The organism is Hallerella succinigenes, from assembly GCF_002797675.1.
GTDB classification, from domain to species: Bacteria; Fibrobacterota; Fibrobacteria; order Fibrobacterales; family Fibrobacteraceae; genus Hallerella; species Hallerella succinigenes.
On record NZ_PGEX01000001.1, the window covers coordinates 1,785,473 to 1,843,143 of the forward strand.

Consider the following 57,671-nt stretch of genomic DNA (forward strand, 5'->3'; position numbering starts at 1 on the left):
GCTTTCTCGCATCTGCTTCCAGTTTTGCAAGAGCTGCGTGACCTTTTTGCCGGAAAATCCTTTGATCTTCTTTTTGGCGAGTGCGTCACCGTCGCCGTCGAGTATGTTCACCAGGTCATCGCCGAAGGTGTCCACCAGGCGCTTTGCCGTGGCTTCGCCGATGCCCTTAAAAAGTCCGCCCGAAAGATAGGCGACAAGGCCTTCTCCGGTTTTTGGAAAGATGACTTCGCTTTGGGAACAGAAAAACTGGCGTCCGTACTTCGGGTGCACCTTCCATTCGCCCTGCATGCGCAGATTTTCGCCAATGGAAAGTTCCGGAAAGGTCCCTGTCACAGCGACCGGGCGCGCTTCGCCTGCCACAATGAACTTGAGCACCGAAAAGCCGTTTTCGATGTTGTGGTAGGTGACGGTCTTGAGCGTGCCTTCGATCTGATCCATGAGTTAAAGATGCTAAAATTTCCCTTTAAAACCAAAAGGAATGCCTTTATAGCATTCCTTTTAGCAATTTCCGTATGTCTTCGGAAAGAGATCAGCTAAAAACTAGCGGATTTTCTTCTTCTGACGGTCACGACGACGACGCTTCTTACGCTTGTGAGTCGCAATCTTCTTACGCTTTCTTTTCTTTCCGCAAGGCATGTGCTTATCTCCAAAAAGGGTGAAACTTCAGTTTGAACGCCCCCAAAGAGAGAAAATTTTACCCTGTTTGTCAAGGGCGAACCTTTTTCTCAAGTGGACAGAATGGCGATTTTCGTCAAAAAAGCAAAAAATTAACGTAAAAAATCTTTAAGCTTTCTAGCTTGGATGCGAAATCCCGAGTTTTTTTCGCAATTTGTAAATCATCAGATAAGCAATCGGCGTTGCGCAGATCGCTTCGACGCCAAGTTTAAACGCGTACTGGATTCCGATCATCGAAAGCAGGTCGATAAACGGGGCGGTTCCCGCAAAGGCGAGAATCACAAAGAGGCCCGTGTCGAGCATGTGGCCGATGACCGAGCTTCCGATGGTGCGCGCCCAAAGGTGTTTTCCGCCGGTCTTTTCACGGATCTTGATGAGCGACCAGGAGTTCGAAAGTTCGCCGATGAGGAACGAAATCAGCGAGGCGATTACAATGCGCGGCACGTATCCGAAGATTTGCGCATAGGCGTTTGCCGTTTCTGCCGTATAATCCGGATAGGGCAGGTAAACGCCCACGGTCGTCGCAAGGACCATGAGAATGTTGCAGAAAAAGCTCAAAACGATCACGCGCTTGGCAGCCTTGAATCCCCAGATTTCCGTGAGGACGTCGCCTAGCATGTACGCAAAGGGGAACGTAATCGTTCCGGCGTCAAAGATCGTAATGCCGAAGATCGAGATGAGCTTGACAGCCATCAGGTTTGCGGTCAGGTATAAAGTAATGAGGCTTCCCGAAATCAGAAGCAGGGCGGTGTGGCTTGCTTCTTCACGGTTTTTAACAAGGTTTTCCGTAACTTGGTTCATAGTGCCTCAAAAATAGTTAAATTCGCCTGTAATGAAAGCCTATATCATCCGCAGACTTCTTTTAATGATTCCCACGATTTTGGGAATTACGATCGTCTGTTTTGCCCTGGTGCAGCTGATTCCTGGCGGCCCGGTAGAAGAGATGATTGCAAAGGTCCAGTCCGCGGCGGCCGCCCACGGCGGCGTGAGCGCATCCAAGTCGATTTCCCCGGAACAGATTGCGCAGATCCAGAGCTATTTCGGCTTTGACAAGCCGGCGTGGCAGCGTTATCTGGATTGGCTGTGGAATGTGATCCATTTGGATCTTGGAACGTCTTATACGTATGGGCTTCCGGTTTGGGACGTGATTTCTTCGCGCTTTCCGATTTCGCTCGCTTTCGGTTTGACATCCTTTTTGCTGAGCTATCTCGTGTGCATTCCGCTTGGCCTTGCGAAGGCGGTGAAGAACCGTTCGCTCTTTGACAAGGTTTCGTCCGCGCTGATTTTTTCGGGCTACGTGATGCCGGGTTATGCGCTCGGTATTTTGCTCATCATCTTTCTTTCGGGGGGATCTTTCCTCGATATTTTTCCGCTCGGCGGAATCGTTTCGGAAGATTTTGAAGACCTGACTTTTACAGGAAAGATCGGCGACGTGTTGATGCACTGGACGCTCCCGATGGTCTGTTACATGATCAGCGAATTTGCGTTCCTCACCTTTTTGATGAAGAACAGCGTTTTGGAAGAACTCGGACGCGATTATATGCGGACCGCCATGGCAAAGGGCCTTTCCTTTAGACAGGCACTTGTGCGCCATGCGCTGCGCAATGCGCTGATTCCCATTGTGACGCGCCTTTCGGAAGTCTTTACGCTTTTGTTTGCCGGCGCCCTTTTGATCGAAAAGGTTTTTGACATCGACGGCATGGGCCTTTTGTATTACAATTCCATGGTGAACCGCGATTACAACGTGGTGATGGGAGTGATTTTACTTTCGAGCGTGCTCACGATGTTTGGACGTTTGTTCAGCGATATTCTGTACACCTTTGTCGATCCGCGGATTAGGTTCAACTGATGCGATTCCTTTCTCCTGAAATGCAGAAAAAGCTGCGCCAGTTCAAGCGGAACAAGATCGCGTTCGGTTCGCTTTGCGCCTTGCTTGTGATGTATGCGTTTTCGCTTCTTTCGCCGTGGCTCGTAAACGATGAACCTTTGATTTTGCGCTACGAAGGCAAAACCTATTTCCCGGCGTTTGTGACTTACGCGGAAACGGAATTCGGCGGAACCTATGAAACGGAACCGGATTATCCTGTGCTGATGGCAGATGCGAAAGAAGACGGTAAAAACGTCTGGGCGCTGATGCCGCTCATTGTGCAGGATCCTTTGAAAGCGGATCTTTCGGCGGATGGAACGCCTCCTTTTGCGCCGAGTTCAAAACATTTGCTCGGAACGGATGCGCACGGTCGTGATGTGCTTTCGAGGCTTATTCACGGCTTTCGCATTTGCATGAGCTTTAGCTTGCTTTTGACGCTGCTCGGTACTTTTCTTGGAATTGTGATTGGCGGTATCCAAGGTTACCTAGGTGGAAAGTGGGATATTTTAATGCAACGCGGAATTGAAATCTGGTCTTCGCTCCCGTTCCTTTACGTGGTGATTTTGATCGGGTCGATTTACGGCAGAAGCTTTGTCCTGTTGATTGCGATCATGGCGATTTTCAACTGGATCTCTTTGAGCTATTATATGCGCGCGGAATACCTGAAACTCCGTTCGCAACAGTACGTGCGTGCGGCGAAAATGCTCGGCATGGGCCATGTGAGAATTTTCTTCAAGGAAATCCTCCCGAACGCATTCACTCCGGTGATTACGCTCTTTCCGTTTACGCTCATCGGCGGCATCGGAAGTTTGACATCTCTCGACTTCTTAGGCTTTGGCCTTGAACCGCCGACGCCCAGCTGGGGCGAACTTATGAGCGAAGGATTGAACAACCTTTACGCACCGTGGATTTCCATTTGCACGGTCGCCGCTCTTTTCATCACGTTACTGCTCACCACTTTTGTCGGGGAAGGCATTCGCGATGCGATGGACCCGAAATCCGGAGACCGCTATGAGTGATACTGCACCGGTGATTCTTTCGGCAAAGGATATTTCGGTTGCCTTCGGCAAAAAGCAGGTGACGTTTGACGTTTCGTTCGACATTCACGCGGGGGAATTCTTTGCGCTTGTCGGAGAATCGGGCAGCGGCAAAAGCGTGACCTCGATGAGCCTTCTCGGACTTTTGCCAAAACCTTCGGCAAAGGCGATTTCGGGCTCTGCGATGTTTGATGGAAAAGATCTTTTGAAGCTTCCGCTTCCCGAACTGCGCAAGGTCCGCGGCAAAAAGATTTCCATGATTTTCCAAGAACCGATGCAGGCGCTCGATCCGGTCAGGACAATTCAAAGTCAGCTTTTGGAAGCGATTCCGGAGGTTCCCAAAAAGGATGCCTTGGAAAAGATTTGCGAATTTTTGAAGTCCGCAGGCTTTGCGGATCCGGAACGCGTCATGCGCGGTTACCCTTGCGAAATGAGCGGCGGCATGCTTCAGCGCATTTGCATTGTGATGTCGCTTTTGCCTCATCCGGATTTGATTATTGCAGACGAACCGACGACCGCGTTGGACGTAACGGTTCAGGCGGCGGTGCTCGCCGTACTCAAGCGCATGGCGGTGGAATCTCACACGGCGGTGCTGCTCATTACGCACAATATGGGACTTGTGGCGCAGTACACGGAACGCGTTGCCGTGATGTATCAGGGTCGAATTGTGGAAACGGGAACGAGCCGCGACATTATTCTGCATCCGAAGGATGCTTATACCCAAAGACTCATCGCGGCGATTCCGCAGTAAAAGCGGAAACCGATCGAAGCGTCGAAAGCGAATCCTGTGCGGAGCGGCAGGTATTCCGTTTTGGAAGGCACCTTTCCGTCTTCGGTATTCCCTGTGAACGAAACGTCGACTTCATTACCGTTCTCATCGGTTTCGGTCAGTTCCTTTGACAAAATAAGAGGCGCTATCTGGTATGCGTTTGCATCAAAAAAGAAGCGCCGCTTCGGAGTTTCCACCTTGAACGATAAGCCTGCAATGACGCCGAAGGCGTTCAGAGAACCTTCATAAATTCTCTTTCTCACCTGGGTCAAAATGAGAGCGGTCTTCACATTTTCCTGTGCACCGTCCAGCTTTCCTTGAACGTAGAAGAAGTCTGCGGAAATTCCTGGGCGCAGGTGAAATTCACCCGGTGAAAATTCAAAAGTCCGCTTGATTTTTGCGTGGGAAAGGAATCCCGAAAGATCTCCGTACATGCGGTAGTTGACTTTGTAAAAGCTGAGCGAAAGTGTCTGCAATAGGGAATAGTCCAAGGCTCGCTGCGGGGCCAAAGTTTCAAAAAACCGTTCCGCGTGGCGGGGAATTTCTAACTGCAAAAAGAACGCTCCGGCCTGCAGATTCCACTTTGCATTTTCGTAAGCAAGGTTTGCGCCTTCCAAATTACCGCGTAGTTCTAAATATCCAAAACGTTTAACGTTATTCTCTTCGGAACGGAGCAAAAAAAACTCTGAATTCAAGTGCGCCCACAACGCCAAGAATCGAATGGTTCCGCTTGTACCGCGGTATTCATAATTCAAACGTCCGAGAATGCCTTCGCTCGAATCGCGGATTGCATCATGCACGTCTTCAAAAGGTGCACGGCGTGTGTGCAAAAAATCCCAGTTGATTTCGGCGACATGACGGAGATACTTGGAACCGATAAAGGCACCTTTGGTTCTATAACGCGCTTCGTATTCCAAATCCACCGTATCGAGGAGACCGTTTGGAACCAGAGTTGTCCATTTCGTTTTTAAGGTTCCGACGGAACCGCCTCCCAAATGCATGCCGATGTAAAAAAGAGAATCGTTTAGCTGCAAACTGGAAACGGTGAGAGCTCGCAGGTGTTCATTATTTCCGGCGACAGAAGTTTCTAAAATCAGATGGCGAAATTTTCCGCGGGTGCCGATTTCCATTTCGGAAACGGACATTTCCGACTTGAGCTTCCAGGCTTTGTAAGTCCAAGAACCGCTGGTTTCAGAATGGCGTAATTTGGCGTCGATATCCAAAACGCTTGTGCGCAGGGAATCTAGAATTTGACATCCGAATGCGTTCGCACTGGCGTCGTTTTCGTTTAACAAAAAAAGCCCGCTACAGCGGGCCATCCCCGTCTCCTTCCACTCTGCAGAAGCTAAAGCCGCAAAAGTCAAAAAGAAAACGAGAATTTTTTGGAACATAGGAATCTAATTACTTCCCAGCGCCATACATCAGGATGACGAAGAGATAAGCCATTGTTTTCTGATCCATGTTCGGGAAAACGCCGTTGAAGGTTGGATCCGGGAACACGATGTAATCGGTAAGGTCTTCCGGATGGATTTTGTCGTATTGGAGTTCTTTGTGGAAATTCGCGAGAGAAATGGTCTTTTTCCCTTCAGCATCGGTGAAGTAGAATAAATCCGGCATCAGATTATAGGGAATATAGGCGAAGAATTGGTCTTTTCCCGTCATACGGCAGAAGGTTCCGGACTCCGAGTTCAGGCTGTATGTGTCGTTGATCATTTCTGCTAAAGGACCCGTTGTGTCGTTGATGGTGACACTGCAATTTTCCCAAGATATTTCAAAGGAAATGTACCTGCCGTCAGTTGTGATGTAATGACCGCTGGATTTGCCTATGTAAAGATTATCAATGAAAGGGACTTTTTCTTTGACAATCTGTTTTGCGTATTTTTCCGCGAGGTTAATGGATTCGGAGATATCATCCGAAGACCATTCGTAATAGGCCGTATCAGAAAGGAAATGGCTCCATTCCGAGTAGTCGATGCTCTTGTAATACGGGAAGAAGTCCTGGATACCGTCGGTAATGGAGAAGAACTTCTTCGGGCAGATTTTAATTTCGATTTCGTTAAATTCCACGGTGATAGAAGTGCGAATCACCTGTTGGACGGAGTCGAGGACGTTAATCACTTTTTTAACATTTTCGGTCGAAATGTCGCCCATTTCGCCATCGCTAATGGCAATGACTGCGGATGTTGCGTATTTGGAGCTTGTGCTGTCGAGAAGAGTCTGGAGACCGTTCTTTACGTTGCCAACGGCGCTGTCTAGCATGTCCGGAATAGAACTGTATTTGGTCTTCCAAGCGTCTTTCACCGTGAGGAAGCTTGCGCTATCGCTCAAAAGGTGGTAAGCCTGGTTGACAGCATCTTTGTACAACTGGTATTCTTCGGCTTGGGTAGAGTCAGGTTCGATTTCGGCAAGGTGGACGATCCAGTTATAGGAACCGTTAAGCGATGCGTCGAGATTGTAAGAAGCGAGGAGGGTGAGAGCTGCTTCCGTTGCCTGGAGAGCGCCCGCGGTGAGCTGGAATTCTCCCTTGCCCAAGGAGAGGGTGTTGCCGTCTGCTTCGTATACGTAATAGAAGTCGTTGTCGATCAAGTTCTTGAAAATTTTAAGGGACTGCTGCACAGTCGGGAGTGCGTTCGATTCGATGATGCCTTGGATACGGTCCGTAATCAAGGTGCTGTCGACTTTGATTGCGGTCTTGACGACTTCGCTTGCGTAATTTTCTGCCTGGTAAATATTGACCAAAGCGAATTTTTGTTCGGTGGAGCCGAGCAGAAGGGAGTCGGTAATCACCTTGACTTCCGGGTCATTGACGAGGTTTGCCACGGTAGCGAGAGCGTAACCGAGCTGGGCTTCGCAGTTGCCCGGCTGACTTTCGAGAGCGGAACTGAAGAGTTCTGTTGCATTAGCGATTTCGGACTGGAAATTCTTGTAGTTTTCGACAGTTTTGAGAGCGAATTCGCTGGAATAAACCATGTTCATGAATGCTGCGGTAGCTTCAGAAATCTGTGCCTGGAGCTTTGCGTCTTTAGCTGTTTCGCAGTTGCTTATATCGAGTTCTTCTACAGAGCTCGAAGAAGAGCTTCCTTTGGAATCGGAAGACTTATCCTTGGAAGTGGATGAGATTTCTTCGGCGACAGAAGAAGAACTGTCATTGTCCGATGCGCTCGAAGAATTGCCGCAACCGAAGAAGATGGCACAAGAGGCTACGATTAGCCCCAGAAAACGGAAATATTTCATAAGAACCTCCATGAATACATGTTTCTCCGCAGTGAATTGCAGGAGAAACCTAGAAAAAAACGGCCTTATTGAAAGACCGTTTGATACGAAAGTTACGAAAAGCTTGCAAAGTCAGTGAAATTTGGAATCGATGTACTTCCATGCGGCGACGGCTGCGTTCGAGCCGTCTGCGATTGCCGTGGTCAACTGCCGAACGTTCTTCTTTCGGCAATCGCCCGCGACAAAAATCCCTTCGGATTTTGTCGCCCCGCCTTCATCGGACGCAAAGTATCCTTCCGCATCCAGATCCGTCAAATCCGCAAATGCCAGATTGTTCGGAACCTGGCCGATGGCGATAAAGGCGGCATCGGTCTTGAGGATTTTTTCGGAACCGTCGAGTTTGTCTGTATAACGGATCTGCGTCAGATTTCCGGAGCCTTGGAATTCTTCGATGTTTACATTCGGCAACCAGAAAATATTCGGAATGCTTTTGGCGCGTTCCATGAGATTTTCGTCGGCGCGGAACTCGTCGCGGCGGTGCAGAATCGTCACCTCCGAAGCGAGCGCCGAAAGGTAAAGCGCATCGGTAATCGCTGTATTCCCGCCACCGATTACTGCAACGGGTCGGCCCTTGAAAAAGGCTCCGTCGCAGAGGGCGCAAAAGGAAATCCCATGACCTTGAAATTCCTCTTCACCGGGAATGTTCAACAGGCGGTGCTTTACGCCTGTCGCAAGGATCACGGCACGTGCTTCAAAGTTGCCGTCATCCGTCACCACGATGTGCGAGCCGTTCTCGCCCTTTTCAATGCGCAAAGCCGCTGCTAGTTCAAATTCCACGCCCAAGGCGGAAACCTGTTCGTATAGATTGTCGGCAAAGCTCATGCCGCTCATCTTGGCGATGCCCGGATAGTTTTCCACCAGCGGAGATTTGGCGATTTGACCGCCGATGCCTTCCGCGTCGAGAATTTTGACTGTTTTACCGGCGCGCGCCGCATAGAGTGCGGCGGTGAGTCCCGCGGGACCTGCGCCTACGATTAAAACGTCTGTCATCTTACCTTCTGCTTAGCCTTTGACGAATTTCTTGATGTTCGAAACGTTCTGGATGAGTTCCACATGGTTGCCTTCGAACACGACGAGGGTCGGAGCCTGCTTCACGTCGAACTTTTTGGTGAGATCGACTTCGATTTCGGCGTCTACGACTTTGTAAGAGTAATGGTCACCGTCGAGAATGGACTTTGCCATTTTGCAGTTCGGGCAAGTTTTGGTGGTGAAGAGCATAGCCATCTTTCCCATATCCGTTGCCTGGGATGCGACTGTTGCAGTTGCTTTAGGCGCTTTGGTAGAAGCCTGTGCCGTTTCACGGGTGATCGTGTGCGTAAGCTTCGAGGATTCCGCATGGTAAACCTGACGGTCGTTGTATTCCTGCAACTTGCCGTCGTTCCAGTTTTTGACCGGGCGGTAGTAACCGGTAATGCGACTCCACGTTTCGGTGGGCTTTCCGCAGTGTGGGCAAACTTTCTGTTCTCCGTTCAGGTATCCGTGATCGGCACAGATGGAATATGTTGGGGAAAGCGTGTAGTATGGAAGTTTGTAGTTTTCCGCGATCTTTTTTACGAGATTTGCGGCGGATTTCCAGTTCGGCAGACGTTCGCCGAGGAACGCGTGGAAAACGGTTCCGGACGTGTAAAGCGTCTGCAGCTCATCTTGCACGTCGAGGGCGCTGAAGATGTCTTGCGTGTAGCCGACCGGCAAGTGCGAAGAATTCGTGTAGTACGGGGAACCGTTTTCGTTGGCGGTCACGATGTCCGGGAACTGAGACTTGTCATGCTTGGCGAAGCGGAAAGCGGTGGATTCTGCCGGGGTCGCTTCCAGGTTGTAAAGGTCACCGTACATTTCCTGGTAATCGGAAAGGCGCGTTCTCATGTGATTCAGAACCTTCTTGGCAAATTCTTGCGCTTCCTTGTGCGTCAGGTCCTTGCCGAGCCACTTGGCGTTCAAAGTCGCTTCGTTCATGCCGACGAGACCGATCGTGGAGAAGTGGTTGTTGAATGTGCCTAGGTAATGCTTGGTGTACGGATAGAGGCCTTCGTTCAAAAGCTTCGTGACCGTGGTACGCTTGACTTTAAGAGAACGGGCGGCGATGTCCATCATCTTGTTAAGACGGGCGAAGAAGTCGTTTTCGTTACTCGAAAGATAGGCGCAGCGCGGCAGGTTGATGGTGACGACGCCAATCGAGCCGGTGCTTTCGCCACTGCCGAAGTAGCCTCCGGATTTTTTGCGAAGTTCACGCAGGTCGAGACGCAGTCTGCAGCACATGGAGCGGACGTCAGAAGGTTCCATGTCGCTGTTGATGTAGTTCGAGAAATACGGGGTGCCGAACTTGGAGGTCATTTCGAACAGAAGACGGTTGTTTTCCGTTTCGGACCAATCAAAGTCACGGGTAATGGAATAGGTCGGAATCGGATACTGGAATCCTCGTCCGTTGGCGTCGCCTTCAAGCATCACCTCGATGAACGCTTTGTTTACCATGTCCATTTCCTTTTGGCAATCTTTATACTTGAACGGCATTTCCTTGCCGCCGACAATTGCGTTCAATTCCGCGAGATCGTTTGGAACTGTCCAGTCGAGAGTGATGTTCGTGAACGGCGCCTGTGAACCCCAGCGGGACGGAGTGTTCACGCCGTAAATGAAGGACTCGATGCTCTTCTTTGTCTGTTCGTAAGAAAGGGCGTCTGCCTTGACGAATGCGGAAAGGTACGTGTCGAAAGAGGAGAAAGCCTGAGCGCCCGCCCATTCGTTCTGCATAATGCCGAGAAAGTTCACCATTTGATTGCAGAGCTGCGGCAAGTGCTTTGCTGGGGCGGAAGTGATTTTGCCCGGAACACCGCCGAGACCTTCCTGGATCAGCTGCTTCAAAGACCAGCCGGCGCAATAGCCGGTGAGCATCGAAAGGTCGTGAATGTGGATGTCCGTATTGCGGTGGGCATCGGCGATCTCGTTGTCGTAAATTTCGGAGAGCCAGTAGTTCGCTGTGATTGCGCCGGAGTTTGAAAGGATCAAGCCGCCGACGGAATACGTCACCGTCGAATTTTCCTTGACGCGCCAATCGGAGGTTTTCACGTAACCGTCGACCGTCTTCTTGTAATCGAGAAGGGCGGACTTCATGTTGCGCACTTTTTCACGTTCACGACGGTACAAAATGTAAGCCTTTGCCACATCTTCATAACCCGCGCGCTGCAGAACGCGTTCCACGCTGTCTTGCACGTCTTCGACGGCGATCTTGCCGTTTTGGATTTTGTCATTAAAATCGGCGGTTACCTTCAACGCCAAGAAGTCGATGGTGTCGTCGGTATACTCCTTATCTTTTGCCTTGAAGGCTTTTAATATTGCACCGCGAATTTTTTCGATGTTGAAGTCGACAAATTCTCCGTCGCGTTTGATGACTTGATACATGTGGATTCCTCTTCCTCTGGTGTTAAATCCTGGACTCCGCGAAGTTTCACATTTGGAACGTAGGCGGAAACAATTTCTTTAAAGTGGTTCATGCCTTCCGCATCAACCGGGTGCAGTCGAATGTTGCCGACAAGGTCTCCCGAGTCGACGAACTGCTGTAAGTAATAAGGCTCATTCCCGTGAATCCATTCTCCGATTTTGTAGAAGGATTCGGCATCGTGGAATTCGCTGATGACTGTTGTGCGGAATTCAAACGGCTGGTTCCCCGTGAGCAAAAAATCCACGCTCTCCTCCACAGCCGAGGTATCGTAATTCGGAATGCCGACGGTTTCGCCGTAGCGTTCCAAGGAATTTTTGATGTCTACCGCAACATAGTCGAGAAGTCCCCCTTCCGAGAGTCTTCTGAGACGTTCCGGGGAAGTGCCATTCGTATCGAGCTTGACCTGGAATCCCATATCCCGGATCTCGAGAATGAAATCTTCAATGCCCGACTGCAGCAATGGTTCTCCGCCGGAAATGCAGATTCCGTCCAAAATGCCCTGGCGCTTGCCAAGGAACTGGAAGAAATCGTCGATTGAAACGTCCGGTGCCTGAAACGCGTTCGGGAGCACGAGGGACGCATTATGGCAGAAGGGACAACGCCAGTTACAGCCCCGAGTGAACACGGTGCAAGCGAGCTTGCCCGGGAAGTCGAGGAGGGTTAAACGTTGTAATCCTTGTAGCATCATACTTTGAATAGTAATAAATCTTGTGGTGGTTTGCAATAAAAATACACAATATTTTGTGTATGACGTGAAAAAAACTACTATCTGTGGGATAAATTGTTGATTTATTAGGAATTATGGGAAATTTGAACGTAATGAAATTGTAAGTAAGAAAAAATTATCCATGAACAATCAAAACAGATTGTTTCAAGGCTATCGCCTTTCGCAATGACACCCGGTACCTGATACCTAGTCACTTATAACTATAAACCGCTTAGGCTTTGGCGTCGAGCAGGTGCTTGCGCCATTTTCCGCTCTTCCAACGGTACAGGAAAAACAGCGGGGCGGTGCTGTAAACGGCGACGACCGCGATCCAGGCATAATGCGCTGGCAAATGGAACACGTAGGCTGTCACGTAAAGGGCTCCTGCGACAAACCAGTTCATGAGCGCACTTGCAAACATCACCCATAAAGTGTCCCCTGCGCCACGGAGTGCTCCCGCATAAATCACGAGTAGAATTTCCACAAAAATATACAGCGCTGCAAAACGGAGCATAAAGAGGCTCATAGGCCGGGCGTTTTCGAAAATGGAAATCGCAGACGCGCCAGCGTTTGCGTCGGGCCTAAAGATGTCGGCGAGAACGCCTGGCAAAAAGATGAACAGCATACCGATGAGCGCGGAATACGCCCAACCGATCCGCAGCCCCGAATAAGTAGACCGCGTTGCCGCAGCGCCTTCCTTTGCGCCCACGTAACGGCCCACAAGGCTCGTCGAGGCGACTTCAAGCCCTATCAGCGGCACGTATGCCACCATGTCCCAGTTGAACATGATCGAAGAAGCGGTGGCGGATTCCGGACCGAGGGCGTGGAACATCAAAATCAAAAGCTGGAAAGCAGCCATGTTCAAGAACATTTCGACGCCCGAGGGAATGCCCTTTTTCAAAAGTTCCACCGTCAAAGGCTTGCTGAAGGCGAAGGAATGACGCGTGTTGAAACGCTTGTGGTAAGACTTGCTGAAAAATTTGGCAAAAAGGATTACCGTGGAGACGAAGTTTCCGATCAGCGTTCCGTAGGCGGCGCCTGCGATGCCCATTGCGGGAATTGGCCCTGCGCCGTAAATGAGGAAAAAGTTGCAGACCACGTTTATGATCATGCCCACGAATGCAGCCTGCATCACGATTTTGGTCTCGCCGATGCCGCTAAAAAAGCACGGAGCCGCGTTTCGCACCAGGTTGATGATGCCACCGAACATCAAAATATTGAAGTAGGTCTTTTGATACTGTAACTGGTCGGCGGGGAGGTTCTCCATTCCGAAAATGATGTGCCCTAGGGGAATCGACAAGTACAAAAGCGGAACGCAGATGAACGACAGGTAGATCGCTTGCATAAAGACCTTGGCGCAGTCGCGGTGTTTTTTGGCACCAAGACGTTGCGCGACCATGGCGGTCGTGTAGCTGATGGCTCCCGTAAAGAATGTAATCAGCGCAAGTTGAACTGCCCCTGCACCTAGGGCTGCGTTCATTTCGGCAGGTCCGAGTTTTGAAAGGAAAAGCCTGTCGATAAAAGTCATGAATGTGTCGAAGCTCATCGAAAGGAGCATCGGCAAAGCTACGACGAGTACGTCTTTGACGTCACCGTTCTTTTTGAATTTCCCTGGCTTGTATAACTTATTGAAAAATGCAAACATATTCTCTAATTTAGAAAAGATGTTCGCCTAGGGGACGTTCTGCCATTGCGAGGAACCACACTTGCTCCGAGCGAAGCGCGGGAAGGAATTAAATGTCCAGATCGGGGGCGATGTGGACGCTGAATTCGGGATAAGCGGCGCTCAGGTCTTTATTCAAAATTTCAAGAGCTTCTTCCGGCATAATGTCGAAACTTAAAACGACGTCGAAACGAATCGTTTTTTCTTCGAAATCCACAAAGAATCCGTGCATTTGCAAAGCCCATTCGTGAGCCTTTACAATGTGTAAAATGTCGTTGCGGATTTTTGCGGCTTCGTTATTGCCCGTATTGTAAGAATATACGCCGACACCGGTCAAGGTAACGCCCGTTTCTTTATGGACTTTCGTTTGGAGCTTTCGAGTGAGCGCATCGAGTTCTTCGACGGTCATCGTGTCGGGAAGTTCCAAATGAACGGATCCGATTAATTTGTTTGGACCGTAATCGTTCAAAAATACGTCATAGGCTCCGCGTACGGAAGGTTCGGACGTGAGGATTTTTTTTATCTGCTTGACTTTTTCACGGTCGTTGCGCTTTCCCAAAATATCGTCGAGAGTGTCCTTGAGCATTTCGATGCCGGACTTGATGATGAAAATGGAAATCACAATGCCCACATAGGCTTCGAGTGAAATGCCCGTGGTGATGAAAATAAGCGCAGAGGCGAGAACGGAAAGCGAAAGAATTGCGTCGAAAAGCGCATCTGCGCCGGATGCGATAAGAGCCCCTGAATTGACACGTTCGCCTTGGCGTTTGACAAACTTGCCGAGAACAAGCTTGACGACAACCGCAGAAGCGATAATCACAAGAGAAGCGGTGGAATAGTTGGCTTCTTCGGGGTGGATAATCTTTTTCACGGATTCCACGGCAGAGGTTCCGCCGGCGTAAAGAACGATCACGGCGACGACCATTGCGCTTAAATATTCCATTCGGCCGTAACCGAGCGGATGCTTTTTATTCGGAAGCTTGTTCGAAAGCTTGGCGCCTACGATTGTGATGACTGAGGAAAGCGCATCGGAAAGATTGTTCACTGCGTCGAGAGTGACAGCGATGGAACCTGTGACAAATCCGACTGCCGCTTTGAAGGCGGAGAGGATAACGTTCGTGACGATGCCCACAATACTTGTGCGGACAATAACTTTACTGCGATTTTCAATTTCGGTCTCTATCATACATAGTAGGGAATGTAGTATTATTTTTTAGTCTTTGACGCAACGGACAGAAAATGCGTTGGCAGCGGATGATTTCTTTAATGAAAAATGTGAAAAGCCTGCACGTTTAATTTTGTACGGCAGGAGAATCCTTTAGAACGGCATCGATTTGTTCGACGACTTTGGTGATGTCGGCTTCATGCAACAAATGGTAATTGGAAAGGATTCTTTCCAGTGGATAGAGTTCTAGAATTTCTGAAAATGCTTTGCCTGTTTTCCACTGACAATAAGCGATAACGGTTCCGCTCCAATATTCCGCCTGCGGGTAGAATGGTTCAGCGAGTGCTTTTTCAAGAATTGAATCGGTTAATAAATTTGGGAAAGCAATCAACGCAAGCTCGTAACCTGATTTTCCGCACAAATAGTCGGGATTCCCCATCTGAATCTGTTCTGGAATTTCGGAAGAGAGAAAACCTTTTTGTACCTGAGATGCAGATAAATTCAATTCGTTGAGAGAAATCTGAAAAAAGAATCCCAAGTTTTCTTGCACGGAAGCAAGATACATTTCGTCATAAGGCAAGATCATTCAACAGCTCCGGATTTCGAACGAGATCAATCATGTAAACAGCATCACTTGGCGAAACTTTTCGTAAGCCTTCTAGATAGGATTTGCGGGCTGCTGTATCGCGTTCTTTATATTTTGAATAGTACTTCTCTTTTGGTGAAAAAATTGTTTTCACAAAGGTGAGACGTTCAAAACTTTTTTTTGATTTCAAAACGGTTTGCAAACCAAGACTGCCAAGTTTCATTGACGAAGCGAGATTTTGCACTGGAATGATGTTTTCCAGGAAATCGCTTGCAAAAGAGAAATAAGAATCGTTAGCACGATAGCCACGAATGATGTCGTACTGTTGATAATCTAAATGGAAACGGTCTGTTAAGAATTGCAAGTTCTGTTTTCCGATGGGAGATTTTGGCGAAAAGACCCGGTTTTGCATCAAGATGGTGAGCCAATGGAGTAGATTAAACGGCTCCTGCGATAAATCCAAAACATCTAGTCCCTGAGTGTTCAGCTCATACTGGTTAGCATACCCGTCAGTATTCTTTTGACAAGCCCATTCCTTGGCGAGTTCTAGTGATTCCGTACAATAAAAACCCTGCCCATAATCGTTTCTCGGGTTGCCTTTGCCCCATTCAGGAGTTGGTATTTGTTTGTCGGAACCATGATATAGAATCATAGACAGAATATACTTTATTTAGTTGGTTGCATCAAGAAGCATTTATGGAGCACTCATAAATCAAAAATCCCGAGCAGTGAAGCTCGGAAAAAAAGGAGCTATCTGCCAAACCAGTAGCGGTGCATTTCTGCCACGAAGTCCCTATCCAGCGGGATTCCGGATGCGTCCGGAAGTACGGAATCGATGAAGCAGTCAGAGCAAATCTTCGATCTTTTTACAAGATCTTTGTTGTGGGAAGAAGCCTTGTGCGCGTCACGCAGTTTTTGAATATTTCTCATATTTTTTCCTTTATGTTGTTATTGAATCCATCCTATATGGATGAGATATTTTCGAAGAAAGCGATTGTACTCCTTGCGGAAATTCGCAAATGCGCGAGAATCGCTAGGGGTGCCTGGAATGATGAAAAATTTTGAGGACGTTAGATGCTGTAAAATAGGGTGCTTAGAATGACGAGAAAGTCTCCAGCAGCCGCTATTGAGCATCGCGTTGCACATTTCATTGATGCGTGAATCTTTTGATAAAGTTTGCATGAATTTTCTCCTTTTTTAGAAATTTGGATTTGATAAAGTCCTTGAGCCTTTACGGTCCAAGAACTTTTGAGTTATCCCGTAGAGGGATTCCCGCTGCGGCCACCGCCGGATTTGTTTCCGGTGCTGGAAGGCCATCCGGCCCTGTTCGGTGATGGGTGGTTGTCCGTTGTGCTTTGACATGGGTATTACCTCCTTTTCTTTCTTTGAAGGAAAAGGCTCTGCTCGATTCCGTAATGTCAATCAGCATATCAAGCTTGCAGCTTGATTTGTATCGAAGGCTTTCTGTCGTCTTCGTTTGTAGATGAAGAAACCTTAAAAGGGACTAGTTCTCACTTGCTTGCGAGAGCTCCTTGGCAGGGTTTCTCAGGACACTGAGATAAGAGCAAAATGCGCGCCAAAGTTTTGAAATGGCTAAATATGGCGAAAAACTGGCTTTGTGTAAGCGGAACTATATTTAGTAAGAAATATTTTTCACAAACAAGAAATATTTTTCTTGTTATACTGGGTTTTATGATTTGAAATAGAATGTTATTTCAAATTACTTTTAAAAGGCTCCCATTTTCCATGAAGTTTCATATCTTCGTCTTTGAAGAACCATTTTATGGTATTCCCGTTTCTGCTCCAACGACTGTGACAGTTCCGGCACTCGAATAAGAAGTTATTTTCGGTAGAGCCCTTCGCCCTAGTAGCGTCAGCTTTACAGCAGGGACATTTTTGGATGAGGCTTATTAGGGCGTTCCCGGTCTTGAGAATTTCTATGTCTTCATCGCGGTTTTTGCGATAGGTACTCAGGTCCCTTTTCTGGATTCTGTCAGTATGCTCTCTTTTATCAACCTGCTTCTTGAATTCATTGTCGTCGTAACAATCGAGCAGGTATTTACCGTCTAGCATATTGGGGACAAGTTCCTTTATAAATCTATTCTGGGGCACCTTGAACGGATACTGGCACATGAGCATTGCCCAAATCCACTGGAAAATAATCCTTTGGATTAGGAGTTTTGGGAAGATGGATTGCGGTGCTATGCCCAGTACCATATAGGCTTCGTTGTTTTTGAACATATCATGCAATATGGTAAAGTTGTCTTCGTCTTCGCTCAGGTAGGGGTTACATTGTGGATATACAAGGACCGATACATCGCCTGTATAGGGGTTAGACTCATTAAGGACGTTGTCGATATAGCAGCTTGTGGGTTTTGAGGTAACGAAAACAAAGCGCAGCTTTTTGCCGTTTGCTTCTAGTTCAAGGCTGTAGGGTGTTTCTCTATATTCCGGCTTGATATAGTTCCAGCAATCCCAATCCATGTTTATGGTTCTGAAATCTTCGATGCACCTCTTGACGAATTCTTTTTCGTTGTTCTGCAGCAGGACCTGTTCTTCTTTTTTTTCTGCTTTAGAAAGGACTTTGATTCGTGCGCGCTTGACCTCTTTCTGTATCTTGGGTAAGTACCGGTAATGTTGGTTGTTCATCAGGACGTTTGTCATGATGTCGTGATTGATGTCCACTTCGACGTTGGGAATGATTTTAAGGTTACTGAACAGTAACGTATTCCAAAAGGAGGAGATGACGCGCTGCAGGTATTTTAAGAAATCAATAGTCCGCTTCAGGAATTCCCTATTCTCCTTGACTTTCTCGATGCTGTATTCCTTGAGTAGGGAACTCAGTTCCGATTCCATAGATAAGTAATCTACATAGCTGACTTCTTGGTAATACAATTCTATTTCATAATAGGCGTTGTCGATATTCTTGAGTTTCTGCAATCGCTGGTTTATTAACGAAATCAGTATTTTGCAAAGTGTGAACATTAAGCGGTTTTCGTACGTTTCCCATTTGTCGTCCCTGACTAAAGAAAGCAGACGCTGTGGGTGGACTCCGACAAACGAACGGTTTCTCCAGTCCTCGGAATGCCCTGCCAGATATTCAAGGGCGCGAGATGCGAATTTTTTGACACGGCTAGTTGGCTGCTTTATTTCCTCTTCCTTCAGGTCAAGAATTGGTCTAGCTACGGCCTCCTTTAGGTGAGTGAGAGGGTCGTTTCGCTTAATTTGTTCAATGTCTTTTTGTAGGAACTTTTCTAGCTGGTTGCGTTTAAGGTCGTCGGGATTGTTGCACAGCGAAAAGAACGAATCCTTGTCTTCGTCAAGCAGCCGAAATGCGGCAAGGATATCGTTGGTGATAGGCTCGGATTCCTTGACTTCGATGTCGTCAAAGTGGTAGATGACGTTCCCCTTTTGTGCATCCTCTCTGCTTTGGGCATAGAGGCCTCCGCAATTAGGGGTGTCAATATTGATATCTTTTTGCAAGAAGATATCGAACATTAGGCGACTCGTTCCTTTGCTGCGATGTCCTGGTCAATGAGCCTGATGGTTGCCGAGTTGTCGTCTAGTTTTATATTTTTTTGAATTTCTTCTTTAAGTTTTACTAGAGAATCATCCTGCACGCCAAATAGACCCGTGATTTTGCCTTTTCGTACAATCTTTGTGGCAAGGAGATGGTCTAGAGCGAGTTCTTTGGACCCTCCTGTGGCACAGACCACAGGAACGAAATTCCTGATTTGCCTTTCGAGACGGTTTCCGAAAGATACATCAAATTCCGACTTTAGTACATCCTTGAGGGAATGCATTTTTTCAGTGACCCAGGCAGCTTGCTGTTCTCCTTCATCTGATTCCTGTGCTTCGACAAATGCGTTTCTCAAATCCTCGGCGGACCAGTGGGCCGCACCTTGTCTTACCTTTTGGTAGGACGGTTTTTGAGTATTGCGCTCCATCACCATGACGTGGGCGCGGTCGTACGTCTTGTCGGCGAATTCCATGGTGGTTTCGTCATGGTTTGCGGTGCCGATAAACCACACGTTGGGAGGAACAATGATTTTTTCATTTTGGAGGTATTTGGGCCAACGGTCTGATTCCATAGTTTCTTTGGGCATTCCCGAAAGCAGCTCAACTGTTAGGGGATCAAATATGGAGCTATTTGCTTGCTCCATTGCTGAAATGAAGTCTGCAAAATATTGTTCGGGATGTGACAAGTTCATTTCGTCGAGAATTAGGAAAAATAGGCGGTTTTTGAACTGAGGCGTAGATGCGGTATAGAGCCCCTTGGAGAAGGTTTTTTCGTAGAACTTCTTTTCGAAGGCATTGTAGTAACCCAGCAAATCCTGGTTGTCGCGCCATCCGGCCTGAACAGGGATTATGCAGCTACAGGAACCGTTATCCTTCTCTGACTTGCTACCATCGGAATTATCTCCAACGATAGAAGCGAACGCTTGTGCTAATTTGGTCTTGCCTGTTCCGCTAATACCCTGTAGTAAAATGAGGCGGCTCATGGCTAGGCCACCAACAAACAGTTGCAGAGTTTCGGGTGTATAGAAAAGGTGGGGCTGATATTGCGTCAACTGGTAGCCGACTGCATTCACGAATTCTTTAAGGTCACCGGAATTTTGGGTGAAACTGATGTATTCGCGGTTGCATCTGCTATCGATGTTCTTGAATTCAGCAAAAATGTCCTTATTCTGGTCTTTTGCGGTAAGCTCATCGAGCTCTTTACGCAACTGGTTTTGCGCTTCTTTGAGAGCCGCGTTGTGCGTTTCCAAAGTTTTATTTAAAGCAATTAAACCTTCTGTGTCTACAATTTTTCTTCGATAATCCATTACCTGTTTAGAGAGCGCATTCTTTTCGGCGATGGCTGATTCGCATTGGTCTTTGAAACTCTGCAAAGCATCTTCCATCTCCTGCTGGTGTTCCGGGCTCCAGGCAGAATTAAGTTCCAACTTGAGAGTTGCATTTTTATTGCGAAGATTGTTTATCAACTCCTTGGCCTCTTCGGCACTCATCCCATCGAGCTGTGACTTGATATCCTTGTAGCTCTTTAATTGCTTTTGCAGGTTCTTATTTTCTTCATTTAAGTCTTTAATTTGATTTTCAAAGGCTTCTTTCTTTTGTGTAAGTCTATTTTCATAATCACGCTGAATATCTTCCCTGATTTCATCAAATGCCTTTTTCCTGTTTTCATATTCCGTTTTCTCAAGAATGCATTTTTCTTGCTCTTTGCTTAAAGAGGCGAGTTTGTTTTTGTAATCTTCAGATTGCTTTTGCAGCGAGTTTCTTGTTGATTCCAGATCTTTATTGAGTTTTTCGGTAATCTCATTTTTCCATTTGGTCTCGTTTGCGATAAAGCCTGCATCGGCTTCGGCTTCTCTTTGCTTAATCTGAGCTTTAAGCCCTTCTAGGCGTTCGTCTTCTTTTTTGTTTGCGTCTTCTTTTATCTGAGCCTTGCCTTCTCTGTCAGCGATTTCATTTTCGTTTTCTTTTGCTTTGCGTTCTCTTTCGGTAACTTCGTCTTCACGTTCTTTGACTTTATCTTCTCTACCCTTTAATTCGCCGTCTTTGGCTTCTTGCTCGTTAGCTGTTTTCCCTAATTCTGCAATTTTAGAGTCATAATCAGTCTTGGCGTTGTCACAATCTTTCTTGGCTATCTTGTACAAGTCAATTAAATTGTTGAGCTCTGTTTGCAAAGCATTAAGAGTTTCTTTTTCTTCATCGGACAGTTTGTTCTCTAAAGGGATTATTTTTTTGATTTTATCCAGTATAGAATCCTTGGACACTTTGATTTCCGGCGAAGTGCCATCGGGACTAGAAACGACAGGCGCACTTTCGACGGTGGTCTTTACCGGGGAAAAAATACTTTTCACATCGGCCGCGCTTATGGGTTCACGACGCTGCGGAGTAGAGGGCTGGTACTTGTTCTTATTTTTGTTTTTCTTGCTCATTTGTAGGCCTCGTGTAAAATATTCAACTGTTTTTCAATTCTGTTGTAAATGTCATTGTAGGGATACGGAATGGTTTTTCTGTTCGCGTTAAAATGGTCGTAGATGTTGCGCGTGTCTACCAGTTCAAGAATGAATTTAAGGTCATCGCTCAATGATTTATTTTTTACCAGTCTTGCCGTAAACCAAGCTAGTGAGTTTTGGGGATGATAAAGGTAAAAGATAAGATGCCTAATGAGTAGCGATTTTAGTGAGGGTTTCAATCGAGTCATGTTCCCCCATACATCATCATTTGTTAATTTTTTCTTAATGTTTTCATCCAGCTTTAGATTGCGTATCTTTAGGCCGCCTTCCAAATAGTAATGACGGTCTTGATCTTTTTTGAATGCAACCTTTTTGAGTTCGTCATTAAAGGGCGTATTCCTTGTCCTAAGGATGCTTTCGTACATATTTTGCATTCTAGTAAGGAATGCGTCGCCTAGATCAAACGAGTTGTCTGTATCGTCGGCAAGAATGTCTTTTAAAACAAAGAATCTGCAAATTTCAATAATAATGTCTTCCTCAAAATGTGGATATCTGCCTTGAATACGGTCTTGAAGCGTAATGGGAATCTCTATTGATTTAATTCCTAAAAAAGCTCCCATTTTTTCATTCTGTTCTAGGGCTGTATCTAGTTCGTTTTTGAGGAACTCCATTGGAATTTTGGATTGTTCTTCTAGCATGTCGATGCATTGAAAGTCTTCGCCTTCAGAAATCTTTTTGACCTGGACAAGCAGAAAATTGCATATATCAGGTTCTTGGTTCCGCTTCTCAATAGAAATTATTTTATCGGGTTGTTCAATGTAGCTTGACTTTATGTCATTGTAGTCGGACAAGGCAATATCGCAGTCAATTTGCTGGTATTCCTTCCACATATTGTAAATGTCTTCTTCCGAAATGTCTGTTGAGTTTTCTCTAATTTTGTTGGTGCGTGGGTACACAACAAACGGCTTGATGTTGCAGGGCATGCCCTTGGACCCGCCGGCAATTGTGATTCCTTTTTCGTTTTGTTGGTAATCAATGGACGTGAGTTCCCCATTCATTAAGGGGTGAGGAATTAATTGTCCCGTCAACATAGATTGTAGCACTACGATTCGCTTCTTCTTGATTTTGGTCTCTGTACTGGAGACGACTTCTGGTATGTGCCACTTGTCAATCCCTTTTGTGACGTTCTGCTTGAGGTCGTGTTCAAGAATGTAACGAATTAGGGCTTCATCCAGGTTGGTCAATTCGTGGAGTTCTTGAACAGTCTTGTCTCCGGTCAGGAGAAAGTTTATGATCAGATCCGAAAAAAAGTTTTCGGGGATATTTGCTTCTGCTACCAGAATATCCCATACAACGACAGGCAAGGTGAAATAATCTCCCTTGGAGAGTTCACTTGAATTGCAAAATAAATTAGCAATTTCCATATTATTTTTCCTCGTCTGCAAGTTTAATAAATTCTTTTAATGCGGGAACTTCCTCTTGTGCTTTTTCTGTTTCATACATTTTTCTATTTCCTACAACCACGAGAAGTTTCTTTTGACGCGAAAATGCGACGTTCAGGCGGTTTTCCGATTTTAGGAACCCGAAGATGTTTCTGTCGTTGCTACGAACGACGGAGAAGAACACGATATCGAATTGTCGACCTTGGAAGGCGTCGATAGATCCGATTTCTAGTTGTTTGCTGTCAATTTTTTTCTTGAGTTCTGCGTCTGACTTAGCAATTTTATCAATGAGTCGTGTTTGTGCACTGTATGAGGCAATAACACCAATAGTTTCGTCAGTTTCCTTGATAATTTCCTTTATGCGCTTAATAATTAGCTCAGCTTCAGCCTCGTTCGTTTTGCTTATTTTTCCAGATTCCTTGCTATCGACATTTTCCCAAACCGCACACTTGCAATCTCCATTTTTCTTAGTGTATCTTGAAACATGATGAATGCAGTCATTGGGATTTTTGCCGGTTTGAATATGTGTCTCGTCTCCGTAAAAATTTCGACTTACAAAGTCGCTTAGTTTTTGCGGCATACGATATTGAGTGTCGAGAGTTACCGTGCGTACAATGCCATCATTTCGTTCTGTTTTTAAATAATCCCATAAAGATTCGAATAGAGACTTTTCCATAAAGCCCTTCAATTCTTCGAACCGTTCCCTAGAATCATTGCTGGATTCCATTTGCTCTAGAATATCTTGATTAACAAGTTGGGGGAGCTGCTTGTGGTCGCCTACTAGTATAACTTTTTTTCGGGCTAAGGTGATGGGTATGAATAGATCAAGAGGATTTGCTCGAGCGGCTTCATCGATGATGACGTAATCAAACTCAAAGTTTTTCTTACCAAGAAGCCTTACAAAAGATTCACTTTTTGATTGCTGTACTGTTGCCGCATAGGTCATGGCGTAACGGAGCATCGCGTTTCTGATGGATTTGAATTTGACATTCTCCTTATAGCCGTTTAAAACAATCAGTTTTTGTAGGTCGGTTTGCCTGATGCGTTCTTTGATGTTGGGCTCGATGGTCGTGTCAATATAATTCTTTAGACTTGTGAACAGATGATTGTCAAAGGAATCCGTTGGATTGGGTACCATTTGCTCAATGCACTTGTTTCTGAGTTCTTCAATCCAGTCAAGGTCATTTTGGCTAGGATTGGAGTTCGCTAGTTTCTTTAGCTGATCATACCCTTTTTCCAGGGCGTAACAATTCAAGGAATTCTTGCGTAAATCGTAGTATTCCAACACTCGCTCGATCATTCTCTTGCCGTCGTCATTGTATCCCGTGTTGGTTGTTCTTAATCCCATTAGGCATTGGTAGAATTTATTGTTTATTTGCTTGACTTGGAATTTCTTTTTGAGTTCCTTAAGAGTATCCACTTCTGACGGAGAAAGGATGCTGTTTGTGACGGCAAGATTGATGATTTCTTGTAGTAGGTTTCGTATTTCGTAAGAAGAGCTTGCAGCGCTTAGTGCATTAAGGCTTATTTGCAATTTTTCGTATTCGATGTACTGCGAGTCGGACTGTAACTTATTTATCTGTTCGTCAATTTTTTTTGCGGTATCTTCTTGCCATTTCTGGAGTCCTCTGAAGATTTGTTCCTTGTCCTTTTGTTCACCATAAAAGCGAAATACGGGAAGTCCCCAAATTGAGCTTCCGTCAGCCACATTATCAACAGCTACATGTTGGAAACCTGTCAGCAATATGCTAGGCATTTTTTCGGGATGCTTTGGGTCTATCGATTGTAGATATTTTTGTAATGCGTTGATAACGCTGGTCTTTCCTGTTCCGGGAGGTCCTTGGATAAGGGCTATGTCAGGTGTGCTCAGACAAACCTTTAGTGCTCTTTTTTGTGCTTCATAGGGTTTTCTGTTACCGAATGCCGCTTCAATTTTTAGGTCATTCAGCCTTTTGGGAATGGCTGCGGAACCGAAGGCGGGAAGCGTCGTTTTATTTAAAATGTCTGTAATAGATGCAATGGGAATGTTGCGTGTTCGGATATTTTCTAGTGCTGCTGTTCTGCGGTTGGATGCTATAGACCATGGTTTAAAATCTATGGCGAATCCCTCAAGTTCTAGCTTTTCGCTATTGTCATATTTAGGTTTTCTTTCGCCCCATTTCCAGGAAACTGTTCTTGTTTTCTCGTCAATCCGTTCGTCGCAAATATTGTAACTCTTACGTTTCGAGAAAACGTAGATGGAATAAGAATTCTTTTGATTGGCGTTCAGCTGATCGTATATGTTCTTGAAATTTTCTATTTCTTCGGATTTGTTTTGAAGTGTTGCGCTACAGTTTTCTCCTTTGGCTGTTATCTTTTCGATGCGAAGGATGCCAGACTGGATTTTATAATCTTCCAGCATCTTTGCGTCAACCTGATTATACTTTTCCCAAAGGTTTATGATGGAGTTTGGGTCTGCTGCTTGCTTAGCTAACTGTGCATTCAAAATGGGATCGCTTACGATGACTTCTTGTTCTGATACGAATCGAATGTGTGCAATCCCTTTTTGTACATTCAATTTTTTTTGAGGAGACTTTTTTAGATTGCTGACAAAGAGATACTCCTTGCCATCTACCTTCTTACTTTCGATATTTGCAACATAATTGCATCCGAGCCATCCTCCTTCCAAATTTGACGTATTGCTCAGAATTCTAAAAAATAAGTACGAATTTTCAGTGGTTTGGAAAAGAAACTCTTTTTTGAACCATTCAAGTGCCTGTTCTGTTTCTTTAAAACCATGTTTCTTAGTGACTTCTATGAGCCTGTAGGTTGGAATGACGATGCAGCATGTCTGTTCGGTGTTTCCTATAATGGTCGGTCCGCCAAAATCCCACTTGTTTAGGGTCACCTCGTATTTTTTTTCTGCTTGTTTTACGGAATCTACAATGTAGAGTGACTCCTGATTGTATGGATGTGAATTTTGTGGCCAGAATATCCTTTCTGGATGATTGTAGTTTTTGAAATATCCGCTTGGGGTGAATTCCAAAACATCGTGTTTGGCGATTTCGAATTTTCCGTCATTGTCAAATATGGCGTCTATGACTTGTGCCGAAGAATTGCATGCAATGATATTCAGTTGCTCGTTATTCATTCTTCACCCCAGTATTTGAATAGGATGACGCTCCTGAATTTCAAGGGATCGTTTTCTTTGGAATCATCATGTATAATGTTTGTTCGTGTGTATTCGGGGAAAAGAATTTGGTACTGTTTGCCTTCCTTGACGTCGATAAGGAGGGATATCCCCTTTTTTAGGGTGCAGCTTTTCGTGGTTTTTTCTTTGGGGATGTTTAATGTAACCTTCAGCTCCTTCTGATCGGTCAGTAGTATGCTCAGTTGCTGCTTGGATACGTTGAATGATGCTTCGATGTTGGCCGATTTGGTTTCTGCTATGGGAATGTTCATTAGGGTGGATGTATCCTCTAGCAGATACGCGGGATGGCTGAAACCTGTGTCTTGAATTTTGTTCCCTGCAAGAATGGTATTGAGTATAAGAATATATGGAGTATGTGATTCTTTGTCGCAAAACGGACATTCATGCTTCTTGCTGACTTTGATATAATGCTTTCCGCAATTCTTGCATTTCATAAAAGATGTTTCGCCTATTCGAAGCGTCTCAATCCATTCAAATAGGGCGGGCCTTGTCAAAAAACTTTTTTCACCGGAAAAAGTCCTTTTGAAAAGACTCTGTAGCATTTCTGTTTCCAAAAGATTGCGGAGAGCCGATGATTTGCCTGTGTTGTCTTTGTCCATGTCGTCAATAAAGGGAAGATCCGATTCCTCCTCTTTTTTTCCCATGGTGGATATTTCCATGGTTGCAGCATCGGTTACGAGTTTGCCGTGGAACGGCAACTCTTGTCGTAGAGTAAAGAATGCTATGACTGCAAAACTCCATGTGTCGCTCAAGGGCGTGTTGAACTTATGTTCTCTTACAACTTCAGGAGCGGAGAATCCTTTGAATGCAATAGAATCGTTGAAGTCGGCGGCAATGACCATGTTGTCACAGTCAATTAATTGAACTTCATTATATTCTGTATTGCTTGAAATAAAAACATTATTAGGATTTAAGTCTCCGTAACAGTATCCTACGGAATGAATTTGTTCAAGAATTTCAGCAAGCTTCCGCAAAAGTGTGTAGATGCGGCGGATGCCACCTAGTCGATCAAGATATAAAGCAAATGATTCGTTTTTTTTGCATTGAAGACTGCTTAACGAAACCATGTCTTCCATTAGTTCCATGACGTAACCATAGAAGATTTTGCCTCCTTTTTCTATAGGCTTGATTTCGTTTAGAGGCTTTGCGATATAGTCGGGCAAATCGATTCTAGAACGAAGATTCCTGTAGCGTCTATAGACTGTTTCCTGATTGAAGCCTTTTGAAGTGTAGCTCAGTTTGACGAGTAAGTTAGTCCGCTGGGTCTTATATACGGCTCCTTGGCCACCTTCACCGATGCATTCTTTTAGTTCGAAAATGCCTGCACTTTCGGTTTCAACATTAGTGATTTTATTTTGCTTTACAATTTCGTCTGTAAACATAATTAGTCACCTTCGTTCAATGACGACGATTGTCTTATCGTCTATGTGGTGTTGGGTTGGCCAATGAATCAATTCGTTTGTAAGTTCTTTTTGCGCTTGTTTTTTTGAACTTTTGAGAAAAATATCAAATGTGGAAACAAAATTTTCGATTGCCTCTGGTAAAATATCTTCGCTAATGCCGTCGGTCATCATGAGTAGTCGATCTTTTGATGAGGATAGGTCAATTTTGTTCATTCGCCAAAGGGGAGAAATGTCATAGTTTCCCATAGCGGATGTTTCATTGCCGAAACCATTTTTATTATCTGCGAATACGTTGATTTTTTCATTGTGTTTTACAAGAGTCATTCCGTCGCCCAATTGGGCCAACCATCCCTTACCTTTGCTATTTATGATAGCTAGTTGGCAAGTGCTGCCGCACTTGTCTGCTCCATACTTGCGCGAATACATCAACCAATGACAATGCAGTAATCTTAGAAAATCTGTAAGATCGTGTGGCTTGATTTGATTCCATTCTTTAAAGCATGGAGTGAATAGCTTGCATAAAGTTTTTGCCCCGTAATCGCTGTGGGCGTGGGAGCCTAAACCGTCACAGACCATCACTAAAAGAAATTTACCAACAAAGCCGATGAACGTACTGTCTTGGTTTGGAATGTTCTCTCTGATGTGTCCGGGACCACGTGCTGAGGCTTGGATATATTTCCATTTGCAACGAGTGAAAAATTCTGTAAGCAAATTTAGTCCTCGTCAAATAGCTCTTTAACGTTTTCAGAAAGGCTGATGATATCGTTTGGGGCTATTTCGCCTGGCTTGGCGGATTGGGAACTTTTGATTGCGGACATGGTAACGCATTTGAAAAATTTTTGTATTTCAATGGCGTTGTTCGCCTTAAAAATGGGCATTTCTTCGTTGTTTACGAACTTTTTCAGCATGCTTTCGTCTGCGTCCGCGCCAATGGCGAGGGCGAGTCGATTTGCTTTTTTACTTCTTTCGTTATTAAGAAGCCTATCTAATGGTTGTTGCCAAAGGTCGTTAGGCATTCCGTCGGATGCTAAAACGATGAAAGGACGATATGCGCGGGAAGGGTAGATTTCTCTATTTTCTAGCAAATCAACAAGGCTAGTCAAAGCTTTGCCGAGAGGTGTGTCGCCTATAGCTTGCATTTTGTTAATGACGTTCATTTTAGAAGGATCATTGGCTATTTCACTAGCTGATTGTGGTTCCAAAATGATGTTTGCGGCTTGGTTGCCGAACGTTATGATTGAAACGTATATTTCAGCTTCTAGAGCTGACGATGAAGCGTCTTTGAATGAACTGATCATGTTATTCAAAGCGTGCTTTAACGAATCTAATTTTCCGATTTCATTCATACTGCCACTTACGTCCGCAAGAATGATTACGGGAAGTGGACGAGATTGGATGCTTACGACGGTATCGAATACACTCATGATATACTCCTTTGTGTGACTATATACATTTTTTACAAACGATGTATGCGGTTAAATGTGTTTTCTTTGGAAGTCTGTGCAAAAATTGTGCCAAGTTTATGAATGTGGTTTTTGTAGCGTTTTTCGTGTTTTAAATATCAAGAATGCGAAAAGTTTTTCTTATTTATATAAAAATTTTTCGTATATTCCAATTGATATGAAAACGAAAATCACATTGCTTACTTGGATGGCCGTCAATAATGATCCTAGTGCTTTAGAGTCTTTATTGAAAAAGTTGGGTCAGAAATATGACGTTGAAAAGGTTATATACCTTTATCAAAAAGAATATGTGGAAAAGTTGAAAGAAGTACAACCGCTTAGTTCAGCTATAAATCCGGTAGAGGTGAATGTCAAGAATCCGACTGCACATAAAGAGATTTATGAGATTATAAAGCGAGAAATTCTCCCGATGGTGAATGATGAACCAAATTTGTTCATCAATGTCTCTTCGGGTACGCCGGCGATGCATGCTGTTTGGATTATTTTATATGCTGGAGGCGTTTTCCCTGAAGGAACACAATTACTGTCCTCACAAATAAATCGAAAGACGGGAGCAACGACTTGTGACAAGGTTGATTTCCCGATTGATACGTATTTAAGTGAACTCCGTCGATATGAAAGGGAAAACCCGAAAGAGGCTATTTATAAACCTGAGTCTGTAAAATCAGAAGCTCGTAAAAAGGCTTTAGAGCAAATTCGTGTTTTCGCGAGCGTTCAAGGCGTGCCGATGCTTTTGCTGGGAGAACGCGGCATTGGCAAAAGCCGTTTGGTTGAATCTGTTGTTTCTAAGATTAAGAAAAAAGAAGTGGTTTCGGTAGCCTGTGGAACGTTGGATTCTAATTTGGCTGAATCTGCGATGTTTGGTCATAAAAAAGGTTCTTTTACTGGTGCTACGGCTGACAAAAAGGGCTATTTTGGAGAGGCTGACGGTAAAATTCTTTTTCTGGATGAAATTCAGGATTTGCCGAAAGGTGTACAACGCAAGTTGCTTCGAACATTGCAAGACAAAAAACATCGCTATCGCATTTTGGGCGATGACAAGGAATCTACGGCGGATGTGGAACTTGTCTGTGCATCAAATTTGACAGAAAAGGAACTTCGTCAAAAACTGGATCCTGATTTTTATGATCGAATTAGCTTCTATACCGTGAATATACCGCCTTTGCGGGAATGTCGTGAAGATATTGTGGGGGACTGGAATGAAGTGTGGAAGACAGTCCGGTTGGATAGCTCTCCTAAGGACGCTCCCATGGATAAGTATCTTGAAAAATATTTTAGGACTTCCAGGTTGTCTGGAAATTTCCGAACATTGCAGTCGGTTGCTTACCAGTTTATAGCATGGAATGGCAAAAAGACGATTGCGGAAATCCTGAAAGATCTTCCTGCGGATGACTCTTCGAATGGAACTTTTGATATTGGGGAATTTTCAGAATTCCAAAACTTGACTTGGAAAGAGGCTACCAAGCTTTTCCAGCAAAAACTTGCTGAGTATTCGTGCGAAAAATATGGAACTCAAGAAGCTGCGGCTCAAAAGCTTGATTGTACCTCAAAGACTTTGCAAAATGCGATGAAGTGAAGTTAATGCGCTACGTCACCTGATCATAAACACAGCATAAAGTGGGACAGACTTGATTCCGTTTTCAATGCCGAAATTCTTTGCGGATATCCGGATGCTGTAGGGCGATTTGTGTTTTGAAACAAAGCTTTTGAGACTTTGTGATTTGTTGTGAGTTGACGACTTGACTTCAATGGGAATGATTTTGTTTTTTAGCCGAACGATGAAATCAATTTCGTTTTGATTGTTCTCGTTCCAGTAATACGTTTCTAGATGGTTGGCTTTTAATTGCGTATAAACGTAATTTTCAACAAGACCGCCTTTGAAGTCGTTGAATAACGGATTCTCGTAGACGACGTCATCGTACGTGGCGTTTTGCGATGCACAACACAGGCCAACGTCGCTCATGTACAGCTTAAAATCAGAGTCGGATGCGTTTGCCTTGAACGGTAATGCCATATGCTCGAGGCGGGCAACTTTAGATGCGATTCCGGCAAGGGTAATCCATTCGAGTGCGTTTTCAAATTCGCTAGCTCGTGCGCCGGGCTTTAATCCTCTGTATTGGAATTTCTTGTTTTCCTTAGCGAGTTGTTTTCCTATGCTTGCGTAGACGAGTCGGGTCTTGGCAATTTCGCTTTGCTTGTTGTATTTGCTCATGTCATTTTGATAAGCCGCGAGAATGTCGTTCTTGATGATGTCCGTTTGGAGAGGATTATGATTTTGAACAAAGTTGCTGACTGCGGCGGGCATGCCTCCGACAAAAAGATATTCCCTATAGGCTTCTAAAGCCTTTTTGTGCAAAGCTTCTTCGAGCGGCTTGTTTTTTGCATAGCATTCCTTGATTTGCTCAAGGAGAAAATTTTCTTCGCGTGCGGTTAAAAATTCTTCGAAATCCAGCGGGTGCATATCTATGATTTCAACCTTGCCGACAGGGAAGGAATACTGGTTTCGATTGACGGCAACTCCGAGGAGCGACCCCAATGCAATGATGTGGATGTCCGGAGCTTCTTCGCAAAAATATTTGAGCGATGTGAGCGCTTCGGGGCAGGCCTGCACTTCGTCGAAAATGACGAGAGTTTCGCGAGGAATCACTTTTTTTTGCTTGATGGCGGACAGTCTAGGCAAAATGTGGCTTGGTGCCAAGTTTGAAAAAATGGAGGAAAGGTCGGGGTCTCGTTCGAAGTTGCAGTAAATCACGTCGGAGTAATATTTTGCCCCGAATTCGGTGACGGAGTATGTTTTCCCGGTCTGGCGTGCCCCTTGGAGAATCAGTGGCTTGCGTGACGGAGAATTCTTCCATTCAATCAATTTTTCGATGATTTTGCGTTCCATATTAAAAATATACATTAAAAAGTGTTAATTTTATGTGTGAATTTACATTTTTTAGTGCTTTGGGTTCGTTCTTAGCAGATTTGCGGAATGTTTTAAGCAACACAAGAATTCTAAGGGTTGAATGGTTTTCCACATCAATAAAAGTTTGTTTTCTATATTCTTTCACGCTGATAATTAATCCTGCTGACAGCGTATTCGATTCGGGCAGGAAGTTTCACTATCTGCTTGAGGTCGTCTCCCTTTGCGAAATTGACGCTTTGCAAATCGAGACAGTTGCCCTGTGGGGAACCGGCCCCGTGGCTATCAACGTAGAGCACCGTCTGCAAACGCGGACGTAAAAACCATGTCGTAAACTGGTTTGCAAACGATTGCCGATAATAATCGGCAGCGTTAGAAGTGCTCTAAGATTGTCCGGTAATTGTTTGTGAACTGCAATTTAAAATAAGGTGATAGAGAATTCTCGGTCGCCTATTCGCCGCTTGTCGGCAAAAGGATATTTAGTGAATAGAGAACAGTACGCAAACATGCTCAAGGACATCTGCGAAACGCATAAGCAGGGAGGCGATGTCCCGGAGTGTATCGCAAAATACAAGGAACGTTACAAGTATGTCTACATTTATAACGACAACATTTTCAAGATGCTTTTCGGCACTCCTGAAAACGAGTCGATCACGGTAGATTTTTTGAATGCGGTCCTTTGCCTTCATGGAAGCGATTGCCTGGAGCATCTCGACTTTGTAAATCCGGCGGAGCCCGGGGCGTTTAGCAAGAGCATTACATCGGACGTTGTAATGACCGCGCAAAGCCTGGAACGGATTGTGCTGGAGGTGCAACACATTGAAGACGAAAGCTTTAGAGGTCGCCTCGTGTTTTATGCCGCAAAGCATACGGTTGCAAGTCTCGTGAAGGGACAGGGATATAATTTGCGCAATCTGAATTTGATCAGCTTGCAAATGTTTGACGCTTTCCCGGAATCGAGAAACTATTTGCACACGGTCCGACTCAAAAATCAGGAGAACAAGGATTTTTACAAGAAGCAGACGTTTACGCTTGTCGAAATCCCGAAATTTTTGAAGGGCAAATACGATGCAGACAATAGCATGTTGGCTCAATGGCTTCGAGTCATTGACGGTATGAATCGGGAATGTCCCGTGGCGGTGTCGGATGACTCGCCGTTTGCTCGATTGCAGGAAAAAGCCAGATTGAGTATATTTACGGAAGAATTTCTGGTAAGTGAGGCTGTCAAAATGGCTGATCGTGAATATGAACTTTACGTTGAAAAGAAACATGCCCGTGCTGAAGGCCTTGAAGAAGGTCGTGCCGCGGGTCGGGTAGAAGGCCGTGCAGAAGGTCGCGCAGAAGGTCGTGCAGAAGGCTTGGTGGAAGGCCGTGCTGATGAACGTCGTGAAATGGCGAAAGCCATGCTTGCCGATGGCGATTCTGTAGAAAAGGTTGCGCGAATTTCGAAGCTTTCAGAAGAGGATGTCCTTTCCTTGAAAGCTAGCCTTGGTCGATAATTTCGCAACAGGTCTTCACAAAGTTCAATAACGTTGCCCGTCTTCGAGGAGGCGGGCATTTTCTGTTTTTTCTAGCGTTTGGATGTTGACATAGTTGTCAATAATCAGCACCGACTTCTTCGCCATGCCGTAAATCTGCGCGTAAGCGACGTCCGCCTCCAGCTTGTGGCCGTTCAGAATCAGGAAGTGCCTGAAAAACGAAGGATCAACGAAATTTTCCATGACCATCCGGAGGTCCACATTGATTTTTCCCAAATCGCTCCGGATATCGCGAACTTCGCCGGAAAGCTCCTTTACTTCAGCGGAAACCGTTGCGATTTCGCGCGTGTTTTGAACAGTCTGTGCTGCAATCTGGGCAATTCCCGCTGTCCCGAGCAATTGATGGTTTTCAGCAACGATATAGTCCTTCATCTGCTTGAAAAGGCGAATCAAAGCCTTGCTTTGAGCAGTCGCCCGTTCGCCCTTGAGCACAGTCATAAGCATGTAGATGCCCTGTTCGGTAAAAACGTAGGGACTGGTTTTTGAGTATTTTCCCTGTTCTAGGGTCAAAAATTTTGACCCTAGAATTTCGCGATATTCCGTCCTCGTCAACTGAAACCGGAAATCGTCATCGAATTTTTCGATATTATTCTTGACCTGCTGATTGAATGCTTTGGTCGTATACCCGTAAATCTCGGCAAAGTCGGCATCGAGCATCACCTTGACCCCGCGAATGGTGTATATCCGCGATTTCAGCAGGGTTTCGTCGATGAGTGGGAACTCTGCGACGGCCAATTTATCAGTTTTTCTTGCCATAATAATCCTCTACTCGCACGGCATGTGCGAACGTTAAAAACGATTTTAATTGCGTCTGCATTGCGGACGCAATTAGGGTTTGTTTATATTTGGGATGCTCTTGCGGTGCTGTTGGCGAGGGTCTTCCCCGGCGTTACCTGGCGCGGCTTTCGCCACACACTCGAATAGGTCGTGTTCCTATCAGCTATCCAACAACATCAACAAAAAGGTTGATGAACCCCACTGCGGATGCACGTACGGGCCGCAAGGCCTATGCCGACTGTCGCAGGGATTGTCGTAATACGGGGATAAATGTACAAAGAGGCCAGCGGAAAGTCAACACGCGCGCTATTTTTCGATGGCTTTCCATCCGCAATTTTTGCGAAGATCTTCGTCTTCCCATATTTCATGGGACCATATGTAAAAGACTTCGCATTTGGCTTCGTCAACAATCTTTCGGATTGCTCGGTAATCGTCTTTGTCGCCTTCTTTTGATTTGTCTACGACATCACGTTCCAGCGCGAGTATCAGGCAATGTGGCGTTTCTGCAGGCTGGAATACGCGGCCCACTAGCGCACGGAAATGGCGGTCAACAAAATCCTGGAGCCGTTCGGCATAATCGGGTTTTTGCCAGTCCGGCAAATATATGGCCCAGAAATAATACTTATCTCTAAGTAAATTCAAAAAATTCTTTCGGAACTTCTCTCGGGCATCGCGTTTGAATTCATCTCGCAAGGACGAACGTTTGGATGTGTACGCCTTGAGCACATACAAGAAGTTCACGTTGTACACTTGCAATAAAAGCGTGTCACGGTCAAAGAGGCGGTTCTCGAAATGACGATTGCGCAGGTTCCAAAGAGACTGTCCTTTATTGGAACCGATTGGATTGCCCTCATCGTCTATGAGCTGATAGCTATTAGAATCTTCTTCGTTCTTTATCAACTCTTCCGATATGTCGTTTCTGAAATAGGGCTCACGAAACTGCGGCGATTCCTTATCGCCATCGCTATTCGGCAGATACCCGCGGATAAAGAAGTTCGGCGTAACGCTGTAGCCTTCAGTCAGCTCATCGCGATAAAGCAAGCCTTTGAAACTGTTCCCATTGTCCAGTAGTTCGCCAATGTTGTACTGAATGATGTTCTTCGCATAGGTGAATTGCTTGTATATGGAGGAACCCTCAATCTTTTTGCCATCGCTATAGTATTTGCTATCGCCAATGAACCAGATTTTCTGTTCTTCATCGGCAAATATGAGCTGGCGGTCTTTGTATAAATGATCGATGATTTTGCCGTCTTTCTGGTCCTTCAAATATTTCATGCCATTGGGCAAGTCATCCCCCACCAGCTTGTCGATCATCGCCTCGAATACGTTGTTGTACTTGCTCGTGAGCAGGTATTCGCTGCTGTAATCGCTTGCGCTGAAGTTGCCGCCCCACTCTAAGAACGCTTTCACGATGTTGTAGAGTTTCAGGAACTTGTCGGCAAAATACTTGTGCTTTATGCGGCTCAGTTCCACGAGGCCGCGGTGCCCCAGCAAGCGACGGAATTCATTCACGCGCATGGGGGCGTAGAATTCGGAATGCGGCATCTTGAAGCCGAAAGTCTCTTCGATGTAGTGCATCGCCGAAAAGTACAGCACCAGCAGGCGGTCGTCCAGGTCGAAAACTTTTTTCTTGTTTTCCAGCTCCATGTAGATGGGCGCGTCACCTTGCATAAACGGCTGCGTGTGTGCCACCGTGCGGCGCCAGTCAATGCGGTTGTTGCCGCTGTGCTTGTTCTTGGCCGTGAACACAAACAGGTTCTTGTTTTCGGTGTAGAACAGCTTCATCGCATTCATCACGTCGATGAGAGTCGGGGCTGCGGCATCGCTACCGAAACGGTGGACGTTCGGAGATTCTATAGCTCTGTCATTCGGATGCAGTTTCTGGTATTGCGCAATCGAGGAGCAGACCCACATCGAAAGGTTCGCGAGAAAATCCTTGGGTGCATTTTCAAGAGTGAAATTGGCGTCACCTTTTACTTCTTTGCCGAACGCCCTGACGCCATCTTCCAAGAACACCTTGGGCAGCACGAAAACGATTTTGTCGTCAGAATCCTTCGCTGTGCCCTTTGCGGACTTGTTATAAAGATACCCTACGCCGTCTAGTACAAACTCGCCGGATTTTCTTTTTGTAACAAAACCCTTCGGCAAGTCCCAATTACCGCCCTTCTTTTCTAGCGGAAGGACGCTTTGCAGGAATTTTTCGCTATAGGCGAACTGTTCGAACAGGAAAATCATTTATTATCCGACAATTTCCCAATAGCCGTTTTTGTCTGCGCCGTTGCGTTTCAGCATGCCTGCTTCTTGAAGCTTCTTTACATTTGCCGCAATGCTCTTGCGCGAAATGCCTATTTTTTTGGAAAGTTCGTCCAAAGTGACATGAGGATTCTTCTTGACGGCTTCCAGAATTTTCTTCTGATTTACAGTCACCTTTACAGTCACCTTTACAGTCACCTTTACAGTCACCCTCTTTTCGTTTTGGACGATTTCTTCAGCAGCCTTCAAAATCAACAAGAGCAGGAATTCAACAAAGGCGGTGCTGTCGGCTGTTGCATCGCAAGCTCTTAGCACCCTATAATATTTCGCTTGATTTTTCTGGATTAGAGATTCAACCGGAATCCACGCAAAAACTTTTTTCCAGTCCTTTAGAATTGCGCTCTGCCACAAGCGACCCAGGCGTCCGTTTCCATCTTGGAACGGGTGTATAAATTCAAACTCGTAATGAAAGACGCAAGACTTTACCAACGGGTGGATATCTGTCCTTTTCACCCACCTGAACAGGTCTTTCATTAGCGCCGGAACGCTGCTCGCCGGCGGTGCGACGTGGACCACGTTTTGCCCATTGAATATGCCCACTCCGCCACTGCGGTATCTACCATTGTTGCGAACCAAATCTTTCATCATGAGGGCGTGGGCACGCAATAGATCTTTTTCTTTTGTTGAGTCCAATGACAATAGCAAATCGTATGCCTGGATGGCATTTTTTACTTCTTGAATTTCATTCGGAGCACCAAGAACCCGCTTGCCATTTATGATTGCAGTGATCTGCTCAAGACTCAGCGAGTTGTTCTCTATCGCCAGTGTCGAGTGTATAGTCTTGATACGACTTTCCCTGCGGAGCTCGACATGGTGGGCACTAGATTCCAAGGAATTGATTTCGCCTATTTTTTCGGATATCTTTGAGATAAGGTCGATTATTTTTGGCGTGATTTCAAAGGGAGGGACGTACATATATTACCCCTCTTCTTTTAATAATTCGTCCAAGAACAGCTTTAAAAGGTCCTTTTTCTTGTAAAGGTCCTGGAAAGTAAAGAAATCTTCCTTGTCATTGATTTTTGCACGGAAGAATGAGCCGTTCTTGTGTTCGTCCTTGCAGACTTCGTTCCAAAGGTAGAACATCACCTTGCCGAGGAACCGTTCCTTAGAAATGACATTGCCGCTATCGGGCTTGATGAAGAATTCGCCGAGTTGCTTGTCTTCGGATTCGGTGAGATCCAGAATCTTATCATTGACGGTTTCGACAAAATTTTTCCAAAGATAATTCTTCCCGTTAGCGTCAGGAATGTCTATTTCGTACTTGGCAGCTTCTTTTTCATTTCCTTCTTCGTCCGTAAACGAAATCGGCACATACTCCCAATCAAAGCGACGCTTGAACGCACTATCCATGGGGAACAGCGACTGGTCGCTGGTGTTCATGGTGGCGAGAATGTTCAAGTTCGGCGGAAGGGCAATACTTCTTTCGGAAACAGGGTGTATTACTTTACCATCTTTTTCATAACTAAAGCCGATATAGTCGCTCCAAACGGTTTGCAATCCATCCTTTGAATCCTTTTTTAGCCAATCAGCAAAATCACTATCAATATCGATGCTGTAATCAGAAAAACCTTTGCCATTCCTATCGAGCAATTGGAAAATATCTCCGAAAATCTGGGCGCAGTTCCCGCGGTTGATTTCTTCGATAACGAGATAGACTTGAATATCTTTCCCGCTGTCATTCTGGAGGGGCGAAGCCCCGATAGAATCACGGGAATCTCTCTGCAAATACAGCTTCCAAGCCGCAGCGTAAGCCTTTGCGAAAACCTGCGGAACAAAGGAATAGGTGATTTTATCCTGATAGTCGTCTTTTTTTTCTAGGCTTGTATGCGCCTACAAACTGTGCGTAATCGTAATCCGGGTGAAATGTGGTGCGAAACTTGCGTTCAAACTTGTATTCTTTAAGGAATTTTATGTAAGCCTGAAGTGCGCTATGTTCAGGGTTGCTGACATTATCTTCTGAATCGACTTCAGAAAGTTTTTCTTCTAACTAGTTGACCCTTAAAAAGTCACTTCGCGAGCGCAGGATAAGGAGGTTCGCCGTTTTTATTCACCCCTTCCCGGCAAAGGAAGCAACAGTATAGCCATTCCAACAGGACAAAAAAGCGCCTCATGGCCCTCTTGAAGTTGAACGCCGCTGCTGCAAGCTTTGCATTGAGCATGTCGCCAAAGATTCCCTTGTAGAAATTTCTACCCATACGGTGGTCGCTTTTCAGGTGGCCGTTGATAGGCTCGATGCCTGCCCTCTTGCAAAAAAGCTTGTGAGCCTTTTCCTTCTGGTAGTAAGTCGCGTTTTTCTTCGGGACGTCCGGTATCACGATCTTTGTCGTTCCGGATTCCTTTTGTCCGCGGTAGCCTCGGTCGCATGCGGCCTGGCTCGGCCTGAATCCAAGCATTTGTTCAACATGGTCAAGCGTATCGTCTATCGTATGTCCGTCATACTCGTCCCGGAACGAGACCGCGCCGACAATGATGCCGCTGTAGCTCCGGGCGATTGACACCTTGTTGCCGAACTCGTATTTCTTGTGTTCCTTGCCCTTGCCGATGCATTTTACTTCGGGTTCGTGAAGCGAATAGACCTTGTCCTTGTCGCATTTCTTCTGTGCCAGAACTTTTTTGAAAAGCTCGATTTTTTCTTTGTACGTGTTCAACAAGTTCTTGCTGGCGAGATTTCGCTCTAATTCACGGACGAGCCGTCCCGCGATTGTCTTCAGCCTGCGATCTGCCTTGTGAGCCTTCTTGCCGTTCTTCGGGTGATTGCGGAAACGCTGGTCACGATGGACCTTCTTCAAGGTTCTCTTGTAGGACTGTCTTTGCGGAAGATCATGCTCTTCCACGATCCTCTGTACCTGTTCTATTATCTTGTTCGCAAGTTTGGCGTCTGTAGGGAACGTGATGTTCTTTTCCTGCACGGTCGTGTCAAGAAAGACCGTGCCGCATCCTGTCGGTCCTTGTTTATCGTGGTCATCGTTGACGAGGATACTTTCCTTGAGGATCATGTCCATGCCCGCTTCGCCAATCATGTGCCGGAAGTGAACAAGTTCGCTCGGGTCGCAGGGTTGCTCCGTCGAGAAGAACCGTTCTCCGCAAAAATACTGGTAATAGGCGTTTTCCTGAAACTGCTCCACGACGGACTCGTCCGATACGTTGCGGATGTGCTTCAGGATGATGAGCCCGGTCATGAGACGGATCGGCTTGTTCGGCGCACCCATTTTGTCGTCAAACCGTTTCGAAAACTCGGTCTCGAACTTGTTCCAGTCAATCTTGTTCGCGAGAACGTAGAGGGAATGCTTGTGGTTCAACTGCTCCTCAAGGGAACAGAAAAGGCTTGTCTGTGCGTGGGATTTTGGCGGTCTGTACATAAAAAATTGCAAGGTTTTCAATCATATTTTAGAAAACCTTGCAATATTTTCACAGGGTAGAAATCAGTTTTTCCCAATAGTTATGCGGGCTGGGCGGGATTTTAAGGGACGACTAACTAGTTGACCCTTAAAAAGTCACTTCGCGAGCGCAGGATAAGGAGGTTCGCCGTTTTTATTCACCCCTTCCCGGCAAAGGAAGCAACAGTATAGCCATTCCAACAGGACAAAAAAGCGCCTCATGGCCCTCTTGAAGTTGAACGCCGCTGCTGCAAGCTTTGCATTGAGCATGTCGCCAAAGATTCCCTTGTAGAAATTTCTACCCATACGGTGGTCGCTTTTCAGGTGGCCGTTGATAGGCTCGATGCCTGCCCTCTTGCAAAAAAGCTTGTGAGCCTTTTCCTTCTGGTAGTAAGTCGCGTTTTTCTTCGGGACGTCCGGTATCACGATCTTTGTCGTTCCGGATTCCTTTTGTCCGCGGTAGCCTCGGTCGCATGCGGCCTGGCTCGGCCTGAATCCAAGCATTTGTTCAACATGGTCAAGCGTATCGTCTATCGTATGTCCGTCATACTCGTCCCGGAACGAGACCGCGCCGACAATGATGCCGCTGTAGCTCCGGGCGATTGACACCTTGTTGCCGAACTCGTATTTCTTGTGTTCCTTGCCCTTGCCGATGCATTTTACTTCGGGTTCGTGAAGCGAATAGACCTTGTCCTTGTCGCATTTCTTCTGTGCCAGAACTTTTTTGAAAAGCTCGATTTTTTCTTTGTACGTGTTCAACAAGTTCTTGCTGGCGAGATTTCGCTCTAATTCACGGACGAGCCGTCCCCCGATTGTCTTCAGCCTGCGATCTGCCTTGTGAGCCTTCTTGCCGTTCTTCGGGTGATTGCGGAAACGCTGGTCACGATGGACCTTCTTCAAGGTTCTCTTGTAGGACTGTCTTTGCGGAAGATCATGCTCTTCCACGATCCTCTGTACCTGTTCTATTATCTTGTTCGCAAGTTTGGCGTCTGTAGGGAACGTGATGTTCTTTTCCTGCACGGTCGTGTCAAGAAAGACCGTGCCGCATCCTGTCGGTCCTTGTTTATCGTGGTCGTCGTTGACGAGGATACTTTCCTTGAGGATCATGTCCATGCCCGCTTCGCCAATCATGTGCCGGAAGTGGACAAGTTCGCTCGGGTCGCAGGGTTGCTCCGTCGAGAAGAACCGTTCTCCGCAAAAATACTGGTAATAGGCGTTTTCCTGAAACTGCTCCACGACGGACTCGTCCGATACGTTGCGGATGTGCTTCAGGATGATGAGCCCGGTCATGAGACGGATCGGCTTGTTCGGCGCACCCATTTTGTCGTCAAACCGTTTCGAAAACTCGGTCTCGAACTTGTTCCAGTCAATCTTGTTCGCGAGAACGTAGAGGGAATGCTTGTGGTTCAACTGCTCCTCAAGGGAACAGAAAAGGCTTGTCTGTGCGTGGGATTTTGGCGGTCTGTACATAAAAAATTGCAAGGTTTTCAATCATATTTTAGAAAACCTTGCAATATTTTCACAGGGTAGAAATCAGTTTTTCCCAATAGTTATGCGGGCTGGGCGGGATTTTAAAGGACGACTAACTAACACAGAAAGTTCATCTACATTCCAAATGTCGCCGAATTTTTCTTTGTTGTCAAGGACCTCTGCGTAATGAGCCTTTTTCGCCGTGTCAGAATCAAGGAACAGCTGCTTTCTGATTTCACCAGGCACTTCCAAAAATATCTTCATTAGGAAGAATCGAGTTTACTTTAAAAGACTTGCCTGTGCCAGGAGCACCAAAAAGAATTAGTTGGGTTGAATTGATATTTTGTATTTTGTCATTCAAACGAGAGAATCTTTCTTCAAACAACTGCTTTAAGTTTTTTACTTCTTATTCTCCAAATTGTAAAACTTGCTTCGGTGAGAGCTCTCTATTAATATCCGCTTGGGAATATATTGTTATTTGAAAAAATTTCTCTCCATCGATTTTTTGAATGAATATCTCGCCAAAACATCTTTTTTAATTTGAAAATCAATGTCAGACATTTGTATTCAATTAATGTTAATTCGAAACATTTGGCACCTCTGCTAATTTTGTTTTGGGTATCTTTCTTCCATATATTTTTCAAGATTTTCTACAATATAAAAATTCCATAGTTCTTTTATTGTTTCATCAAAATAATCCTCAATTTTCTGATTTCGCCTTTTTAACTCTATATCTTGAGGAATTTCAATATTGTCAAACGGCACAATCTCTTGATCATTATTAATCTTACGACCAGCATTCAAGTGGTCTATTATACGATTGAACATTTTTATGAAAAATAAATATGATTTGCGAGATAATAAAATTTTTTTATTTTCTTCTATCACGAACTCCATTTTCCCATTTGTAATAAATTTGGGAAGTTCATCGTATGTAAGGGTCAGAGAGATGTAATCTCCAATGGCTCGAGTTGCCCATCCGGCACCTCCTTCAAACATGCAAAATTCACTTTGCTTGTATTTATTACTTGTCAAATAAAGAAGTAAGACATTATCTTTCAGTATATTGTCTTTGATTTGTTTTGCAAGAGCGTCCTTATTGTCGTACTGATCAACACTGTCTTCCTTTGATGTGTAAAAAATTTCTTCGTCTCTAGCGCCCCTATCTTTTAACGTATAGTAAATAAAATCAGAAATTGGTCTATCAGCTCGCGAATGTGAAATAAATAATTTATAATCATTTTTGGGAGCAACATCTCCCTTTATTTTGTTTGATAATGTTATGGACAACTCCTGTTTGGATTTTTCTGACAGACCTTTTACGTTAGAAAGCTCTTCATCCATTTCCCTTGTAAATTGCTTTTTCGCATTGTCATCTTGTTTTTCTTTTAATCTTTTTTGTTTTTCTTTTATTTTATCTGCAAGAGCAGTCCTTTTACTTATTAGATGATAGACAATGTTTGATACAATATTTTTCAACAATAAAATACGTTCGTCTTGTTCGTCTAAGCCTTGTCTATTTGATGTTGCGATATCTGGCAAATCATCATCATCAAGTATATCAAAATGAATTTCACCTTCAATATAATTTACAAAGGCCTGTGTATTATTTATGACATTTAAAAAATTTTCAATAGCAAGTTTATTTCGCACATACAATCTCAATTGGATTGGATTATAAAACTTGTCCTTAGAGAACAATGGATCATTCTTTTGTGCCGCTTCTTTATCAATTGTGCCGTGTAAACCAATCCAGCCGTTCAGCGAATATCTTTTTTTTATTTTTTCTCCATTTGCGGTTTTAAAATAATCGTCACCCTCAATCTTAATATTTTCTTTTGTTGGAGAAAATTCAGAGATTTCAATGTTATGAGGGTACGATTGATTTCCATATAGTTTGGGATAAGGAAAACGGATTATGCAATCTTTTGCATTTTTGATTTCTTTGATTATTTTAGACCGTCCATTGCTTTTATATTCGATAAAAGCCATATTTTTAAAAGCAATTTCTTTTTGTACTACTTGAAAAGAAATCTTTTGATTATTTTTATCTCTTACGCAAAGATGAATCTTCCGATTATCCATCGAATCTAAGGCAAAAATATTCGACAGCTTTCTTGCTAAAGCTGCATACGCAACTTCGCCAAGTCCTGTTAAATCTACATTCTCTAATCGTAGCGTAGTGCCGGTCTTGCACTCTCCCCATATATCAGAACAATCTAAAATTATATCATCTTTAATATTGCGCAAAAAAGGTTTTTCTTCCTTATCATTGGCATTTTCGTGAAATTGCATTTCCCATTTCGAATTAGTATCCGTAGTTTTTGATATCAAATAATATTTATCTGTCAGATACAATGCAGCCAATTTCCCTATTCCTTTTCTCCCCATTAAAAGATATCCGTCATTATATTTTTTTGCATTTACTCGTTTGTTAAAACCCACTTTTACATATGTACTAATTCCATCTCGATTCATGCCGGAGCCATCATCTATAATTTCTATAGTCGATTTGTTTTTGTTTATGCAGTTTATATAAACATAAACATTCGTTGCTCCAGCATCGAATCCATTTGCAACCAATTCTGAAATCGCGCTCCATACATTTGAGTAAAGATTTTTTCCAAGTAATTTTAGTGCAAGCCAACCAAATTCAAATTTGACATCATTTAATTTGTTCATATTCTAAATCCCTTTTAGAAATTTTTCTATTTGTTTAGACATTTCCAAAGCCAATAAAGGTGGAACAGCATTCCCTATTTGCATTGTCACATCATCTTTCCCTCCAAAAAATTTAAACCAATCTGGAAAAGACTGTATTCGCGCACCTTCTCTGGGCGACAGAGCTCTATTTTGATTATAATGAATACATCTCAATGACGATGGAGTTGATAAATTGTTTGTTATAGTAGGAGAAGGACTGCTTTCTATCAAACGACCATACGTATTGCCGTATCCAGATGTCAGTCTATATTTTTCGTCTATTTTGCCTTCATCAACTAACTTATTAAAATCATTTTTCCCCTGTCCTTGAGCTACATTTTCTATTACAGTTCGAATTTTTTCGCCATAAATACCACAATAATGTTGAGTTAGTGTATTATTACTTCCCCGCATCAATCGTTGATAATCGTTACAAGGATTTTGCGTATAGTTTTGAATGTTTTCCCCTTCATTCAATAATGGTAAATCAGAAATCGCCTGAGATACTGAGATGGGTGTTGCGTCTAACGGCTCAGGATACACCCAATCTTGTTCAATATCAGACCTTACTCCAACAATAAACACTCGTTCTCTATTCTCGGGAACACCAAAAGCTGAAGCATTTAATGTTTTACAACTGATTTTATACTTTAAATCCTTGTCTACTTTCGAAAAATGTTTTTTTATTTTATTTATTATTAAATCTCCATAATGATCAACAATAGGTTGGTTTACCGTTCTAGATTTTTTCTTTATTTTCTCGTATAAAATATTTCCATTTTCATCTTTTTTATAGAATATTTCCCGCATCGATAATATGCCCCTAACATTTTCAAATAGAAACATTTTGGGCCTAGTAACTTTTATGATTCTCAAATATTCTTTAAACATCTGAGCTTTTTCATCATAGAGTCTTTTTCCAGCAGTGCTATATGATTGACAAGGGGGGCCACCAATAATTAAATCTACCAAATTATCTCCGATTAATTGTAATATTTCTTCCGAATTTAATTCGCGAACATCTCGATTCACCATATGAATGTCAGGATAATTATCGGAAAAAGCTTGAGCAGCATTTTTATCAAATTCATTCGCAAATAGAAAATGATTTTGATTATTACGTACAAAGGAAAATCCTTTTTTTTTGTAATAAAAACCAAAGGTCAATCCACCTGCTCCTGAAAAAAGATCAATTATATTCATGAATAACTTTATTTAGAAAGAATAGTTAAGTTGTTTCAGCACGTATTCCCGATTCAACCAATAGCACATCTTTTTCACTTGAAAACCTTGCGCACCTTCGGTTGTGTCGGCGGCGTTCTGTGCTTTGGGGCGAATATGGCAAATGGGGTTTTCTGAAGCTTTTATAAAATGCTCGTAATTTCCCACAGCAACTTTGGCACGAGTGTCTTCCCAGAGGATTTTTCCCTGTTCCAAATCCTTAAAGGGCATCGTCCAGAACATCACTTTCTCTAGGCGAACCTGCTTGTCGTTTTTCACGGCGGGTTTCCTGAATATGATGAACATAAACCGCTGCGTGAACATTTCATAAAGTGCGGAATCTTCCCAGAAATGTTCATGGACGATTTCCTTGTAATTCACGTTCGGGAACGACATCGCCTCTTTCAAGTTGCCGTTGGCTTCGAGCCGGATCGTCTTGATGGCGATTTCGGCTTTTTCGAATTCGGCAATCTTCTTCGACTTGATGCCGAGAATGGCACGGCATACATTGTAAGCCATGGATTTGCTTTGACCGAATTCTACGCCCAAAATCTTTTCAATCTCCGCAATCGTCTTGCCATAATACGGAGAGAATTTCCTTTCAATCAGCTGCTCAAAAGTTTCCGATTCGCGGTAATCAGAAATGCTGCGAACAACGCTTTCCGCAGTTTCTTGCGCCTTTAGGATTTTCTTCTTTTGCAGTTCGCTTACAAAAAGGTCGTGATACATCTCCGGATGCTTCAGAGAATCCAGAATAATCGTATTGACATACCTCGACTTGATTGAATACGCACGCTGGGGAGCCAACTCTTCGGATTTTGGCTGCTGGCGCATTTCAGCTCCTGCCCTTGACCCCTTTGTGCAAGCGGCAAGGTAAAGCGTATCGCCTTCCGAAATTTCATGGGCCTTTCCGGCAAGAATTTTATTGTGGATTATAGCCCAGTCGTCCTTGATGATTTTCAAATCCGTTTCAGGGAATTTCCAATAGCGGACAATCTTGAAGATTACGTCAAACGGAAGTTTGCCCTCTTCGTGCAGATAGAACATCAGCAACAGCAACTCGTTCTTTTTCCAGAAACTGCTTGTATAGAATGTCTTGGCAGCTTCTTCAACATAATCAATCATGTTGAGAACGAGACGTTCCTTTGAAAGCATGCTTCCATCAGACGCGGTTTTCAAAGGCGTACATTTTAGCTCGACGCCCGCTTCCTTAAAATCCGGCTCCGACTTAGAATTCGGCTCATATTGAAAATGATACTTCTCGACGGCATTCCCTAAGCCTCCTTTACCCGATTGAACTAGTTTCGCTTCACCATACACATCCCACAAGGTCTTCCCAAGCATTTTCCTAGCATGCTCAAGAATGGACTCCTTGGAAGTTTTGTCATATGGCAAGATTGATTCGTTCATATAAAAATAGAAAGGCTCTTCTTTTAAAGAATCTCTTTTATTTGTTCTAAAATATATTCATTGTTGAACCAAAAGCACTGCTTTGTCATAACATCACCATTAGGCAAACAACTTCCATTGCACCGGGGATTGCCTGTATCTTTATATCCAATAGATTTTAAATCATAATACACTAATGATGCATGAGGACGAATGGAAATAATACGGTTGTAAGGCTTTGGAGATGGGCACAACCTATATTCTTTACGATTCTTGTCTGTATTTCGTGAATCGGGGAAATTATTTAAAATTCGATTCTTTCCCCTTGTAGTCAATATTGGTGAACCATCATCATTTACATCTTTTACAAATTTTATTCCAGCTCGAATTATGTCTCTTATGTCTTCCCAACCCTTCTTTATTATTTTTTCATCATCTTGAGGCATGGACCAAAAAATAGCTCCATGAAAAACATATTCACCCTTTTCATTCTCTTTAAAAACCGACCACAAAAATTTGCGATTTACCATTTCCTCATAAACAGTTGATTCTTTCCATTTTTCTTCAAGTAAATCAGAGAAATCAAATGCCGAAAATGAGATATTTTCGTTCATTGTTCCATTTTTGTTGACACGCAGGGTCTTGACATATATACCTGCTTTCACAAATTCTTCTGCTTGGTCTGTTTCAACACCAAGCATGGCCATTGTTGTACGTGCAAATTCGGCTTTGTCAACTGTATTTTTTTGATTCCACTTTTTAAAATCATTGGACTTCATTATCGATTGTCTAATCTGCCTTACAGTTTTTCCTTTATAGCGATTAAACCGTCCTTGAACAATTGTTTCAAAAGATTCCCTTTTTAAATCTTTGGGATTCCTTATTATTGATCCAAAAAAGGGAACAATTTTCGATTTTTTTTCAGGGTTATATAGTAATATATCTTTATTAATATATTCACTAAACAACCGATTCATATACGATAATTTTAACGAAAATGCACGTCTATTATTTTTAGGGCATGGCGACAAATAATATGCGTTGCGTTCGTGCAATTCATCATATTTTTTCTTATTTACGCAATCTCTGATATACCTGTAATCTTGTTCAATCATCGCCATATCCGCTTCTGGAATCTTTACATATGCCGATTTGTAAAACGGAAACTTAAATGGTGTTACATTCTGATTAGATTCATCTACATAGTACACCAACATCATTAATTTGCATTTTTCGTAAATATGGGAATCGCGAAAAACATCGGGCAGTTTTTCTTCTTTATTAATCATCCCTAAAACAAGTCTTTCTTTTACTTTTAATCCCGCTCGGGGCTTTTTTATTAACGGGCTTACTTTTAATTCAACACCCGCTTCGTTTAAGTCGGATGTTGACTTATTATCTTTGGGTTCATCAAAATAAATGTCTTGAACCAAAAAGCCAATAAGTCCTTTGTCTCCTTTATGTATGCCGCCATTTTTGTCAATCCATCCCATTATATTTCTTTCGGCGTACATTTCCAGTCGATCTTGGCGTTTTTTACCATTAAGTTCAAGCGCATACACATCGCCAATTTGACATTTCTCTAATGCTTTTGCATGACGCAAGATGTCTTTTTTTGATTGTTTGTTGTATTGATATGATAAAGCCATTCAAGTCTTCCAGAATCGATTTAAATCCACTTTTCTAAAACTCGACCAACATCTTCGACAATACCGGTCACAAGAGCATTACCCATCAGGAAGGCGCGTCGAAGATTGCTGGCTCCTTCCGTGTGGTTATCGGGGAACATATTCAAACGCTCCAATTCGATAGGAACGAGTCTGCGATAGCGACCGGATTTTGTCATGATAACATGCTTGAAGCGAGATGGTCCCTTGCCGCCTTCGCCAGTGATAATCGTGCGAGAAGGTTTGTCCAAGAAATCAGGGAACGCCATCGGGCCTTCGCTGTAATTGTATTCAAAGCCTTCTGCGGTTTTTCTTTTTTCAGATTTTCCGCCTTTCAAATATTCCCACTTAGGCAATTCCTTCTCATCGATAAAGAATTCTTCGGGAACATCTTTTTCGTCAATAAGCAATTCACCAAGAGTCAGCCTCTTTCCAGAATAGTCTGCGACGACATCAAAAGTACAGACTTTGCGATTGCTCATGAAACCCGCAGTGAAGAACGGAGAATTTTTCTGACCTTTATTGAATTCTTCCGTGACTTTAACCAAGTCGCCTTCAATTTCAAATTCATTTTTCTTCGCTTTTTCGGAAAGTTTGCACTTTAGCGCCTGAGCAAGGATTCCTTCATTCAAAATCCATTCTTCGGCAGCGGCTTTTGAACTTGCTTTTGCGAGTTTCGTACCATCCTTATAGGCGACAATGTATGTTCTGCGACGACGTTGCGGCATGCCATAGTCAGCAGCATTGACGACACGCCATTCCACAGAATATCCAAGATCTGAAAGCGAAGCCAAAATAATTGCAAAATCGCGACCGCGTTGTTTGACAGGCGATTTCAAAAGACGATCGACATTCTCGAGGAAGAGGTATTTCGGCGGGTTCTTGCTATCGCGAAGAATGCGGTGAATTTGCCACCAAAGAACGCCCTTTTTACCTTCGATGCCACCCGAGCGCTTCAAAGTTGATGCAACAGAGTAATCTTGACAGGGGAAACCGCCGACAAGCAAATTGCCCGGCCTAATATCTTCAACTGGAACAGTCGCAATGTCAACATTGGAATGCCCCTCAATTCCAAAACGTTTCTGATAAATTGCAGAAGCATCTTGCGTCTTGGTAGAAGGCTCCCACTGGCTATTCCAGACCGTCTTGTACCTTTGCGAGGCGTGTTCAAGCCCTATGCGGAAACCGCCAACCCCGGCAAACAGCTCAATGACGCGAATATCGGTTGATTTCGTCTGAACAGCATTATTGAAAAGATTGCATTGAGCCGCACTGGCACAATACTTGGCAATAGGTTCACAAAGGTTCTGGTCAACAATTTTTGCGGGTTTCGGGTATTTGAACATACCTTAAAAATAAAAAATATAAATGGCACAAAATGACAAAATGGAGAAATTAGCCGATGAAATAATCAAACATTTTTAGGTCATCGACAATTCAATTTTTACCATGGCACTTCTTGAATTTCAAGCCAGAGCCACACCAACAAGGGTCGTTTCTACCAAGATTTCTTCGCGCAATTGCTTTTTTATATGAATCACTCATCATTTTTAAGTAATTTATCTTATCCGATACAATTCGCTTTGATTCATCAATATATTCCCTCGCCTTTGCGTCCAAGCATTTGAATTCCTGAGTCAAAGCAAGATACTCATTAGGAATTTCTTGAGTTCTAAAGAAAAACTCATTGTCAACCAACATTGGTTCGTATTGAAGCATTTCATTAACACCCAATGTTTCTTTTAAACCATCTGGTTTTGACCATGGATATGTCAAACTACTATAGTCTTCTCCTAATGCAAGGACTAAATTATTGTCCGATAAATCCGATTCCTTGAATATCTGCCGCTTCACCAAATTGAATTGAAGAGCGGGATCAATGATATAACGGTTTTTGTATGTCACCCAGCAATGTAGTTGCAATGGAAGACTTGAATCATCTATCACTTGTTTTATGATAGATTTTGATGTATTGTACATCGGTTTCTGTTGAAAATAGACTTCCCCGACGGTCAAAGAGACTTCCTCTGGCTTTATTCCTTTCTCAATAAGAAATCTTCGGTGAATATCGGCCATGAAATGGCAAGTGCTTGTATAACCGGCCTTTCCGACGGTTTTCTCACATGCGTCAATAACTGTATAGATGTATCGATTCGCTAATTCGGAAACATAATCAACATCACGTTCCGTCACAGGAGCCTCAGAAAATCTCCTATAACAATCTAAATCTAGAGGTTCTTCAGGAAAGAACTCGTTATGTGTTTTAATGGCCTCATAAAAATCATTTATATATGACGCGGCATTCATATAAATCCTCTTTTTGTTTAAATATAGCTAAGAATCGCTATTCCCCTTTCTTCTCTGGCATGTGTCGCACGCCGAGGCCGCCCGGAGATTCCATCCATTCGGATTCCGGCCAGAGTTTGAATTCCAGTACGGGAACGCCCAGGAGTCCTTCGTAGGTGGCGACGTCGCCCGTCACGATTTTGCCGATGATCATGCCGCAGTCACAGGGATTTTCGAATGACATAGCTAATATACGAAAAATAAAGATGAAAATCCACCCCCCATTGCGAATCCATACAAATGAATGTAGATTATAAGGGGCAAATGGTCATGGGGGTATGATGCCTTTTTTATTCTGCATTATTTTATTTTGGCTCGTGGCTTGTGAAAATGATTCACTTTCGGCGAACGAGCCTCCTTTGAGTTCATCATCATCCAGTGAACCGGTTCCATTTTCTTCGAGTGCATTCTTTTCGTCGTCCAGTGAGCTGCGAATGTCTAGTTCAAGTATTTTTGCGGAATCATCCAGTTCGTCTGTTTTAAAAAGTTCGGCATCTGTATCGGTATTCAAAGGCTTGATCATTCAAAATGGAGACGAAACAACGACGGTGAACCGATGGGAAGCCGATTCGGTTTTTATCCAAGCTCCGGGGCGTTTTTGGCTGCTTGCGCAAGAGCCTTTGGGTGAACTGGAAACAGAAACCCTAGAAGGAATGGGAATTTACAAACAACGTTGTTATGAAGGCTACCGATATTATCTGTACGATTATGAAGGACCTTATCAAGAAAATTTGTCAATCATGACGCTCTGTCTGATGAAATCCAAAAGAAGCGTTTCCAAGTCGGCGTTGGATGAAGTCGTGAATTATTCTCTGTATAACACGTTTGACGCCGATGAATCGGTTTTGGATGGCATTGTCTTTAAGAATCGGGGCAAAGAATTCTTGCTCAAAAGGATCGATGACGATTCGGTCTCCGTTCAAGCGGCTGGGCGTTTTTGGCTCGTTCTGGATTATCCGCTAGACAGGTTTGGTGCCGAGGCACTTGAAGAAATCGGAGTGGGCAGGGTGACGTGTTCTGCTCTCCATCAAGATCAGTTAGAAATGACTATCTGCCTGATGAAATCGGAAATGGATGTGAATAAATCGGCCATGGTTTCTGCACTGAATGGTTTTTACAACACATTCTCCGTGGATGATACGACAAAATTAGAAGTTGACTTTAGCGATGCGGATTGGGTTGTTGAAAATGAAATTGTCTATGCAAAGGTTTATTGCTGGGACGATGTTTCGATGGATGCATGCAAGGCGATTGTGGAATCTTGTCAGGGAGAAAACGTTTCCCTGGATCGAACTGTTGTTCTGTCGACGGCATCGCTAGAAGCAATCGATTGTCTTGCGGAAAATCGGGATGTTTTGGATATCGATGTCTTCCGTGAGAGATATGAAATTTTAGATTAGCTTCCATGAAGCATATTGAAGTTGTTGCGGGCATTATCCAATCCGGCGGTAAAATTTTCGCGACCCAGCGTGGTTATGGTGAATTCAAAGACGGCTGGGAATTTCCCGGTGGGAAAATGGAACCCGGCGAATCTCAAAAGCAGGCCCTTGCCCGCGAATTAAAAGAAGAACTCGCGGTGAACGTGAATGTCGCAGACTTCCTTTGCACCGTGAATTATGACTATCCGGCTTTTCATTTGACGATGCACTGTTACTTTTGCGCTATCGCAGATGGTAAATTGCCTGAACTTCTCGAACATGAAGCGGCAAAATGGCTTTCCCCCGCGGAGCTTCAAAGTGTTGACTGGCTCCCGGCTGACGTGGAAGTGGTGAAGGCGCTAGAAGCAAATCTCCGATAGCGATTGACTGCATGATTCCGTTTGGTTATATTAGAACCATGGAACAAAACGAAAGTTTAGATCAGAACGAACAGCTCCAGATGGCTGTCGAAGAATTGAACGCAAACCGTCCGATAGATACAATCGGGTGCAAACAATTTGCCTGGGGTGCAATGCATGGAAACTGGCTTAGCGGGGCTTTTATCTTGCTGGTTTCTATTTTGCTTGGCTGGGCTTTGCAAATACCGTTAGCTTTTTTGAATGAAGATTCCGGAATATATTGGGCATGGACTTTAATTGCGACCTTGCTCGGTTGGATTATCGGGTTTGGCTTTTTTGTGAACTTTTTGAGATTTGCTCGAGGAGCGAAAAATTCGATAAAGTGTCTGTTTGTGGGATTTTCCAATATGGGTTTCTTTTTGCGGATTCTTGGAGCCGAATTCTTGCAGGGGATCTTTGTCTTTTTATGGTCTCTTCTTTTGTTCATTCCGGGCTTAGTCAAGATTTATTCTTATACCATGACGGAATTTGTTCTGCTGGACCATCCGGAATATTCTCCGCTGCAGGCGATTACAGCAAGTAAGAAGATGATGTATGGACATCGCTTGGAACTCGTGATGTTGCAACTTCGTTTTTTGGGATGGTATTTGCTTTGCTTGGTGACGCTCGGCATTGCGTGCTTCTGGGTGGTGCCTTATTATATGACGGCCAAGAGCAAATTCTATATGGATCTTCTCGCTCGTGAGGGCGGAATTGCGTAAAAAGAAGCCGATGGATCGTTCGCAGATGATGCGGGCGGTTCATTCCGAAGATACAAAGCCCGAAGTCGTTGTGCGGCGGGCTCTTTTTCGTGCAGGGCTGCGCTACCGTTTGCATCGAAGGGATTTGCCGGGGACGCCGGATATTTATGTTCTCAGGTACAATGCGGTCATTTTTGTGAACGGCTGCTTTTGGCATCAGCATGGCTGCAAGTTCACCTCGCGACCAAAGACTCGTTCGGAATTTTGGAACAATAAGTTCGACAACAACGTGGCCCGCGATGTAAAAACTCTGCAACAGCTTTCGAATGAAGGCTTTCGCGTTGCCGTCGTTTGGGAATGTTCCCTCAAAAACTCTCCCGACCGCGCTACGGAACGCCTGGTGCAGTTTATATTAGGGAACGAAGAATTCTTGGAAATCTGAACGACAAGTCTAATTTTTGACATTTTCTGTCGCGGTAAAAAGTTATCTTTTTAGGGTGTTGATTTTGGGAGGTTTATGCCGCAACATTTGCATTTGAAATTCGCTGTGAATCTGGAAACTTTGGCCGACGAGATGATTGAAGAAATCTCGAAGGCTTGGAAGTCTCCGTTGGATGCCCCGATCGTGATTTTTTCGGAATATAAGGTGGAGCAGTGGTTCCGCTTGCATTGGATCGAAAAGAAAGGCGTTCTTGCGAATTTGAATCGCAAAAGCTTGGATCGCTTTTTAATGGATATTTTGGTGGGGGACGATCCCACAAAAAAGAAGCTCACGAGCGATATGCTTCGCAACGTGATCCTTGCCTATTTGCAAAAAACGGGGGAAGATGATATTCCGAATTACAAAGCCTTGGACGAACGGGTTTCGGAATATCTGGTCGATCCGCTTTCGGGTGCGGTAGACGAAAATCGCCTTTTTGATTTTGCGAATAAACTTTCAGGACTTTTTTTGGAATACGAAACGAGCCGTCCGGGAGAATTTTTGAGCGGTGTCGACGGCTTTTTGGATTGTTGGAAACAAGGTGCCCTAAAGGACTTCTTCCTTTCTAAAACGGGAAAGCCTGTGGAAAACGAAGTCTGGGAACGCAAGCTTTATTCTGCGATTTTCCACAATGAAAATGGAGATTCCCTGCTGACCAAAGTCTTTAAGGCTGCGGCAAAAGATTCCGATCGGCAGGTGGAATATCTTACGTTGCCGTTTTTGTACCACATGAACCGTCAAGGCGGTAAAATGGAATTCCATTACGATTCCAAACAGCCCGTCTTTATTTTGGGACTTTCGGGAATGGGGCAGTTCTACCGCGTGGTTCTGCAAGAGTTTGCCAAGGAGCACGAGGTGTACGCCTACATCCAGAATCCTTGCATGGAATTCTGGGAAGATATCGAAGATTCGAAGGTAAAGCGCGATATCAAACCTTCGTATTCTGCAAAAGAAGATCCGGATTCCGATGTGGAAAATGATCTGGCGGAAAATGAAAATACGCTCCTGGTGAACTGGGGGCGTGCAGGCCGCGACAACATTAAACTTTGGAGCCTTGCCGACGATTATCAGGAAGGCTTTGATGAAGACGTCAAAAGCCTTTATGAAAAAGAAAAGGACCATCCGGGCGATACGCTTTTGCATCAGCTTCAGTGGATGATTGCGCACCGCAAAAACGTTTTCTCGGATGGTTACGTTTTTAAGAATGACGAATCGCTCACGATTACCGCAGCTCCTTCGAAGGTTCGCGAAGTAGAGGCGGTGCATACGCAAATCTGCAAGCTTTTGGAAAACGGCTCGGACATTCGAGATATTCTGGTGGTTTCTCCGAATATTGCCGCATACCGCACGGCGATTTACCAAGTTTTTGATCAAAGTGAAAAGACGACGGCAAATGGCGTGCATGTCCGCTTTGCCATGCTCGATTCTGCACAAAAGAAGTCCCTTTTAGGAGAAGCGCTGGATGTGTTTTTTGCCATCCGCAAAAAGGGTGCTCTCGCCCGCGATGACTTTTTTGATTTTGTCCGGAGCCCGATTGTACAGAATGTGCGCCATATTTCTTCGGACGATGTGGATTGCTGGGAAACTTGGGTGAGCGATATGAACGTGTACCGCGATCACCGCGCGGTGTCGAACGAAAAAGAAGACTGGCTTTGCAGTGTGCGTCGGATGCTCATGGCGCGCCTTTCGGATTCTGTGGTGAACGTTGCAGGGGAAGAGTATTTGCCCTATGCGAATATAAACAGCGAAAATGATTCGACGCTAAACCGTTTTGCTCAAATGGTGTTAGATCTGGAGACTTGGATTGCGAAGTCTCGCAAGCCCGCGGTGCAGACCGCCGTAGAAGACCGCTTTACGATTGCCGAGTTGCAGGAATTTTTGAACAGTTTCTTTTTGATGGGGAATGCGCCTGCGGCGTTGATGGGCGAGTCGATTATTTACAATAACGTGGTGAAGGCGGTCGACGAGTTGAAATATCAATTTGCGACGGGGCTTTCGGAAATTTCTTGGAATGTGGTGGCGCAGACGGTGCAGTGTGCCGCGATTTCTTCGGAATATAGCTGCGGGAACCTTTTTGTGGGCGGTATTTCATTTATGAAGTTTGCGCCGAACCGCACGATCCCGGTCAAGCATTTGTTTTTCCTGGGGGCGAATGCGGATGATTTTCCGGGGACCAAATCGTTCGATACGCTGGACTTGCGAAAGTCCGTGGCGCGTTGGCCGGGTGACGATACGCCGGTAGAAAAGAACCGTTATGCGTTCCTTTGCCAGCTGATGAGTACGAGCGAAAGCTTGCACATTAGCTACCAGAATATGTACCTGCCGAAGGATCAGGAACTTTTCCCGTCGTCGGTGGTGAACGATTTGCTGAACTTTTTGAAGAAGGCGGTGAACGATCCGTCGATTGAAGTTTTGCCGGTTCAGAAAATATCGATCGATGAAAAACGCCCGTTGAACGATTTGTATACAGAACGTGAACTTCGCAACAAGAGAACGGTTCAACAGTTCAATGCGGCTTCGCGGCAAGACGCTTCGGCGATTCGAAACTTTTTGGAAGGCATTCCTGATCAACCGGAAGATGCTTCGAAAAAACTTCCGGAAAGGGTGAGTTCTTATTCTTTCCGAAAATTCCTGGAAGATCCGTTTCAGTATCAGGCGAACCAGAAAATGTACTTCGAAGAAGAGGAAAATGTGGAAAAGCTTGCGATGGAACCGGTGAAATGGAACCATTTGCAGTCGAGTTCTGCATTGAAGTTTTTTGTGGCGCAAGAACTGGGCATTCCGCAAGAAAAAAAGTCCGAGATCGACAAAGAGCTTTTGCGTTTAAATGGAAGCCTGCCGCTTGGAAATTTTGGCGAAAAGACCTGGAATCTTTTGCAGCAAATGGCAAAGGGTTTTGCACAAAAAATTTTGGAAGAATGCCCTTCGGGAGAATGGGAATTTTCGTCCGAAAATTTTGAAGTGAATATTCCGCGGGAAGGGCATGCTTCTTGGACGCTCCTTTCGAGTGTAAAGATTGTGGCCAGGAATTGTTCGGGTGCAGTCAAGTTGATCGATGTGACAAGAGGCTTTGCGTTGGTATCGAAAGTCCTTTCCAATTACATTGCGGCGCTCGGGATGATTGCCAAGGGCCTTGTCGCAGAAAATGTCCCTGTGGAACTTCGAATTTTGGATAAAAATTCGCTGGATGGAAAAGAATCCAAAAATGCGAAGTTCTTGGTGACGCGAACGCGAAGTGGAGCGGTGGACCTGCTGAATAGGCTCTACGAAAAGATGTTCGTGGAGGGCTATCGAAAGATTGTGCCGATACAGTTGCTCATGGAAAATTTCAAAAACATTTTCGCTTTGAACGATAAACTTTTGGGAAGTAAAGGCCCGTGGGAATATTTTGCCGGACGTCATATTTTTGATGCTCGCACAGAAGATGTTTCGGGCTTTAATGATCAGGATTCAAAACGATTTGTCGCAGAATGGAATGAAGCCGTGTTGATGATGAAAAATTTAATGCCGGACTTAGCAGAGGCTTTCCAACCGAAGGAAAAGAAGACGAATGCGAAAAAGGGGAAGAAGTAATGGCGGAAAATAAGGCTTTTAATATTGATGAATTTAAGTTGAACCAGAACCTTTTTATAGAAGCTTCGGCGGGAACAGGCAAGACTTTTACCATTCGAAAAATTGTGGCAAAACTGGTGAAAGAAGGCGTTCCTCTTTCCAAAATTTTGCTCGTGACCTATACGGAAAAGGCGGCTGGAGAATTGCGTGACCGCATCCGCCAAGAAATGGAAGAATGCGGATTGCCCGGCGATGTGGATAGCGCAACCATCGGAACCATCCATTCTTTTTGTAAAAAAACATTGCACGATTTTGCAGTCGAATCTAAAGTGCCTTTCGACATGAAAATGACGGACGATTCTGCGATTGAAAATAAAGTCGATGCCTTGATTCGAGACGTTTGGGAAGAAGAATTGAACCAGGTCGATTTTTCGTTGGATGAAATCCGTACTGCACTGATCGATTCTGTGAAAAAGTATGATGGGACTCAAACGTTGCGCGATCAGTTTGCGACGGATCTGAAGGAATATCGAGGGTTGAATCCGAAATTCGATTTGAATTTGCAGATTCTGCAAGATCATGCCGGGGAATCTTTTACCATTCAAAGAGAGTGTTCCGGAGTAGTGACGGAAGCGCAAAAAACGGTTTCGGAAATGCTCGAAAAAGTGGAAGCGAATCTCGAAGCGAATGTAAAGTGGTCGGGAATTAACGCGGGAAGTCGTTTTGGAAAGAGGACGGTTGCGGCGGATTCCCCGGAAGTTGTCGAAGCGACGAATT

General features: G+C 44.4%; 45 protein-coding genes (2 of these 45 running past the window's edge). 11 read left to right on the forward strand and 34 right to left on the reverse strand.

The genetic code is table 11. The features are described from left to right. Together recD2 and BGX16_RS08170 are read right to left on the reverse strand one after the other, a co-directional pair. Positions 1 to 438: the start of an SF1B family DNA helicase RecD2 gene (gene recD2, locus BGX16_RS08165; RefSeq protein ID WP_100425600.1), read on the reverse strand. Its footprint begins 1,806 nt before the window's first position; only the first 438 of its 2,244 coding nucleotides appear in the window; it begins with the start codon at positions 436 to 438; its stop codon lies beyond the left edge, outside the window. A 354-nt stretch (positions 439 to 792) separates the two neighbouring features. Continuing rightward, positions 793 to 1,476, reverse strand: a complete 684-nt coding sequence (locus BGX16_RS08170) for a queuosine precursor transporter (RefSeq protein ID WP_100425601.1) — start codon at positions 1,474 to 1,476, stop codon at positions 793 to 795. Between the two features lie 31 nt (positions 1,477 to 1,507). Between BGX16_RS08170 and BGX16_RS08175 the strand changes: the two genes are divergently transcribed. From BGX16_RS08175 to BGX16_RS08185, 3 genes are read left to right on the forward strand one after another with little or no spacing between them, the layout of a single operon-like run. After that, complete coding sequence (locus BGX16_RS08175; protein ID WP_100425602.1) at positions 1,508 to 2,524, forward strand: ABC transporter permease subunit; 1,017 nt, start codon at positions 1,508 to 1,510, stop codon at positions 2,522 to 2,524. Next, the gene (locus BGX16_RS08180) at positions 2,524 to 3,561 is read left to right on the forward strand and encodes an ABC transporter permease subunit (RefSeq protein ID WP_100425603.1); all 1,038 of its coding nucleotides are present in this window, start codon (positions 2,524 to 2,526) and stop codon (positions 3,559 to 3,561) included. Before BGX16_RS08175 ends, BGX16_RS08180 begins: the two co-directional genes overlap by 1 nt. Next, the gene (locus BGX16_RS08185) at positions 3,554 to 4,330 is read left to right on the forward strand and encodes an ABC transporter ATP-binding protein (protein ID WP_157797938.1); all 777 of its coding nucleotides are present in this window, start codon (positions 3,554 to 3,556) and stop codon (positions 4,328 to 4,330) included. Before BGX16_RS08180 ends, BGX16_RS08185 begins: the two co-directional genes overlap by 8 nt. On the opposite strand, the gene BGX16_RS08190 is transcribed toward BGX16_RS08185, so the two are convergent. From BGX16_RS08190 to BGX16_RS08275, 17 genes are all read right to left on the reverse strand, one after another. Then, positions 4,294 to 5,667: a hypothetical protein gene (locus BGX16_RS08190; protein WP_157797939.1), complete on the reverse strand. Its 1,374-nt coding sequence runs from the start codon at positions 5,665 to 5,667 to the stop codon at positions 4,294 to 4,296. The genes BGX16_RS08185 and BGX16_RS08190 overlap by 37 nt on opposite strands. Before the next feature lie 82 nt (positions 5,668 to 5,749). Continuing rightward, a complete protein-coding gene (locus BGX16_RS08195; protein ID WP_157797940.1) occupies positions 5,750 to 7,582 on the reverse strand; it encodes a hypothetical protein in 1,833 nt (610 codons plus the stop codon). Positions 7,583 to 7,693: 111 nt separating this feature from the next. Next, on the reverse strand, positions 7,694 to 8,611 hold the full coding sequence (locus BGX16_RS08200; RefSeq protein ID WP_100425606.1) for an NAD(P)/FAD-dependent oxidoreductase: 918 nt from the start codon (positions 8,609 to 8,611) through the stop codon (positions 7,694 to 7,696). A gap of 12 nt (positions 8,612 to 8,623) precedes the next feature. Next, positions 8,624 to 11,014: a ribonucleoside triphosphate reductase gene (locus BGX16_RS08205; RefSeq protein WP_100425607.1), complete on the reverse strand. Its 2,391-nt coding sequence runs from the start codon at positions 11,012 to 11,014 to the stop codon at positions 8,624 to 8,626. Continuing rightward, positions 10,942 to 11,742, reverse strand: coding sequence for an anaerobic ribonucleoside-triphosphate reductase activating protein (locus BGX16_RS08210; RefSeq protein WP_100425608.1), 801 nt, complete (start codon positions 11,740 to 11,742; stop codon positions 10,942 to 10,944). The genes BGX16_RS08205 and BGX16_RS08210 overlap by 73 nt, the downstream gene beginning before the upstream one ends. Positions 11,743 to 11,992: 250 nt before the next feature. Then, entirely contained in the window at positions 11,993 to 13,405 is a 1,413-nt protein-coding gene (locus BGX16_RS08215; protein ID WP_100425609.1) for an MATE family efflux transporter, read from the reverse strand. Positions 13,406 to 13,493: 88 nt separating this feature from the next. Then, entirely contained in the window at positions 13,494 to 14,609 is a 1,116-nt protein-coding gene (locus BGX16_RS08220; protein WP_100425610.1) for a cation diffusion facilitator family transporter, read from the reverse strand. 106 nt (positions 14,610 to 14,715) lie between these two features. Next, a complete protein-coding gene (locus BGX16_RS08225) occupies positions 14,716 to 15,174 on the reverse strand; it encodes a hypothetical protein (RefSeq protein WP_100425611.1) in 459 nt (152 codons plus the stop codon). Beyond that, complete coding sequence (locus BGX16_RS08230) at positions 15,158 to 15,826, reverse strand: DUF3990 domain-containing protein (RefSeq protein WP_100425612.1); 669 nt, start codon at positions 15,824 to 15,826, stop codon at positions 15,158 to 15,160. The genes BGX16_RS08225 and BGX16_RS08230 overlap by 17 nt, the downstream gene beginning before the upstream one ends. A gap of 98 nt (positions 15,827 to 15,924) precedes the next feature. Further along, on the reverse strand, positions 15,925 to 16,104 hold the full coding sequence (locus BGX16_RS08235; protein WP_100425613.1) for a hypothetical protein: 180 nt from the start codon (positions 16,102 to 16,104) through the stop codon (positions 15,925 to 15,927). 780 nt (positions 16,105 to 16,884) lie between these two features. Beyond that, positions 16,885 to 18,672 carry a hypothetical protein gene (locus BGX16_RS08245; protein ID WP_100425615.1) on the reverse strand — a complete coding sequence of 596 codons (1,788 nt, stop codon included), beginning with the start codon at positions 18,670 to 18,672 and terminating at the stop codon, positions 16,885 to 16,887. Further along, positions 18,672 to 21,119 (reverse strand): hypothetical protein, encoded by a 2,448-nt coding sequence (locus BGX16_RS08250; RefSeq protein ID WP_100425616.1) that lies wholly within the window; start codon positions 21,117 to 21,119, stop codon positions 18,672 to 18,674. The genes BGX16_RS08245 and BGX16_RS08250 overlap by 1 nt, the downstream gene beginning before the upstream one ends. Further along, on the reverse strand, positions 21,116 to 22,564 hold the full coding sequence (locus BGX16_RS08255) for a hypothetical protein (RefSeq protein WP_100425617.1): 1,449 nt from the start codon (positions 22,562 to 22,564) through the stop codon (positions 21,116 to 21,118). The genes BGX16_RS08250 and BGX16_RS08255 overlap by 4 nt, the downstream gene beginning before the upstream one ends. Before the next feature lies 1 nt (position 22,565). Further along, the gene (locus BGX16_RS08260) at positions 22,566 to 25,712 is read right to left on the reverse strand and encodes a DEAD/DEAH box helicase family protein (RefSeq protein WP_100425618.1); all 3,147 of its coding nucleotides are present in this window, start codon (positions 25,710 to 25,712) and stop codon (positions 22,566 to 22,568) included. After that, positions 25,709 to 27,154, reverse strand: coding sequence for a protein kinase domain-containing protein (locus BGX16_RS08265; RefSeq protein WP_100425619.1), 1,446 nt, complete (start codon positions 27,152 to 27,154; stop codon positions 25,709 to 25,711). Before BGX16_RS08265 ends, BGX16_RS08260 begins: the two co-directional genes overlap by 4 nt. 6 nt (positions 27,155 to 27,160) lie before the next feature. Continuing rightward, entirely contained in the window at positions 27,161 to 27,886 is a 726-nt protein-coding gene (locus BGX16_RS08270; RefSeq protein WP_100425620.1) for a PP2C family serine/threonine-protein phosphatase, read from the reverse strand. 2 nt (positions 27,887 to 27,888) lie between these two features. Continuing rightward, the gene (locus BGX16_RS08275) at positions 27,889 to 28,599 is read right to left on the reverse strand and encodes a vWA domain-containing protein (protein ID WP_100425621.1); all 711 of its coding nucleotides are present in this window, start codon (positions 28,597 to 28,599) and stop codon (positions 27,889 to 27,891) included. A 76-nt stretch (positions 28,600 to 28,675) separates the two neighbouring features. Between BGX16_RS08275 and BGX16_RS08280 the strand changes: the two genes are divergently transcribed. Then, a complete protein-coding gene (locus tag BGX16_RS08280) occupies positions 28,676 to 30,214 on the forward strand; it encodes a sigma-54-dependent transcriptional regulator (protein WP_241899498.1) in 1,539 nt (512 codons plus the stop codon). A 15-nt stretch (positions 30,215 to 30,229) separates the two neighbouring features. Here the strand turns inward: BGX16_RS08280 and BGX16_RS08285 are convergent, their stop codons facing one another. Continuing rightward, positions 30,230 to 31,525 carry an ATP-binding protein gene (locus BGX16_RS08285; RefSeq protein ID WP_100426803.1) on the reverse strand — a complete coding sequence of 432 codons (1,296 nt, stop codon included), beginning with the start codon at positions 31,523 to 31,525 and terminating at the stop codon, positions 30,230 to 30,232. A gap of 500 nt (positions 31,526 to 32,025) precedes the next feature. Between BGX16_RS08285 and BGX16_RS08295 the strand changes: the two genes are divergently transcribed. After that, a complete protein-coding gene (locus tag BGX16_RS08295; RefSeq protein WP_157797941.1) occupies positions 32,026 to 33,042 on the forward strand; it encodes an Rpn family recombination-promoting nuclease/putative transposase in 1,017 nt (338 codons plus the stop codon). Positions 33,043 to 33,066: 24 nt separating this feature from the next. Here the strand turns inward: BGX16_RS08295 and BGX16_RS08300 are convergent, their stop codons facing one another. From BGX16_RS08300 to BGX16_RS14995, 14 genes are all read right to left on the reverse strand, one after another. After that, the gene (locus BGX16_RS08300) at positions 33,067 to 33,837 is read right to left on the reverse strand and encodes an ORF6N domain-containing protein (protein WP_100425625.1); all 771 of its coding nucleotides are present in this window, start codon (positions 33,835 to 33,837) and stop codon (positions 33,067 to 33,069) included. A 327-nt stretch (positions 33,838 to 34,164) separates the two neighbouring features. Continuing rightward, complete coding sequence (locus BGX16_RS08305) at positions 34,165 to 36,093, reverse strand: LlaJI family restriction endonuclease (protein ID WP_100425626.1); 1,929 nt, start codon at positions 36,091 to 36,093, stop codon at positions 34,165 to 34,167. Positions 36,094 to 36,096: 3 nt separating this feature from the next. Further along, the gene (locus tag BGX16_RS08310; RefSeq protein WP_100425627.1) at positions 36,097 to 37,086 is read right to left on the reverse strand and encodes a Fic family protein; all 990 of its coding nucleotides are present in this window, start codon (positions 37,084 to 37,086) and stop codon (positions 36,097 to 36,099) included. 3 nt (positions 37,087 to 37,089) lie between these two features. After that, positions 37,090 to 37,896 carry a hypothetical protein gene (locus BGX16_RS08315; RefSeq protein WP_100425628.1) on the reverse strand — a complete coding sequence of 269 codons (807 nt, stop codon included), beginning with the start codon at positions 37,894 to 37,896 and terminating at the stop codon, positions 37,090 to 37,092. A gap of 281 nt (positions 37,897 to 38,177) precedes the next feature. Next, a complete protein-coding gene (locus BGX16_RS08320) occupies positions 38,178 to 39,530 on the reverse strand; it encodes an IS5 family transposase (protein ID WP_198514820.1) in 1,353 nt (450 codons plus the stop codon). A gap of 135 nt (positions 39,531 to 39,665) precedes the next feature. Then, complete coding sequence (locus tag BGX16_RS08325) at positions 39,666 to 41,018, reverse strand: IS5 family transposase (protein ID WP_198514888.1); 1,353 nt, start codon at positions 41,016 to 41,018, stop codon at positions 39,666 to 39,668. Between the two features lie 603 nt (positions 41,019 to 41,621). After that, a complete protein-coding gene (locus BGX16_RS08335) occupies positions 41,622 to 43,700 on the reverse strand; it encodes an ATP-binding protein (protein ID WP_100425630.1) in 2,079 nt (692 codons plus the stop codon). 3 nt (positions 43,701 to 43,703) lie between these two features. Then, on the reverse strand, positions 43,704 to 44,924 hold the full coding sequence (locus BGX16_RS08340) for a DNA cytosine methyltransferase (RefSeq protein ID WP_100425631.1): 1,221 nt from the start codon (positions 44,922 to 44,924) through the stop codon (positions 43,704 to 43,706). Positions 44,925 to 44,936: 12 nt separating this feature from the next. Further along, positions 44,937 to 46,352: a Sau3AI family type II restriction endonuclease gene (locus tag BGX16_RS08345; RefSeq protein WP_100425632.1), complete on the reverse strand. Its 1,416-nt coding sequence runs from the start codon at positions 46,350 to 46,352 to the stop codon at positions 44,937 to 44,939. A gap of 23 nt (positions 46,353 to 46,375) precedes the next feature. Then, positions 46,376 to 47,980 (reverse strand): Sau3AI family type II restriction endonuclease, encoded by a 1,605-nt coding sequence (locus BGX16_RS08350; RefSeq protein WP_100425633.1) that lies wholly within the window; start codon positions 47,978 to 47,980, stop codon positions 46,376 to 46,378. Between the two features lie 20 nt (positions 47,981 to 48,000). Next, the gene (gene dcm / locus BGX16_RS08355) at positions 48,001 to 49,344 is read right to left on the reverse strand and encodes a DNA (cytosine-5-)-methyltransferase (RefSeq protein ID WP_100425634.1); all 1,344 of its coding nucleotides are present in this window, start codon (positions 49,342 to 49,344) and stop codon (positions 48,001 to 48,003) included. A gap of 91 nt (positions 49,345 to 49,435) precedes the next feature. Beyond that, the gene (locus BGX16_RS14855; protein WP_198514889.1) at positions 49,436 to 50,305 is read right to left on the reverse strand and encodes a YecA family protein; all 870 of its coding nucleotides are present in this window, start codon (positions 50,303 to 50,305) and stop codon (positions 49,436 to 49,438) included. Positions 50,306 to 50,342: 37 nt separating this feature from the next. Next, complete coding sequence (locus tag BGX16_RS08365; protein ID WP_100425635.1) at positions 50,343 to 50,528, reverse strand: hypothetical protein; 186 nt, start codon at positions 50,526 to 50,528, stop codon at positions 50,343 to 50,345. 84 nt (positions 50,529 to 50,612) lie between these two features. Then, positions 50,613 to 50,867, reverse strand: coding sequence for a hypothetical protein (locus tag BGX16_RS14995; RefSeq protein ID WP_241899499.1), 255 nt, complete (start codon positions 50,865 to 50,867; stop codon positions 50,613 to 50,615). Positions 50,868 to 50,964: 97 nt separating this feature from the next. Between BGX16_RS14995 and BGX16_RS08370 the strand changes: the two genes are divergently transcribed. From BGX16_RS08370 to BGX16_RS08395, 6 genes are all read left to right on the forward strand, one after another. Then, positions 50,965 to 51,744, forward strand: coding sequence for a hypothetical protein (locus BGX16_RS08370; protein WP_241899500.1), 780 nt, complete (start codon positions 50,965 to 50,967; stop codon positions 51,742 to 51,744). A 5-nt stretch (positions 51,745 to 51,749) separates the two neighbouring features. Further along, the gene (locus BGX16_RS08375; RefSeq protein ID WP_100425636.1) at positions 51,750 to 52,142 is read left to right on the forward strand and encodes a (deoxy)nucleoside triphosphate pyrophosphohydrolase; all 393 of its coding nucleotides are present in this window, start codon (positions 51,750 to 51,752) and stop codon (positions 52,140 to 52,142) included. Between the two features lie 38 nt (positions 52,143 to 52,180). After that, positions 52,181 to 52,882: a DUF975 family protein gene (locus BGX16_RS08380; protein WP_157797942.1), complete on the forward strand. Its 702-nt coding sequence runs from the start codon at positions 52,181 to 52,183 to the stop codon at positions 52,880 to 52,882. After that, on the forward strand, positions 52,875 to 53,303 hold the full coding sequence (locus tag BGX16_RS08385; RefSeq protein ID WP_241899501.1) for a very short patch repair endonuclease: 429 nt from the start codon (positions 52,875 to 52,877) through the stop codon (positions 53,301 to 53,303). The genes BGX16_RS08380 and BGX16_RS08385 overlap by 8 nt, the downstream gene beginning before the upstream one ends. Before the next feature lie 75 nt (positions 53,304 to 53,378). After that, entirely contained in the window at positions 53,379 to 56,915 is a 3,537-nt protein-coding gene (locus BGX16_RS08390; RefSeq protein WP_100425639.1) for an exodeoxyribonuclease V subunit gamma, read from the forward strand. Beyond that, on the forward strand, positions 56,915 to 57,671 hold the 5' end (the start) of the coding sequence (locus tag BGX16_RS08395; protein ID WP_100425640.1) for a UvrD-helicase domain-containing protein. It continues 2,723 nt past the right edge of the window; 757 of the gene's 3,480 nt are visible here — the first part of the coding sequence; the start codon lies at positions 56,915 to 56,917; its stop codon lies beyond the right edge, outside the window. The genes BGX16_RS08390 and BGX16_RS08395 overlap by 1 nt, the downstream gene beginning before the upstream one ends.

Excerpts from the sequence above, each read along its gene's own strand:
- BGX16_RS08170 (WP_100425601.1), bottom strand. The coding sequence starts at position 1,476 with ATGAACCAAGTTACGGAAAACCTTGTTAAAAACCGTGAAGAAGCAAGC.
- BGX16_RS08175 (WP_100425602.1), top strand. The coding sequence starts at position 1,508 with ATGAAAGCCTATATCATCCGCAGACTTCTTTTAATGATTCCCACGATT.
- BGX16_RS08180 (WP_100425603.1), top strand. The coding sequence starts at position 2,524 with ATGCGATTCCTTTCTCCTGAAATGCAGAAAAAGCTGCGCCAGTTCAAG.
- BGX16_RS08185 (WP_157797938.1), top strand. The coding sequence starts at position 3,554 with ATGAGTGATACTGCACCGGTGATTCTTTCGGCAAAGGATATTTCGGTT.
- BGX16_RS08190 (WP_157797939.1), bottom strand. The coding sequence starts at position 5,667 with ATGGCCCGCTGTAGCGGGCTTTTTTTGTTAAACGAAAACGACGCCAGT.
- BGX16_RS08195 (WP_157797940.1), bottom strand. The coding sequence starts at position 7,582 with ATGAAATATTTCCGTTTTCTGGGGCTAATCGTAGCCTCTTGTGCCATC.
- BGX16_RS08200 (WP_100425606.1), bottom strand. The coding sequence starts at position 8,611 with ATGACAGACGTTTTAATCGTAGGCGCAGGTCCCGCGGGACTCACCGCC.
- BGX16_RS08205 (WP_100425607.1), bottom strand. The coding sequence starts at position 11,014 with ATGTATCAAGTCATCAAACGCGACGGAGAATTTGTCGACTTCAACATC.
- BGX16_RS08210 (WP_100425608.1), bottom strand. The coding sequence starts at position 11,742 with ATGATGCTACAAGGATTACAACGTTTAACCCTCCTCGACTTCCCGGGC.
- BGX16_RS08215 (WP_100425609.1), bottom strand. The coding sequence starts at position 13,405 with ATGTTTGCATTTTTCAATAAGTTATACAAGCCAGGGAAATTCAAAAAG.
- BGX16_RS08220 (WP_100425610.1), bottom strand. The coding sequence starts at position 14,609 with ATGATAGAGACCGAAATTGAAAATCGCAGTAAAGTTATTGTCCGCACA.
- BGX16_RS08225 (WP_100425611.1), bottom strand. The coding sequence starts at position 15,174 with ATGATCTTGCCTTATGACGAAATGTATCTTGCTTCCGTGCAAGAAAAC.
- BGX16_RS08230 (WP_100425612.1), bottom strand. The coding sequence starts at position 15,826 with ATGATTCTATATCATGGTTCCGACAAACAAATACCAACTCCTGAATGG.
- BGX16_RS08235 (WP_100425613.1), bottom strand. The coding sequence starts at position 16,104 with ATGAGAAATATTCAAAAACTGCGTGACGCGCACAAGGCTTCTTCCCAC.
- BGX16_RS08245 (WP_100425615.1), bottom strand. The coding sequence starts at position 18,672 with ATGTTCGATATCTTCTTGCAAAAAGATATCAATATTGACACCCCTAAT.
- BGX16_RS08250 (WP_100425616.1), bottom strand. The coding sequence starts at position 21,119 with ATGAGCAAGAAAAACAAAAATAAGAACAAGTACCAGCCCTCTACTCCG.
- BGX16_RS08255 (WP_100425617.1), bottom strand. The coding sequence starts at position 22,564 with ATGGAAATTGCTAATTTATTTTGCAATTCAAGTGAACTCTCCAAGGGA.
- BGX16_RS08260 (WP_100425618.1), bottom strand. The coding sequence starts at position 25,712 with ATGAATAACGAGCAACTGAATATCATTGCATGCAATTCTTCGGCACAA.
- BGX16_RS08265 (WP_100425619.1), bottom strand. The coding sequence starts at position 27,154 with ATGTTTACAGACGAAATTGTAAAGCAAAATAAAATCACTAATGTTGAA.
- BGX16_RS08275 (WP_100425621.1), bottom strand. The coding sequence starts at position 28,599 with ATGAGTGTATTCGATACCGTCGTAAGCATCCAATCTCGTCCACTTCCC.
- BGX16_RS08285 (WP_100426803.1), bottom strand. The coding sequence starts at position 31,525 with ATGGAACGCAAAATCATCGAAAAATTGATTGAATGGAAGAATTCTCCG.
- BGX16_RS08300 (WP_100425625.1), bottom strand. The coding sequence starts at position 33,837 with ATGGCAAGAAAAACTGATAAATTGGCCGTCGCAGAGTTCCCACTCATC.
- BGX16_RS08305 (WP_100425626.1), bottom strand. The coding sequence starts at position 36,093 with ATGATTTTCCTGTTCGAACAGTTCGCCTATAGCGAAAAATTCCTGCAA.
- BGX16_RS08310 (WP_100425627.1), bottom strand. The coding sequence starts at position 37,086 with ATGTACGTCCCTCCCTTTGAAATCACGCCAAAAATAATCGACCTTATC.
- BGX16_RS08320 (WP_198514820.1), bottom strand. The coding sequence starts at position 39,530 with ATGTACAGACCGCCAAAATCCCACGCACAGACAAGCCTTTTCTGTTCC.
- BGX16_RS08325 (WP_198514888.1), bottom strand. The coding sequence starts at position 41,018 with ATGTACAGACCGCCAAAATCCCACGCACAGACAAGCCTTTTCTGTTCC.
- BGX16_RS08335 (WP_100425630.1), bottom strand. The coding sequence starts at position 43,700 with ATGAACAAATTAAATGATGTCAAATTTGAATTTGGTTGGCTTGCACTA.
- BGX16_RS08340 (WP_100425631.1), bottom strand. The coding sequence starts at position 44,924 with ATGAATATAATTGATCTTTTTTCAGGAGCAGGTGGATTGACCTTTGGT.
- BGX16_RS08345 (WP_100425632.1), bottom strand. The coding sequence starts at position 46,352 with ATGAACGAATCAATCTTGCCATATGACAAAACTTCCAAGGAGTCCATT.
- BGX16_RS08350 (WP_100425633.1), bottom strand. The coding sequence starts at position 47,980 with ATGGCTTTATCATATCAATACAACAAACAATCAAAAAAAGACATCTTG.
- dcm (WP_100425634.1), bottom strand. The coding sequence starts at position 49,344 with ATGTTCAAATACCCGAAACCCGCAAAAATTGTTGACCAGAACCTTTGT.
- BGX16_RS14855 (WP_198514889.1), bottom strand. The coding sequence starts at position 50,305 with ATGAATGCCGCGTCATATATAAATGATTTTTATGAGGCCATTAAAACA.
- BGX16_RS08365 (WP_100425635.1), bottom strand. The coding sequence starts at position 50,528 with ATGTCATTCGAAAATCCCTGTGACTGCGGCATGATCATCGGCAAAATC.
- BGX16_RS14995 (WP_241899499.1), bottom strand. The coding sequence starts at position 50,867 with ATGATCAAGCCTTTGAATACCGATACAGATGCCGAACTTTTTAAAACA.
- BGX16_RS08375 (WP_100425636.1), top strand. The coding sequence starts at position 51,750 with ATGAAGCATATTGAAGTTGTTGCGGGCATTATCCAATCCGGCGGTAAA.
- BGX16_RS08380 (WP_157797942.1), top strand. The coding sequence starts at position 52,181 with ATGGAACAAAACGAAAGTTTAGATCAGAACGAACAGCTCCAGATGGCT.
- BGX16_RS08390 (WP_100425639.1), top strand. The coding sequence starts at position 53,379 with ATGCCGCAACATTTGCATTTGAAATTCGCTGTGAATCTGGAAACTTTG.